Raw genomic sequence first — 57671 nt, 5'->3', positions numbered from 1 at the left:
GCGGTGTTCGTGCCGTCGAAGGTGACGGTGGTCACCCCGCCGTGGAACTTCCCCATCGCGATCCCCACCGGGGGAGTGCTGGCCGCGCTCGCCGCCGGTTCGGGCGTCGTGTTCAAGCCTGCGCCGCAGGCGCGCCGGTGCGCTGCGGTGATCAGCGAGGCGCTGTGGGAGGCGGGCGTGCCGCGCGAGCTGCTCGCCCTGGTCGACATCGACGAGGGCGGACTGGGCAAGCAGCTCATCACCCACGCCGACGTCGACCGGGTGATCCTCACGGGTTCGTGGGACACGGCGGCGCTCTTCCGCTCGTGGCGCACCGACCTGCCGCTGCTGGCCGAGACCAGCGGCAAGAACGCGATGATCGTCATGCCCTCGGCCGACCTCGACCTCGCGGCATCCGACCTGGTCAAGAGCGCGTTCGGGCACGCTGGTCAGAAGTGCTCGGCGGCGTCGCTGGCCATTCTCGTCGGGCCGGTCGCCAAATCCGAGCGGTTCCGGAGGCAGGCGATCGACTCGGTGACCTCGCTGCGCGTGGGTCCGCCGACCGACCCGATGGCCGAGGTCGGGCCCGTCATCGAGAAGCCGCAGGGCAAGCTCGAGTGGGCGCTGACGACCCTCGATGAGGGTGAGAGCTGGGTCGTCGAGCCGAAGCTGCGGGACTTCGGCCCGGAGACGGCCGGGCGCTTCTGGACTCCGGGCGTGCGCGAGGGCGTACAGCCGGGCTCGCGGTTCCACCGTGAGGAGTTCTTCGGGCCGGTGATGGGCATCATCCACGCCGCGACGCTCGCCGAGGCGATCGAGATCCAGAACGGGGTCGCCTACGGGCTGACCGCGGGCCTGTACACGCAGAACCCCGACGAGCTCGCGCAGTGGCTCGAGGGCGTCGAGGCCGGCAACCTCTACGTCAACCGCGGCATCACCGGGGCCATCGTGCAGCGCCAGCCCTTCGGTGGCTGGAAGCGCTCGTCGGTCGGCGCCGGCACCAAAGCCGGCGGTCCGAACTATCTCGTCGGCCTCGGCTCGTGGCGCGCGTCGGCCGGCACCGGCGGATCGTCGACGCTGCACCTGCGCGGGCTCGACTCGCGCATCACCCGCATCATCGAGGCCGCGCAGCCGTCCATGGACTATCCGGCCTTCGAGTGGCTGCGCCGCGCTGCCCTGTCGGACGCCATCGCCTGGGACCGTGAGTTCGGCCAGGTCAAGGACGTCTCGCACCTCGGCGTGGAGCGCAACCTCTTCCGGTACCGGTCGCTGCCGGTCGCGGTTCGGGCGACCTCCGACGCCGCCCTGCACGAGATCCTGCGCGTCGCGATCGCCGGCGTGCGTGCGGCGGCGCCATTCACCGTCTCGCTGCCGACCGGGCTGCCGGCCGAGGTGCGCCGCGCGCTGTCAGAGCTGGACGTGCCGGTCTTCGTCGAGAAGGACGTGCAGTTCCTCGAGCGTGTCCGGGGCGGTGCGGACGAGGGCGCGGCGGAGGCGGCATCCACCCCCTCCACCGCTGCCACCGCACCGCGTGCATCGCGCGTGCGGCTCGTGGGCCCTGCGGGCTCGGTCGCCGAGGTGCACCGCGGCATCGCCGAAGCCGTGAAGGGCGACCCCGACCTCGCCGTCTACGACAACGAGGTGACCACGGCCGGACGCCTTGAGCTGCTGCCGTTCCTGCACGAGCAGGCCATCGCAATCACCGCGCACCGCTTCGGCAACCCCGACGACTGGAGCGCCGAGGTCATCTGAGTCTGCGCCATCCTCGCCTCGGGCGAGGGCCGGAGGAATGGATGCCGCGTCGTGCCTCGCGTGCGGCGACGCGTTCTGGGAACGTGGGTGCAGGAGGCCCCCATGCACGCAGAGCAGTCTTTGACGATCGGTCGCGCCACTCGGGTGCTCGAGGAGCGGCTGCGCCCCGCGATCCATTCGCAGCCGCACGCGCTCGAGTTGGCCGCGCACGCCGTCGGCGGTGAGCCGATTCCGGTGGCAGAGGGCCTGGCCGGTCCGTTCGCGCCGATGCCGGTGGGTACTCCCTGGGGCCGGGCATGGGACACCACCTGGTTTCGCGTGCGCGGCGAGGTTCCGGCATCCTTCGCCGATTCTCGCGTCGAAGCGGTCGTCGACCTCGGCTTCGCCGCCGACCCGCCCGGCTTCCAGTGCGAAGGGCTGGCCTATCGCGGCGACGGCACGCCGATCCGCTCCCTTCACCCCCGCGCGCAATGGGTGCCGATCGACGCGGCGCCGGGCGAGGCATTCGAGTTCTTCATCGAGGGCGCCGCGAACCCCGTGCTGCTCGAGACCCACCCCTTCCTCCCCACGGAGCGCGGCGAGTGGGACACGGCGGGCGACGAGCTGCTGTATCGCATCCGCCGCGTCGAGCTGTGCGTGTTCGAGAGCGAGGTGTTCGAACTCGTTCACGACGTCGAGGTGCTGCTGCAGCTGGCCGAGCAGCTGCCGGACGACTCGACGCGCCGCGCCCGCATCCTGCGGGCGCTCGATCGGGCGCTCGACCGCATCGACCTGCAGGACGTCGCCGGCACCGCCACCGCCGGCCGGGACGAGCTGGCCGACGCGCTCGCTGCTCCCGCCGATGCGAGCGCGCAGCGCATCACCGCCGTCGGCCATGCGCACATCGACTCGGCCTGGCTGTGGCCGCTGCGCGAGACGGTGCGCAAGGTCGCGCGCACGGCGAGCTCGATGACGACGCTGCTGGACGAGCATCCCGACTTCATCTACGCCATGTCGAGCGCCCAGCAGTACGCGTGGCTGCGCGATGAGCGCCCGGAGGTGTTCGCGCGCGTGAAGAAGGCCGTCGAAGACGGCCGGTTCGTGCCGGTGGGCGGCATGTGGGTGGAGTGCGATGCGGTGCTGCCCGGCGGTGAGGCGCTCATCCGGCAGATCGTCTACGGGCAGCGCTTCTTCCGCGAGGAGTTCGGCGTCGAATGCCGCGGCGCGTGGCTGCCCGACAGCTTCGGCTACTCCGGGGCGCTGCCGCAGATCCTCACCGGCGCCGGCTTCGAATGGTTCCTCACGCAGAAGATGTCGTGGAACCAGCAGAACACCTTTCCGCATCACACGTTCAGCTGGGAGGGCATCGACGGATCGCGCGTCTTCACACACTTCCCGCCGATGGACACCTACGGCGCCGAGCTGTCGGGCACCGAGATAGCCCGCGCTACGCGGCAGTTCCGCGAGAAGGCCGAGGCGTCGTCGTCGTTGGCCCCGACCGGCTGGAGCGACGGCGGCGGCGGCACGACCCGCGAGATGATCGCGCGCGCCACGCGGCTTGCGAACCTCGAGGGCAGCGCGAAGGTGCAGTGGGAGACGCCCGATGACTTCTTCGCCCGGGCCAAGAGCGAGTTGCCCGACCCGCCGGTCTGGCGTGGCGAGCTGTACCTCGAGCTGCACCGCGCGACGTACACGACGCAGCACGCCATGAAGCAGGGCAACCGCACCTGCGAGCGCCTGCTCCACGAGGCAGAGCTGTGGGCGGCGACCGCCGCGGTGCGCGCCGGATGCGCCTACCCCTACGACGCGCTCGATGAGGCCTGGCGCGAAGTGCTGCTGCTGCAGTTCCACGACATCCTGCCGGGCTCGTCGATCGCGTGGGTGCACCGCGAGGCGCGCGAGCGCTATGCGCGGCTGACCGCCACTCTGCAGGGCATGATCGATGACGCGCTGGGTGCGCTGGGCGTGGTGGATGCCGCATCCGGCCCTCTCCTGGTCAACTCCGCCTCCGTCGCCCAGCGCGGCGTGCCGGCCGGGTCGGTTGGCTCAGGCGTGCCGGCCGCCGAGGTGGCGGCATCCACCCCCGGCGACACGTTCGTGCTCGAAAGCGCGGATGTGCGCGTGACGGTCGACGCGGCCGGGCATCTCGTCTCGGCGGTCGACAACGCCACCGGGCGCGAAGCCGTGCCGGCTGGGATGGCCGGCAATCTGCTGCAGCTGCACCAGGACTTCCCGAACGCCTGGGACGCGTGGGACGTCGACGCCCACTACCGCGGTCAACGCCGCGACCTCGACGGCGCTGAGGTCGCGCTGGACGGCGACGCGATCGTCGTGCGCGCGGCGTTCGGCGCGTCGAGCATCGAGCAGCGGCTGAGCCTGTCGGACGACGGCCGCACCCTCGTCATCGACAACGCCGTCGACTGGCACGAGACCGAGAAGTTCCTCAAGCTCGCGTTCCCCGTCGATGTGTTCTGCGACCAGGTGGTCGCCGAGACGCAGTTCGGGCACCACCGGCGGGCGATCCACGAAAACACCTCGTGGGACACGGCCCGGTTCGAGCAGCACACGCAGCGCTGGTTCCTGCTTGAGGAGCCCGGCTACGGTGTCGCCTTCCTCAACGATTCGAGCTACGGCTTCGACGCGACCCGCGTCGAGCACGACGGCCGCATCGTCGGCGTCGCACGTTACTCGATGCTGCGGGCGCCGCGGTACCCCGATCCGCGCACCGACCAGGGCGTGCAGCGGATGCGCTTCGGCCTGCGCGTGGCGTCGGATGTGGGGGATGCCACGGCCGCGGCATCCCGTTTCTCCTCGCCCGCGCGGGTCGCGGCGGGGGCTGCCGTCGACGCGCTCGTGGCCTCGTCGAACCCCGGCGTGGTCGTGAGCGCCGTCAAGCTCGCCGACGACCGCTCGGGCGACCTCGTCGTGCGCGTGTACGAGGCGCGCGGCGGACGCGCCGAGACCGTGCTGACTCTGCCCGCGGGCGACGTCGTGCACGCCGACCTGCTCGAGCGGCCGGGGGCACCCGTCGCGGGCTCGGGTTCGATCGAGCTGTCGCTGCGGCCGTTCGAGATCGCGACCCTGCGGGTGCGGTGAGCGTGAGCGCGGCGTCCGGGCCTTCTGTCGCTGGCCGACGGGCGCTCACGAGATGAGGAGTTCTCACGGGGCGAGGACCAGAATCGCGAAAAGCCTCCTCGCTTCGTGAGATCTCCTCATCTCAGGAGAGTGGATGTCGCGTTTCAGGAAGGGTGGATGCCGCGCCGGCCCGCCGACAGCCGAGCGGCCGTGATCTCGCGGCCCCCGCTCGCTGTCGAATCGCGACCATTCTGCAATGACGACCGTTGCAGGGTGCCCGCGATCTTGTGCCTGCGGCGTCCCCTCCGAAGAGAAAAAAGTTATCTATCTGTACATGGCCGACCCGATCGGTGACCATGGTTATGGAGCGAGGTGGCCGCAGGGCGTGGGGGCGCTGTCGGGGGGCACCACCCGCTCCGACGAACTGGGGTCAGCGGCTCCGGTTCGCGGGCAGGGGGTCCGCGGCCGGGGCCGCTCCCTCGTTCGTCGTTGCGTCGGCCGTCGCGCCGTCGTCGAACCGCTCGATGAAGGCGGTGGCGAGCCCGCGTGCGGCGATGCCGAACAGCGTCCATTCGGTCGGGTCGTCGTCGAGCGCGATGATGGGGTGCTCGAGCCCTTCGGCCGCGCGCACGGCGAAGCCCTCGCCCAGCGCCGCCATCGCCTCGGCCAGGTCGCGGACCGTGAACGGCTCGCGCATCCGATATCCGAAGCGCAGCAGGAGCTCGGAGTAGAAGCGGCTGAACGCGTCGATCGACTCCTCGTGCCGGGCTGCGGCTGCTGCTCGCAGCTCGGGCCACGAGCCCGCCGCCGTCCGCAGGGCGAGCGCCGTGATGAACACGTGCGAGTCCTGCGATTCGGGGCGGCGGTGGAACTGTGCGGCGTACTCGACGTGGTCGCGCGTCGCGGCGCGGATGACGTCATCGATGGTTCCACCGTGCTCGACGAAGTCGGCGATCGCAGCCGTCGCGCTCGCCGTCGGCGCCGAGACGCGCAGGCCCATCATCTCGACGGCCAGGTCGCGGTGAAACTGGTCTTGATCCGACCAGATGCGGTATGCGGCGCCCGAGGTGAGGCCCACGGCGCGCAGCACCTCCTGCAGGCGGATGTGCTGCACACCGGCGGAGGCGCCGCGCTCCAGCAGCAGCTGCAGCGCGGCGTCGAGGATGAGGCGTCGCGTCTGTTCGGCAGTGCGGCGGGACATAGTACAAGATTGGCACGACCTCGCAGCGCGCGCGGGCGGTGCGTCGTCGGGTCATAGACTGCGCGGGGGCGGGGGCCGCCGACACGACCGACGCGACCGGGTGCCGACCCGCTGAGCGTCGGCTGAGCAGACTTCGCGCTCAGCAGTGGGAGAATGGATGCGGCGTGCCCGTGTCGCCTCTTCCCCAGCATCGCCTGGGTCGAAGTGCCGCCGGGCCCGAGGACAGCGTCCGCCGCCCGCACTCAGTGAGGAGCGATATGTCCCTGCAGAACACCGCCGTACCCGAGAACGACACGGCCGCGGCATCCCCCCGCATCCAACAGCACCGGCGGTATCTGATGTGCAAGCCGGAGCACTTCACGGTGAGTTACGAGATCAACCCGTGGATGCACAAGGCCGTCCCGACCGACACGGCCCTGGCCGTGCGTCAGTGGCAGACCCTGTACGACACATACCTGTCGCTCGGTCACGACGTCGAGCTCATCGACCCGGTACCCGGCCTGCCCGACATGGTCTACACCGCCAACGGCGGGTTCATCGTCGACGGCAAGGCGCTGGGTGTCCGGTTCAGCGTCGACGAGCGGCGCGGCGAAGAGCGTCCGTTCATGGACTGGTTCGCGTCGCACGGCTTCGAGGTCGTCGAGCCGGCCGCCGTGCAGGAGGGTGAGGGCGACATCCTTCTCGCCGGCGACGTGATCCTCGCCGGCTACGGCTTCCGCTCGTCGATCGACAGCCATCGCGAGATCGCCGACGTGTTCGGCCGCGAGGTCGTCTCGCTGCACCTCGTGAACCCCGAGTTCTACCACCTCGACACCGCGATCAGCATCCTCGACCCGGTCATCGGATCGGAAGGGGTGGATGCCGCCAACATCGCGTATCTGCCGAACGCCTTCGACGACGCCAGCCGCGGCATCCTCGAAGAGCGCTTCCCCGACGCGATCCGTGTCGCCGATGCGGACGGCTCGGTGTTCGGACTGAACTCGGCCAGCGACGGCCGCAACGTCTTCATCTCGCCGCGCGCGACCGGGTACGACGCCCAGCTGCGCGAGCACGGCTACAACCCGGTGCACATCGACCTGTCGGAGCTGCTGCGCGGCGGCGGCGGGATCAAGTGCTGCACCCTCGAACTAAGAGGAGCGACCCGATGACCTCTGCACCCACCCTCGACACCAAGGCCGTGCGGATCATCCGCACCGAAGACGACCACCTCGCCCACAACTACAACCCGCTTCCGGTGGTTGTAGCCACGGGTGAGGGAGCCTGGGTCACCGACGTCGAAGGCAAGCGCTACCTCGACCTGCTGTCGGCGTACTCGGCGCTGAACTTCGGGCACCGGCATCCCGCCCTCATCGAAGCGGCCACCGAACAGCTCGGCCGGCTCACGCTCACCAGTCGGGCGTTCCACAACGACCGGCTCGGCGCATTCGCCACGGCGCTCGCGAACCTCTGCGACAAGGACCTCGTGCTGCCGATGAACACCGGAGCCGAGGCCGTCGAGACCGGCATCAAGGTCGCGCGCGCGTGGGGCTACCGCGTGAAGGGCCTGCCGGCCGGCGCCGCCGCGATCGTGGTGGCCAACGGAAACTTCCACGGACGCACCACGACCGTCGTGGGCTTCAGCGACGATCCGACTGCGCGCGACGGATTCGGTCCGTTCGCGCCGGGATTCGTCTCGGTGCCGTACGGCGATGCCGCCGCGATCGAGGCGGCCATCACGCCGAACACCGCCGCCGTGCTCATCGAGCCGATCCAGGGCGAGGCCGGTGTGATCATCCCGCCGGAGGGGTATCTTGCCGCCGTGCGCGAGATCTGCACGAAGAACGACGTGCTGTTCATCGCCGACGAGATCCAGGCTGGGCTCGGCCGGGTCGGCACGACGTTCGCGTGCGATCGCGAGGGTGTCGTGCCCGACATGTATCTGCTCGGCAAGGCGCTCGGCGGCGGAATCGTCGCGGTGTCGGCCGTAGCCGCCGACCGCGAGATCCTCGGCGTCATCCAGCCCGGTGAGCACGGCTCGACCTTCGGCGGAAACCCGATGGCCGCGGCCGTCGGGCTGCGCGTGGTCGAGATGCTCGAGTCGGGAGAGTTCCAGCAGCGTGCTGTCGCCCTCGGTGAGCATCTGAAGGCCAAGCTCGACGAGCTCATCGGCCACGGTGTGACCGAGGCGCGTGTCGCGGGTCTGTGGGCCGGCGTCGACATCGACCCGGCGATCGGCACCGGACGCGAGATCGCCGAGCGGCTGCTGACCCGTGGGGTGCTTGTGAAGGACACCCACGGGCAGACGATTCGCATCGCACCGCCGCTCGTGATCCGCGCGACCGAGCTCGACTGGGCGATCGAGCAGCTCAAGGTCGTGCTCGAAGGCTGATCCGCGCTGAGCTTCGTCCGCTGCAGACGCCCGTGCGCTCTCTTCATGAACGCTCCTGGGGATAAGGACACGTCCTTATCTTCAGGAGCGTTTTACCGTCGTCCTCGCCATGCGCGGGGCGGACGACGAGGGATGCCGCGACTCACGCCACCTGCACCGTGATGTGCGGCCATCCCGTCGCCCCGTCGGGTGCAGGTGGCACCTCTCGCGCGGTCTGGACCTCACCGGCGTGATTGGTCGCGCGGCAACGGATCGTGTGCGCGCCGGATGCTGCGTGCCAGGGCAGTCGCCACTGTACCCAGGTGTCGGCGGAGATGGCCGTCGCCAGTTCGGCGTCCTGCCAGGCGCCGTCGTCGACCGACACCTCGACCTTCGATATCCCGACATGCTGCTGCCAGGCGACGCCCGCGATCACGGTATCGCCCGACGGCACGGTCGCGCCCGTGCGCGGCACATCGATACGCGACTCGAGCTTGATGGGGCCGCGGGGCGACCAGCCCTGCTCGGTCCAGTAGGCGCTCGCGCGGTCGAAACGCGTGACCTCGAGGTCGACGACCCATTTCGTCGCCGAGACGTACCCGTAGAGCCCGGGGACCACCATGCGCACGGGGAAGCCATGCTCCGGCGGAAGAGGTGCACCGTTCATACCGACCGCCAGGACCGCGTCACGGTTGTCGGTGAGCACCTCGAGCGGCGTCGACGCCGTGAATCCGTCGGTGGAGCGGGAGAGCACCATGTCGGCCTCGGCGCGTGGAGCCGCCCGCGCGAGCAGGTCCCTGATCGGATAGCCGAGCCACTTCGCATTCCCGATGAGGCCGCCGCCCACCGGGTTGGACACGCAGGCGAGCGTTGTGTAGCTCTCCTGAAGAGGCAGCGCCAGGAGTTCATCCCAGGTGAGGACCACCGTGTGATCGACGAGGCCATGGATTCGCAGCGACCACGAGGCGGGATCGATCTGGGGGACGAAGAGCGCGGTGTCGATCCGGTAGAAGTCGGTGCTGGGGGTCACCAGAGGCGTCAGCCCCGGCACGGTCAACTCGGCGCCCGAAGGGACCGGCGGCGCTGCCCGTGCCGGCGCTGGCAGGTGCAGGGCCCTCCGCGTCGCCGTCGCCGCGCGTGCACGGGTCTGGAGCAGCACGCCGCCGGCGGCCGAGGCCACGCCGATCAGCGTTGCCGTGCCGGCCCATGCGAGGAACCAGCGACGCTCAGGATCGGTGGCGCGCGCGGCGGCAACCCGACCCGGCGGGGCGCTGCGGCGCGCCAGGGGACCGATAGCGAAGGCGGCCATAGCGCCGGCGATCGCCGAAGGCGTCCAGGCCAGGCCTTCGGCATCGGCACGCGAAACGGCGGCGGCGATGCCGACCACGCCGAGGGCCGCGCACGACAGTGCGCCCGCACGGGGGAAGCGCGCCTCCACGACGCCGAGCAGCGCGGCGATCCCGATGAGTACGACGCCGATGCCGACGATCAAGGCGAGCTTGTCGGACGTGCCGAACAGCGAGATAGCAGCCTCTTTACCCCATCCGGGAGCGAGGTCGATCAGGGCATCGCCGATCGCGCCGATCGGACTCGACGCGGGCGCAAGCACCGCGGCCGCGAGCTCGCCGGCGCCGACGCCCAGGACGACGGCCGCGATCCCCGCCGCGGCCGCGCGCAGCCTCCACCGCCCGTCCACGCCCTGAGCATACGTCGGACAGCGCGGCGTCGCGCTGTCGTTCTTGGCGTTTGCGCGTGTGATTCGCATGTGCGTGTGCGGAGAACGGCAGCGAGAGCGGGCGAAGCGCGAGGGAGGGGCTCCGGCGAGGGATGCCGCTGCACGCGGCGTCAGCGTGAAGTGCGTGAGCCCGGCTGCCCGCGCGTCAGCGCCGCGCGCCCGAACCCGCTTTGCGACGCGGCCGCAGGCGCCGTCGCGCCGGCACGACGCGCACCGGTTGCGTGATGACCGCGTCGACGACCATCGAGCCGTCGGTCGGGCCGATGACGGCGATCGGCGTCGTCTCGGTCGCCAGGTCGGGGGCGATGGGCATCTTCGCGAGCCGCCGGTGCTCGCGCACATACGACGGGATGAGCACGGCGGCCGCGCCCAGCCAGGCGAGGGGGTTGCTGAGCACGACGCCGACGTAGCCCAGGAAGGCTCCGAGCACGATGGCCGCGCCCACGCGCATGACCAGTTCGATGACCCCCGTCACGGTCGGGATGAGGGTGTGCCCGATGCCCTGCAGCGCTCCGCGCAGCACGAACAGCACCCCCAGAGCGCTGTAGCTCACGCCGTTGACGATGAGCATGAGGTGCGCCAGGTGCACGACCTCGTCGGATCCGGAGCCGATGAAGATGCGCACCATCTGCGTGCCGAACGTGATCAGCAGCGCGCCGAGCGCCAGCGACGCGAGAATCGCCATGCCGGTGGCCTGCACGACGCCGCGACGGATGCGGTCGGGGCGGCGTCCGCCGAGGTTCTGCGCGGCATACATCGACACCGCGAGGCCCAGCGACTGCAGGAACGCGACGGCGAGACTGTCGACGCGCGACGCCGTCGTGTAGGCCGCGACGGCGTCGGCGCCCAAGCGGTTCAGAGCCACCTGCACGGTGAGCGTGCCGATAGCGATGATCGAGGCCTGGAAGCCCATGGGCAGACCGAGCCGCAGGTGCTCGATCAGATCGGCGCGGCTGACCCGCCAGTCGGCACGGTGCACGTGCAGCACCGGCACCCGGCGTCGCACATACTCCAGGCACAGCAGCACCGAGACGGCCTGCGAGGTCACGGTCGCCAGCGCCGCGCCGGCGACCCCGAATTCGAGCACGCCCACGAAGGTCAGCACCAGCACGACGTTCAACCCGCACGCGATCGTGAGGAACACGAGTGGCGTGCGCGAGTCGCCGATGGCGCGGATGATCGCCGCGAAGAAGTTGAAGAACATGGTCGCGCCCGCGCCCAGGAAGCTCACCTGCGTGAACACCGTGGCATCGTCGAGCAGCACCGCGGGCGTCTGCAGAAGGATCAGCACGGGGCGTGCGATCAGCGGCGCGACCACGGTGAGGATCACGGTCGTGATGCCGGTGAGGATGGCGCCGGATGCCACGGAGCGGCGCACCCCCGCATAATCCCGGGCTCCGAACGCCTGGGCGGTGGGGATGGCGAAACCGCTCGTCATGCCCCACGCGAAACCGAGCAGCAGGAACAGCAGGCTGCCGGTCGCACCGACGGCGGCCAGCGCGTCGACGCCGAGGTGGCGGCCCACGACGATCGTGTCGACGAACTGGTACAGCTGCTGCACGACGTTGCCGATCAGCAGCGGAACGGCGAACAGCAGGATGACGCGCCACGGACGGCCCGTGGTGAGAGTGGTGGCCATGAGAGCTCTCGGCGGAAGAGAAGACGGAAAGGACGAAGGCGACCGCGCGCAGGCCGCGGTCGCCGAATAGTTCACGAGTCTATCGAATCGTTTCGGAGAAGTCTGGCAGAAACCGGGACGTCGTGAGAGATTCCTTACCCTTCTCGGTCGCGCAGAGCCGCTCCGGCAGACTGGCACCATGGCTCGAGGGGCGTGGATCGCGTTGCCCGTCGCCGTGCTCGCGGCCGGTGGCGGGTGGCTGGCGTTCGACCTCGCGCGCTCGGCGGCCGCGCCCGAACTCGGTGCGGTGATCGTCGTCACGGTCGAGCCGACCCCCGGATCACCCTCGACATCGGCGCCGACGCCACAACCGACGGCATCCCCCACCCCCACGCCGGTGACGCCGCCCTCCGACGGCGCCCAAACCGTGGCGCCGGCGACGCCCCCGCCCGCCGGGGACGATGACGATGACGATGACGACGACGATGACGATGATGACGACGACGAATTCGACGACTGAGCGTCGCGGGCTGTCGGTGCGCACCCGCATCGTCGGCGGCATCCTGTTGATCGTGACCCTGGCGGTCGCGGTCATCGTCGTTGCGACCGGGCGCTCGATGTTCACGCGCATCGACGCCGCCGCAGCCGCCGAGCTCGGCCACGAGGCCGAGAAGCTGCGCACGTTCGCCGCGGGCGTCGACCCCGACACCGGCGCGGCTTTCGCGTCGGTGCCCGAGATGCTGCGCGCGTACTTGAGCCGCGCGGTTCCGGAGGCGGACGAGACCCTCTTCAGCGTCGTCGATGGCCGCGCCCACCTGCGCAGCGCCGGTGCGCCGCCCGTACGCCTCGACCGCGACGCCGCGTTCGTGGCTGACGTTGCCGCGACCACAGTGCCGCGCACGGGACGCGTCAACACCCCGGCGGGTCCTGCTGTCTACGCCGTGCTGCCGGTCGCGGCCGCCGATTCCACGCCCACGGCCGCGCTCGTGGTCGTCGAGTTCCTGCAGACCGAGCGCGACGAGGCCCGGGCGACGATCCTGCTCATGTCGGTCGTGTCGGCGGTCGCGCTCCTGGCGGCGCTGTGGGCGGGGTGGCTGGTGGCAGGCCGCATCCTCGCGCCGATCCGCGACGTGCGCGAGACGGCGGCACGCATCAGCGAGACCGACCTGGCACGGCGCATCGAGGTGTCGGGAACCGACGACGTCGCGCAGCTGGCGGCGACGTTCAACCGCATGCTCGACCGGCTCGAGACCGCCTTCGACGGGCAGCGCCGCTTTCTCGACGACGCCGGGCACGAATTGCGCACGCCGATCACGATCATCCGCGGCCACCTCGACGTGATGCGCGACGACCCCGCCGACCGTGAGGAGACACTGCGGCTCGTGAACGACGAGCTGGGGCGGATGTCACGGCTCGTCGACGACCTCATCCTGCTCGCGCGGGCCGAGCGGCCCGGCTTCCTCGTGATGGCACCGGCCGATCTCGCCGATCTCGTTGTGGACACGCTCGCCAAGATGACGGCGCTGGGCGGGCGCACCTGGTCGATCGACGCCGTGCCCAGCGGCCAGGCCGTCGCCGACGGGCAGCGGCTCGCGCAGGCGCTGCTGCAGCTCGGACGCAACGCCGTCGACCACACCGGCGACGGGGACGCGATCTCGATCGGCGGCGCGGTCGCCGGCGGGCGCATCCGGCTGTGGGTCACCGACGCCGGCAGCGGCATCGCCGTCGACGATCAGGAGCGGATCTTCGAGCGCTTCGACCGCGGCGCCGACGAAGGACGAGGCCAGGGCACCGGGCTCGGCCTCGCGATCGTCGCCCGTATCGCCGCCGCGCACGGCGGCGAGGTGAAGGTCGACTCGGCCCCGGGCGCCGGCGCCACCTTCACTCTCGACATCCCGTTCCACACGCCCGCCCTCGAACCTCGGGAGCACCCATGAGCCGCATCCTCATCGCCGAAGACGAGCAGCGCATCGCCTCGTTCATCGCCAAGGGCCTGGCCGCTGAGGGCTTCGGCACCGAGACCGTCGCCGACGGCGCGCAGGCGGTCGAGTACGCGCGCAGCGGGCAGTACGACCTGCTCGTGCTCGATATCGGCCTGCCCAAGCTCGACGGCTTCAGCGCCCTGCGCCGGCTGCGCACCGAGCGCGTCGAGATCCCCGTCATCATCCTCACCGCGCGCGATGCGCTCGAAGACACCGTCGCGGGGCTCTCGGGTGGCGCCGACGACTACATGACCAAGCCGTTCGCCATCGAAGAGCTCGTCGCGCGCATCCGGTTGCGCCTGCGGACGGATGCCGCGACCCAGGCGACCGTGCTCAAGGCCGGCGATCTCACGCTCGACGTGCGCACGCGGCGCGCAACCCGCAGAGACGCCGCCGTCGAGCTGACATCCCGCGAGTTCACGCTGCTGGAGACGTTCCTGCGTCACCCGGGCGAGGTGCTCAGCCGCCAGCAGCTGCTCAGTCAGGTGTGGGGCTTCGACTTCGACCCGGGATCGAACGTCGTGGACGTGTACGTCGGGTATCTGCGCGCCAAGCTGGGCGAGCAGCAGATCGAGACGGTGCGCGGCGCCGGGTACCGGCTGCGCCCCGGTCGCATATGAGTTCTCTCATCTTCGACTCATCGATGTCTTAGAGCCGGCCGAGAGCGTAGAGGCATGACCATCGAACTGCTCATCGCTCTGGCCACCGATCTCGTGGCCATCACTCTGCTGGCCGTCGTCCTGTACTTCCGCCGGCACCGGCGCCGCGACCTCATGCTGTCGTACATCGCGTTGAACGTCGGCGTGGTCGCAGTCACCATCGCGCTCGGCTCGGTGCAAGTGGGCATCGGCCTCGGTATCGGGCTGTTCGGCATCCTGTCGATCATCCGACTGCGCAGCGACCAGATCACGCAGGGCGAGATCGCGTACTACTTCATAGCGTTGACCCTCGGCCTGCTCGCGGGCCTCCGGCCGGCCCCGATCTGGATCGTGCCGATGCTGTCGGCGCTGCTCATCGCCGTGATGGCGATCGTTGACAGTCCGCTCGTGGCTCCGCGCGCGCTGCGGCACACGCTCACGCTCGACCGCGCGATCACGCGGCCCGATGCGCTGCGCGCTGAGCTCGAGCGCGTGCTGGGAGCGACGATCACCCGGGTGGAGGTGCTCGACGTCGACCTCGTGCGCGACATCACCGTCGTCGACGTGCGATACCGGATGCCGCGGCGCAGTGCTGCCGCGCAGACTGCTGCCGCGCAGACAGCCACTGCGGCGGACCGACGCGCTCTGAGCCAGTCGGCCGAACAGGCCGCGCCCCGGCAGGAAGAGCGCGAGAGGATTCCGGCATGACCGCGCTCGACGGCCTCGTCGCCGCGTTGCCTCCGATCGCGCTCGACGAGCTGAACGCCCGCGCCGCGCTGCTGCGCCGCGTCGACAGCAAGTACTTCGCCCCGCGCGCCGCGCTGGCCGAGCTGCTCGAGGCGATCCCCGAGCTGCGGGTGCTCGAGATCGGCGGGCACCGGTCGTTCCGCTATCGCACCGTCTACTACGACTCGGCCGCATTCACGCACTACCGCGAGCACGTGCAGGGCCGTCGACACCGGTTCAAGGTGCGCGTACGCACCTACTGCGACAGCGGTGACTGCATGCTCGAGGTCAAGTCGAAGGGGTACCGCGGGCAGACTGTGAAAGACCGCCGGCCGCGGGGCCCGCGGCATCCCGACGCCCTTGACGCGGACGAGCGCGCGTTCGTCTCGTCGATCACGGGGCGGGATGCTGCAGTGTTGCGCCCCGTGCTCGAGACGGTGTACGACCGCACGACGCTCTGCGCGGGCGACCAGCGGATCACCCTCGATACCGACCTGACGTGCGCGGCCGGCGACCGGCGCGGACGCGGACCCGACGACGTGCTCGTCGAGACGAAGTCTCCCGACGGCCGTACCGGGCTCGACCGCGCGCTCGTGCACGCGGGCGTCCGCCCGCACTCGGTGAGCAAGTACTGCGTGGCGGCGGCGCTGCTGTATCCGCAGTTGCCGCGCAATCGCTGGCACCGCACGCTGCAGCGCTCGTTCGCCCTCGTCTGAGATGCTTCGCGACGCGCACCTGCACCACGCGAATCGACCTCGTTCGCGAACACTCCTGGGGATAAGGACGAGTCCTTATCCCCAGGAGTGTCTGAGAATTGTGCAACCCGGCGGGTGCCGCGGGAGGCGTTCAGTTACGCGCGGCGACGGCGCCGGGCGTGACCCCGTGCCGGCGGCGGAACGCCACGACGAACGCGCTCGTGCTGCGGTAACCGGCGGCGCGGGCGGCTGCGGCGACGCTCTCGCCGCGCTGCAGCAGCCGGCGCGCGTGGGCGAGGCGCACAGCAGTGCGCCAGGCGCCGAACGACATGCCGGTGTCGCGGCGGAAGTGCCGCTGCACCGTCCGGCTGCTCATGTGCATGCGCTCGGCGAGCTCTTCGAGGTTGGCCGGGTGGGCGGGCGCATCGAGGATCGCCTGGGCGAGCCGCCGCACGCGCGGATCGTGCGGCAGCGGCGTGCAGGCGTCGCCGGCCATGTGCAGGAGAGTGGATGCCGCAGCCTGCGCGCACGCGACGGCCTCGCGTGAGGCGAGCCCTGGCTGCAGGAGTACCCGCGCGCAGGTCTCGAGCGCGGGCGTCCGGGTGATCGGCGTCGGGGTCTGCGCCGTGCCGGCGGGCAGCAGCAACGGAAAGACGATCGAGTCGGGGCGCGGCACGACCCGGTGGACGGTGCCGGCGGGGATCAGCAACGCCGTCTCAGTGTCGACGCGCCAGCGCTGCTCGCCGGTCTCGATGCGGCAGGCACCCGAGACCACCCAGGTCAGCTCGTCACCGTCGTGCACGTGCTCGATGGCATCGACCAGGCGCACGTCGGTCAGAGCGGCGTCGAGGAGTGCGGGGCTGGTCATGTCAGAGGTGTCCGTTGCGCGATAGCGGTTGTCCGATTCTAGCCACGACATGAGGATAGGCAAACCTAACCTTGTGGCATGTCCTCCACTTCGACGCACGCGCCGGTGACCACCGTCATGCATCCGCTGCGCTCACGCTTGCTGACGGTGACCGCGATCGACGACATCGGTCCGCGGATGCGTCGGGTCGTGCTCGGGGGAGAGGACCTCGAGGCCGACTTCCCCGCGCCGCCGTTCGCCGCGCCCGATCACGTGAAGATCGTCGTGCCCGACCCGGTGACCGGAGAGATCCCGCTGCCGCCGATCGTCGACGACCGTCTGGGCCGCACCCCCGGCGCCGAGCCGATCTTCCGTGACTACACCGTGCGGCGCGTGGACGCCGAGCACCTCGTCCTCGACTTCGTGCTCCACGACCACGGCCCCGCGGGCCGCTGGGTCGGCGCCGCGCGGGTGGGCGACCCGCTCGGTGTGCTCGGCCCCCGCGGCTCGCACCTGTACCCGTCCGACTACGAGCGGTACGTGCTCGTAGCCGATGAGACGGCGCTGCCGGCCGTCGGCCGCTGGCTCGACGAGCCGGACTGGGACGCCGAGGTCACCGTGCTGGCGGTCGTCGGCGGGGTGGACGAATACCCGCTCGCGCCGCGCGCCCGCTCCACCGTGCAGTGGCAGGTGCTGCCGGCATCCGAACGACCTGCCGCGCTCGCCGCGGCCGCCGCGCTCGTCGCCGATGACACCGACGCGTTCTTGTGGGCGGCGGGTGAAGCGGACAGCCTCAAGCCGCTGCGGCGAGCGCTGCGCGAGCGCGGCGTCGACCGCGCCCGCTACGACATCGACGGGTACTGGCGGCGGGGTGTCGCCGGTCTCGATCACCACGTCGCGGACGACGACTGAGCAGCCGCGGCATCCCGACCCACCACCCAAGAGAAGAGAGACAGCACATGCATGCACGCCTGAAGACGGCCCTCGCGGCGGGAGCGGCCATCGTCGCGCTCGCGCTGAGCGGTTGCGCGGCGTCGAGCGAGGCCGCCACCGATGACGCCTCGGCGGGCGGGGACTGGCCCCGGACCATCGAGCACGTGAACGGCAGCACCGAGATCCCCGCGCAGCCCGCGAACATCGTGTCGACGTCGATCACGCTGACCGGCACGTTGCTGGCCATCGACGCGCCGGTCACCGCCACCGCCACCACGACGCCCAGCGCCATCACCGACGACGAGGGCTTCTTCAGCCAGTGGGCCGACGTCGCCCATGACCGCGGTGTCACTTCGCTGTACCCGAACCTCGAGTTCGACGAAGAGGCCGTCATCGCCGCGGCGCCCGATCTGATCGTGGTCTCGTCGACGGGGGCGGATGCCACGGCCGACCAGTACGACAAGCTGTCGGCCATCGCCCCGACCATCGTGCTGAACTACGGCGACGAGTCGTGGCAGGAGCTGGCCGAGACCCTCGGCGAGGCCACCGGCCACGAGGCCGAGGCGAAGAAGGTCGTCGCCGACTTCGATCAGCGCGTCGCAGACGTCGCGGCGAAGATCACGGTTCCCGACGGCACCGCGAACGCCATCGTGTGGAACGGCGTTGAGGGTCAGACCGCCTTCGCCAAGCCCGGCGGCTCGCACGCCGAGCTGCTCGACGCGCTCGGCTTCGACGTCGAGGGCGCGCCCGACGAGTACGACCTCAGCGAGACCGCCCGCGAGGACTTCGCGTTCCTCTCGATCGAGAACACGACGGCGGCCCTGACCGGCTCGACGGTGTTCCTCGTCAGCGGGGGCGACGCGACCGCCGACGACTTCGCCGACACGAAGGTGCTCGCCAACACCCCCGCGGTGAAGGCCGGCAACGTGCACGCCCTGGGCGACACCTCGTTCCGTATCGACTACTACAGCGCGTCGCAGATCGTCGACATCGTCGAGTCCGACTTCGCGTGACCGCCCTCACCACCGCCCCGCCGGCACCCAGCCGGCGGGGCACCGCATGGGGCCGGCGAGCGACCGGGGCGGCGGTCGCCGCCGGTCTCGTCGCGCTCGGCCTCTGCGTCGTGCTGAGCCTGTTCGTCGGCTCGCGCAACATCGACCCGAGCGTGGTGTGGCAGGCACTGACCCGCCCCGACAGCACCGACACGGCGCAGCTCGTGATCACCGAGCTGCGCGTGCCGCGCACGATCCTCGCGATCCTCGTCGGTGTCGCGCTGGGCGTGGCCGGATCCGTCATGCAGGCGCTCACGCGCAACCCGTTGGCCGAGCCCGGCATCCTCGGTGTGAACGCCGGTGCCGCGGCGGCCGCCGCCACCGGCCTCGCTGTCACCGGCGGTGCATGGGGCATGACCGGCTCGTTCCTCTTCTCATTCGCGGGTGCGGCCGCGGCATCCCTCCTCGTCGCCGCCCTCGGCGGCGTCTTCGGCCGTGGGGCCGATCCCGTGCGACTGACCCTTGCCGGCGCGGCGCTGGCGGTGACTCTCGCGGCGTACACCAACGCGCTGCTGCTGAACTTTCCGACCGTGTTCGACAGCTTCCGGCACTGGGCGGTCGGGTCGGTGCAGGGGCGAGGCAACGAACTCGTGCTGCCGGCGCTGGTTCTCATCGTGCCCGCCGCCCTCGTGGCGGTGCTGCTGGGGCGCTCGTTCAACGCCGTCGCCCTCGGGCACGACGCGGCCCGCGCCCTGGGCGCCTCGCCGCAGCGGGTGCTCGTCACCGGAGCGGTGCTCATCGTGCTGCTGGCCGGCACGGCGACCGCGGTCGCCGGACCCATCGGCTTCGTGGGGCTGGTCGCCCCGCTGGGCGTGCGCATGCTGGTGGGACCCGATTATCGCCGCATTCTGCCGCTGTCGGCTCTGGCTGCGGCTGTGCTGGTGCTCGGCGCCGACATCATCGGCCGGGTGGCGCTGCCGCCCGACGAGCTCGAGACCTCGATCGTGACAGCCCTCGTGGGCGCTCCCGTGTTCATCCTGTTAGCCCGTCGACGTCGACTGATGAGGCTGTGATGCCGGCATCCACTCGGACGAAGACACGGGATGCCGCGATGCCCCGCCCTGCGGGCGTCACGGTGTGGCGCACACCGGGGGAGCGGATCGCTCTGCGGTGGCGCCGGCGGCCCGCGGCCGTGGCATCCCTTCTCTTCCTGCTGCTGATCCCGCTCGGGCTCGGCGTGCTCCTGACCGGCACCTTCGAGATCGGCCTCGGCGACCTGTGCGCCGCCGCGGCCGGCACCGCCGAGCCGTCGATCGCACGCGTGCTCGGGCTGATCCGTGCGCCGCGGCTCGTGGCCGGTATCGCCGTCGGGGCCGCGTTGGGCGTGAGCGGCGCCGTCTTCCAGTCGATCACCCGCAACCCGCTCGGCTCGCCCGACGTCATCGGCTTCGTAACCGGTGCCGCCACCGGCGCCATCGTGGCGATCCTCGTGTTCGAGGCACCGCCGTGGGCCGTCTCGGGGGCCGCCGTGCTCGGCGGTGTGCTCACCGCGCTGCTCGTCGGCGGGCTGTCGCTGCGCGGCGGCAGCGGTGGCGGGTATCGGATCGTGCTCGTCGGCATCGGCGCCGGCGCACTCTTGGCTGCGGTCAACGACCTGCTGATGACCCACAGCCAGCGCGACGAGGCCCTGGCCGCGCAGATGTGGCTGGTCGGCACGCTGAACGCGCGCGATTGGAGCGAGGTGCTGCCGACGCTGGTGGCGATGGTCGTGCTCCTGCCAGTGCTGCTGGGGGTGCGGCACGGGCTCGCGGTGCTCGAACTCGGCGAAGATCAGGCACGCCAGGTCGGGGTGCGGGTGGGCGCGGTGCGGCTGGTCGCGCTCGCGGTGGCGGTGGCGCTCGCCGCGTTCGCGACGGCGACCGCGGGGCCTATTGCGTTCGTGGCACTGGCCGCGCCGCAGCTGGTCACCCGCATCGGCAAGGCGACCTCGGTGTCACTGGTGGGCTCGGCGGCGATGGGTGCCGTGGTGCTGGTGACCGCCGACCTCGTCTCGCAGCATCTGCCGCTGAACCTGTCGGCGCCGGTGGGACTTGTCACCGGCGTGCTCGGCGGCGTGTACCTGCTGTGGCTGCTCGGGCGAGGGAGATGAGGCATGGCCGGCGACGGCGATCCCGACGCGACGATGAAGGAGACAGACATGGACGCGCGACTGACCGCGCAGGGCATCCGGCTCGCCTATGAAGGGCGCATCGTCGTGCCCGAGCTGAGCCTTTCGATCCCCGACGGCGCATTCACCGTCATCGTCGGACCCAACGCCTGCGGCAAGTCGACGCTGCTGCGGGCGCTGTCGCGGCTGCTGACGCCGCAGGCGGGGACCGTCGCCCTCGACGGCAAGCCGCTCGGGTCGCTGCGCAGCAAAGAGGTCGCCCGCCGGCTCGCGCTGCTGCCGCAGCAGGTGGCCACGCCCGACGGCATCGCCGTGACCGACCTCGTGGCGAGGGGCCGCTTTCCCCATCAACGGCTGCTGCGGCAGTGGACGAGCGCCGATGGCGCGGCCGTCGACGAGGCCCTGCGGGTGACCGGCACGACCGACCTCGCCGACCGGCACGTCGACGAGCTCTCCGGCGGGCAGCGCCAGCGCGTGCTGCTGGCGATGACCCTCGCGCAGGAGACGGAAATCCTTCTGCTCGACGAGCCGACGACGTTCCTCGACATGGCGCACCAGGTCGAGGTGCTCGAGCTGTGCCGGCGCCTGCACCGAGAGGGACGGACGATCGTCGCCGTGCTGCACGACGTCAACCAGGCCTGTCGCTACGCCTCGCACCTCGTCGCGATGCGCGACGGCGAGGTGGTCGCCACCGGCGACCCCTCAGAGCTGGTCACCCCCGAGCTCATCGAGCGGGTGTTCGGTCTGGCTGCGCGCGTCATCGACGACCCGGTGACCGGCACCCCGCTCGTCGTGCCGCTGGCGGGATGGGCCGCAGTGTCGGCGCCGGTGGCGTCGTCGGAGGAATCGGCGTGAGTGGGCACCGCAGGGGCGAGCAGACCGTGGGCGCGCCGGCGATGCCGCGCGAGGGCGTGCACCCGCAGACCGTTCCCCGTGCGGCCGACGGCGGGCCGGTGCGCGCGGACAGCGACGTGCACGAGCGTCTTCGTCGCGGCATCCACCCCGACGAGATCAGTGCGCAGTGGCCGGTGATCGGCGGCGCGGTCGAACGGGAGGGGTGGATGCTGCGCCCGGTCACGTTCGTCGCCGACGCTCCGATCGGGCACGAGGTGATGGTCCACCTCAACGGCGTCACCGATGCGCACCGCGAAGACATCGCACCGGCGGTCATGGAGCCCGTGGGCACCGGCCGGTACGCGCTCACGTACCTGCTGCCCGACGAGCTGCGCGTCAGCTACCGGTTCGTCGTCGACGCCGCGCTGCCCCGCGACGCCGGGCGCACCCGCGAGGGATGGCGCCGCATCCATGAGCGCGGGCGACCCGACCCGCGCAACCCCGACACGCTGCTGAACCCGCTGGGCACCCGCTCGTCGGTGCTGACGATGCCGGCGGCGCCGCGGCATCCCGCGTGGGACACAGCCGGCGCCGGTGAACTGCCCATCACGACCGTGCCGCTGCCGTCAGGGCCGGTGACGATCGTGCACGGAGACCCGTCGCGAGTGCTGGTGCTGTTCGACGGCGAGTGGTGGGGGCGGCTCGGGATCGTGGGCGCCCTCGCGCGTCACGCCGGGCCGTTGACCGTGCTCGTGCCGTCCGGTTCCCTCGCGCAGCGTGCCGAGCGGCTGCCGCATCCCGAGCGGCTGCTGCCCTACCTCGCCGACGAGATAGTGCCCGCCGTCGCTGACGTCATCGGCGGGTGGGATGCCGCGCGCACCGTCGTCGCCGGGCAGAGCTTCGGCGGGCTCGCTGCGGCGCTGACGGCGTGCCTGCGACCGGACATCGCGCACACCGCCATCGTGCAATCCGGGTCGTTCCACTTCCGCCGCGGGCAGAGCGAGCGCCCCCCGGCCGGGCAGGTCGGCGACCTCGTCCGGGTACTGGACCACTCGCGCGTGTCAGGGCGGTTCGTCGTGCAGGCGGGCACAGAAGAGCCCGGGATGCTGCCGGCTGCGCAGGCCTTCGCCGATGCGGCGCGCGCAGCCGGAGGCGACGTGTCGCTGCGCGTGTATACGGGTGGGCACGACTTCGCGTGGTGGCGGATCGGGCTGTTCGACGCGCTCGACGCGCTCGATGCGCTCGATGCGCTCGATGCGCTCGATGCGCTCGACGCGCTCTGACACGCCTCCGGTCGCGCACGTGCTTCTATGGAAGCATGCGCGTGTCTGCTGTCTCCTCCTGCTCCGGTGCCCTGTCGTGACGACGTCACGGCCCCGCACACCCTATGGACGGCTCATCCACGAAGTCACGGAGACCGTCGCTATCCCGCACACCTATACGCTCCTCATCTGGGGGACGACGATGGCGGCCGTCGAACACCATGGCCTGCCCGACATCTGGTCGGTGCTGCTCATGCTCGTCGGCGCGTGCACGGCCTACGTCGTCGTGGGGCGCGTCGCCCACCGGCGACACGGGGCGCAGCCCGCCGTGGAGCGTCGCGTCATCGCGCACCCCTATCGCGTGGCGACCGGCAACATCTTGACGCTGCTGGTGGCCGTCGGGGTGTCGTGGATCGCGGCGTCCGTGCCGATCATCCACCTGGCATGGCTGCTCACCGGGCTGGCCGGGACGACGACCTACTTGGCGGGCATGGCCGCGCAGGCATACATCGTCGCCCGCCTCACTCCTGTCGAAGAGTGATCAGCCGTCGCCCGGCGGCAGCTTCGCATCGAGTTCGCGGACGACATAGTCGAGCTCATCGGCGGTGAACAGGCCGGGATGCCGCACGAGCACCGTGCCGTCCGGCGACAAGATCACCGTGTACGGCAGCTCGCTGACGCGATACCGGGCCGCCTGCGTTCCGGCAGCGTCGCTCAGCACAGGGAAGGCGATGTGCTCGCGGGCCGCCATGGACCGCCCGGCGTTCGTGTCATCGCCCACGTCGACGCCGAGGAACGCGACCTGGCCGCCCAGCGTCTTCGCTTCGGTGCGGTCGGCGCTCAGCTGCTGGGTGCACGCGGCGCATGTCGACGACCAGAAGTCGACGACGGTGAAGCTTCCGCGTGTCGAGGCGCTGCTGACGGTCCCCGGGCCCGACAGCGACGGGCCGTGCACCGCCGCCGGGGTGTCGCCGATGCCGGTGCCTCCCGGCAGAGCCGCAGCCAGATTCTTGCCCGCGACCTTGCCGGAGTCGCCGTGCGGTAACGCGTCGACGGCGAGCACGGCCAGCCCGTGGGCGAACGGGCCGGTGTCGGCTGATTCCGCGCCGAAGGCGGCTTGCCCGACGATGTGCCCGGCAGGGCCGATGACGAAGATCTGACTGCCGTGTGAGACCGTGCGGGTGTCCGCATCGAGTTCGATGGGCACGTCGTAAGCGCGCGCGGCGGCGGCCAGCTGCTGCGAGGTGCCGGTGAGGTACTCCCAGTTCGGCAGCGTGTCCAGGCCGTTCTTCGCCGACCACGCCTTCACATCCGCCGGCTTCGGATAGTACGGATTGGCGTTGATCGAGACGAACTCGACCTTCGCGCGCGCGGCGGCCGGCAGGTCGGTGTCGGCGACGCGGATGTCGTCGGCGAGCATGGCGCACAGATCCGTGCACTTGTCGTCGTTGAAGCTGAGGACGACGACCTTGCCTCGCAGCGATGCGGAGTCGACGGTGCGTCCGTTCTGATCGGTCAGCGCGAACGCAGGTGCGGTGACCGGGTCGGTGGCCACCGGAGCCGCGCCGATGAGCTCGGCGGTTGCCTCGTTCAGACCCGTCGGCAGCGCATCGGCGGCCGGCGCCGGCTCGGTGGCGCCCATTCCGCGCACGCCGACGACCACGAGCGCCGCGACCACCGCCAGCAGGGCGGCTGACGACACCCACAGAATCCAGGGACGATCCCAGACGGTGCCTCGGGTGCTCTTCTCGCCACTCATGATCAGTCCTCTCCGGGAAGGGGATGGGGGGATGCCGCGGCTCGGCGGCGTGCGCGCTGCGCGCTGAGCAGCAGTGCGGCGACGACGACCGTCAGCAGGGCCGCGCCCAGCGGCATCCACGCGTCTTCGATAAGGCCCGCCAGCGCCTGCTGCACGACATCGATCGCCTCGGTCACCGGCGCGACCAGCTGCGGGCCGCCGGCTTGGCCCACCCAGAAACCGATGAGGTACAGGCCGATGACCACGCACAGGGCGCCGGCGACACGGGGGAGCGCGGCGGCCGCACGACGGATCCGCCCGAGTGAGAGGCCGCCGGCGAACGCGGCGATGAAGGCGAGCACGGTGGCCAGCAGCCCCATCCCCAGGCCGTAGGCGATGATCACGGCCACGGTCTGCACCGACGAACCCGACGAGAGCGCCCCACCGACGGCGGCGGCGAACACCGGCAGCGCACAACTCAGCGATCCGGCCGCGTACGCGATGCCGAACCCGACCATGGCGACCAGCCCCGTGCCGCCGCCGAACCGTGCGGCCAGATGGAAGGACAGCGGCCGGCCGGCCAGCGCGAGCGCACCGACGACGACGATCACCGCGGCCACCCCGATCATCAGCATCGGCAGCACCGACAGCAGCAGCGCGTGCAGAGAACCGATCAGCACCGCCGCCGCGCAGAACACCGCGAGGAACCCGGTGGTCAGCCCGAGCCCCGCGCGCACACCGGCGCGCACGCGCCAGGCGGCGCCCCGACGATCCGCGCCGCCGACGAACGTGACGAGGTAGACCGGCAGGAGGGGCAGCCCGCAGGGATTGAGCAGGGCGACCATGCCCATGACGAAGGCGAAGCCGACGGTTCCCGCCGTCATCGGCCTTGCTCGCCGTCGCGAAGCGCCAGCAGCCGCAGGCGCTCGTTGTAGGCATCGAGTTCACGGTCGCCCAGGTACGTTGCACGTCGGTCGGCCGCCGCAGTGCGACGCTTGTCGCCACGCTGCCACTGCACGAACAGCACCAGCAGCACCATCAGCGTGGGCACTTCGGTGAAGCCCCAGGCGATGCCGCCGGCGGTCTGCTGGTCGGTGAGGGCGGCCACATGCAGGAACGGCATCGGGTGCGCGTAGTACGCCACGACCGCGGTGCTGGCCATCATGAGCACGACACCGAAGAACGCATGGAACGGAATCGGCAGGGCCAACTCTGCGATGCGAGCGACCGGCGAGGCGGCGCGTCCCATCATCCCGCCGCCGCGGCGGGGGTTCGGGTCGACGCCGAGGATGCCCCAGAAGTACAGCATCCCGACCAGCAGGAAGTGGATGAGCATGAGGTTGTGACCCCACATGGTGCTCATCAGCGTGGAGAAGATCGGCGTGAAGTACAGCACATACAGGCTGATGAGAAACAGGAGACCGGTGACGATGGGGTTCGCGAGGAAGGCGACGGGCCGCGAGTGGATCACACGCAGCACGAGCGCGCGCACCCACCGGCGCACGGGGCCGCCGCCGGAGAGCGCCCGTAGCAGCAGCGTGATCGGCGCGCCCAGACACAGCAGGATCGGCGTGCCCATGCTCAGCATCATGTGCTGGATCATGTGGACGCTGAACAGCTCCATTCCGTATCCGTCGAATCCGGTCGCCGTCATCAGCTCGAGTGAGAGCACGCCCAGCAGCCAGAACACCGCCCGGACGGGCGGCCAGCCATCGCCCCGGCGCAGCAGCACGATCACACCGATCGCGTACGCGACCGCCAGCAGCACGCCGATGATCGGCAACAGCGGGATCGGCTGCGGGTGGAGGGCGAACAGTCGCGCGGTCGTCTCCGGCTGCTGCGGCATCCACATCAGCCCCGTCATGCCCGCGGCGCCGTTGCCACCATCGGCCGGAGGCATCGGCATGTTGCCGAGAAGTGCGAGCATCAGATTCCTCCCCCCGGCAGGTCGGTGATCTGCGGTGCTGCGGCGGCGAGGGCGGTGCCGGGCGTCGATGCAGAGAGCTCTCCCCACGTCACGTCGACGTCACGTGCGGGCACCCAACGATTGTACGACCGTAGCGGACCGTCAGGCGCCGGGGGTGAACCGCCGGGGGGCGTGCGTGCGCGCGACGAGGTCGCGGAGCGCCTCGAGCGACCCGGTGACGAATCCGGCCGCGCGGGCCTGTATGAGCAGGTTGCCCAGGGCCGTGGCTTCGACGGGGCCGGCGAGCACCGGTATGCCCGACCGGTCGGCGACGCGCTGGCAGAGCAGCTCGTTGAGCGCCCCGCCCCCGACGATGTGGATCGCGCGCACGTCGACACCGGAGACGCGGGATGCGGCATCCACCGTCTCGGTGAACGCCCGCGCGAGTGACTCGACGATCGCGCGCGCGTACTCGGCCCGGGTACGGGGCGGGCGCAGCGAATGCTCGGCGCACCACGCGTCGATCCGTGCGGGCATATCGCCCGGCGGCAGGAAGCGCGCGTCCTCGATGTCGAAGACGGGCACCGCGGCCGGGTCGATCGCCGCAGCCTCGGTCAGGAGCGCGGGCAGGTCGATCGCCGTGCCGGCGCGTTCCCAGCCGCGCACCGTCTCGGTGAGAACCCAGAGCCCCATCACGTTGTGCAGCAGGCGCACGCGCCCGTCGGCCCCGCCCTCGTTCGTGAAATTCGCGGCCAGGGCGGCCTCGGTGAGAACGGGCTGTGGCACCTCGACCCCGACGAGGCCCCATGTGCCACACGAGATGTATGCGGCGTGCTCGGCCTGCATCGGCACCGCGACGACCGCCGAGGCGGTGTCGTGCGATCCGACCGCGGTGACCGGCAGGTCGGCGCGGGCGCCGATCGACGCGGCGACGTCGGGGCGCAGCATCCCGATCCGCTCTCCCGGCGAGACGAGCGGAGGAAGGATGCCGCGCGGCACGCCGAGCGCGTCGACGAGGTCGTCGTCCCACGCGCCGCCGTGCAGCAGTCCGGTGGTCGAGGCGTTCGTGCGCTCGGCGACCGCGCGGCCGGTGAGCCAGAAGCCGATCAGGTCGGGGATCAGCAGGGCGGTGTCGGCGATCTCGAGCAGCGCGGGATCTTCGGCGGCGAGCTGGTAGAGCGTCGTGAACGGCAGGAACTGCAGCCCGTTGCGGGCGAACAGCTCGGCGTGCGGCATCCGCGCGTGCACGGCCGCCACTCCGCGCTCGCACCGTTCGTCGCGGTAGTGGAAAGGGGTGCCGAGCATGCGCCCGTCGCGCAGCAGGGCGTAGTCGACGGCCCACGAGTCGACGCCGATGCTCGCGATCCCGGGCTCGGTGCGCAGGGCCTCGCGCAGCCCGTCGAGCGCGTCGCCGTACAGCCCGAGCACGTCCCAGTGCAGGCCGACGCCGGCGCGCACCGGGGTGTTCGCAAAGCGTGCGACCTGCCGTACGTCGAGCGTGTCGGGCCCGACGCGGCCGACGATGACGCGGCCGCTGGTGGCGCCCAGGTCGACCGCGGCGACCGCGCCGCCGCTCATCGCCCCCGCCCCTCCGCCGAATTCATATGGATTTGTCGCGTGCACATCGAACCGGCGGCGGAATGATGTGCAATGGACAGATTCATATGAATTCGCCGCGGGCGAGGGGCAGGGCGGCCGCTCATCGCAGGAACGCGGCGGCGACGCCGGAGTCGACGGGCACGTGCAAGCCCGTGGTGCGCGAGAGCTCGGGCCCGGTCAGCACGTACACGGCGTCGGCGACGTTGGAGGGGACGACCTCGCGCCCGAGGATCGTGCGATTCGCGTAGAACTGGCCCAGGTCCTCCTCCTTGATCCCGTATGTCGCCGCGCGCTGGGCGCCCCAGCCGCCGGCGAAGATGCCCGAGCCGCGCACGACGCCGTCGGGGTTGATGCCGTTCACGCGCACGCCGTGCGCGCCCAGCTCGACCGCCAGCAGCCGCACCTGATGTGCCTGGTCGGCCTTGGTGGCCGAGTAGGCGATGTTGTTCGGGCCGGCGAACACGCTGTTCTTCGACGAGATGTAGATGATGTCGCCGCCCATGCCCTGCTCGATCAGCGGCTTCGCGGCCGCACGCGAGACGAGGAACGACCCCTTCGCCATCACGTCGTGCTGCAGGTCCCAGTCTTTCTCCGTAGTCTCCAGCAGCGGCTTCGACAGCGACAGCCCGGCGTTGTTCACGACGAGGTCGATGCCGCCGAACGCGAGCAGCGTCGCGTCGATCGCCGCCTGCACGCCGTCGGCGTCGGCGACGTTGGCGGCCACGCCGATGGCGACGTCCGTGTTGCCGAGCTCGGCCGCGGCGGCCTGCGCCTTCTCGAGGTCCAGATCGGCGATCACGACGCACGCGCCTTCAGCGGCCAGCCGCGCGGCCGTGGCCTTGCCGATGCCCGAGGCGGCGCCGGTGACGAACGCGATGCGGCCCTGGTGGGTCTTGGCCTTGGGTATCCGCTGCAGTTTGGCCTCTTCGAGCGCCCAGTACTCGATGCGGAACTTCTCCGACTCGGGGATCGGGCGGTAGCTCGACAGCGCCTCGGCACCGCGCATGACATTGATCGCGTTGACGTAGAATTCGCCCGCGACCCGCGCGGTCTGCTTGTTCGCGCCGTACGAGAACATCCCCACGCCGGGCACGAGCACGATCAGCGGGTCGGCGCCGCGCATGGCCGGCGACGCGTCGTCGGCGTGGCGCTGGTAGTAGGCGGCGTAGTCGGCGCGGTACTGCTCGTGCAGCTGAATCAGACGGGCGATGGATGCCTCGACCGACGCGTCGGCCGGCAGGTCGAGCAGCATCGGCTTGACCTTGGTCCGCAGGAAATGATCGGGGCAGCTCGTCCCCAGCTCCGCGAGGGCCGGTGCCTTCTCGGAGGCGAGGAACTCCAGCACCGCCGCCGAATCGGTGTAATGCCCGACCATCGGCTTGTCGGTCGACGCGAGGCCGCGGATGGTCGCGGCCAGGGCCGCCGCCTTCGCGTGGCGTTCGGCCTCGGGCAGGACCTCGAAGCCGGGGCGCACCGCCCCGAACGGCGCAGCCGTCCCATGCTCGTCGATGTAGGCCTGTGCGGTGGTGATGATCCACAGCGAGTTCTGCTCGGCCTCATCGGACGTGTCGCCCCACGCGGTGATGCCGTGCCCGCCGAGGATGCAGCCGATTGCGGCAGGGTGGGCCCGCTTGATCGCGGCGATGTCCAGGCCCAGCTGGAATCCGGGCCGGCGCCACGGCACCCAGACGACCTTGTCGCCGAAGATCTTTCCAGTGAGTTCTTCGCCGTCGGCGGCCGTGGCGATGGCGATGCCGGAATCGGGATGCAGGTGGTCCACGTGAGCGGCATCCACCAGTCCGTGCATCGCGGTGTCGATCGAGGGAGCAGCTCCGCCCTTGCCGTGCAGGCAGTAGTCGAAGGCCGCGACCATCTCGTCCTCGCGCTCGACGCCCGGGTACACATCGACGAGGGCGCGCAGCCGGTCCAGCCGCAGCGCGGCGAGGCCCTCGGGCTTCAGGGTGCCCAGGTCGCCGCCCGAGCCCTTCACCCAGAGCAGTTCGACCGGCTCACCCGTGACGGGGTCGGTCTCGGTGCCCTTGGCCGAGGTGTTGCCCCCGGCGTAGTTCGTGTTCGCCGGGTCGGCGCCCAGTCGGTTGCTGCGCGCTATCAGTTCGGCGACGGTCGGATTGGTCATCGTGGTCATGCTCCCCATCCGGCCTGCACGCCGCCCACGCGCTCGGCCTCGATCTTCTCCTGGTACCCGCACGCAGCGTACGCGGCCATCGGATCGGCAGGCAGCCCCCGCGACTCGCGCCACTGGGCCAGAGCCGGGCGCACATCGGTCTGGAAGGCGTCCATGAACACCGCGTTGGCGGCCAGTACGTCGTTCGCCTTCTGGGCCGCGGCCAGAGCGTCGCCGTCGAGCAGCAGGGCCCGGGCGGTCATCTCCTGCACGTTCAGCACCGAGCGGATCTGTCCGGGGATCTTCTTCTCGATGTTGTGGCACTGGTCGAGCATGAATGCGACGTCGGGGTTGTTCAGGCCCCCGCCGCGGATGACCTCGACGAGGATGCGGAACAGCTGGAAGGGATCGGCCGCACCGACGATCAGATCGTCGTCGGCGTAGAAGCGCGAATTGAAGTCGAAGGAACCGAGCTTGCCCAGGCGCAGCAGCTGCATGACGATGAACTCGATGTTGGTGCCGGGGGCGTGGTGGCCGGTGTCGAGGCACACCATCGCCTTGTCGCCCAGAGCGCTCACCTGCGCGTACGACGTTCCCCAGTCGGGTACGTCGGTGTGATAGAACGCCGGCTCGAAGAACTTGTACTCGAGCACGAGGCGCTGTTCGTCACCCAGACGCGCGTAGATCTCGGTGAGTGATTCGTGCAGCCGGTCCTGGCGGGCGCGCATATCGTCCTGGCCCGGATAGTTCGTGCCGTCGGCCAGCCAGATCTTCAGGTCACGGCTGCCCGTGGCATCCATCACATCGATACACGCGAGGTGGTGGTCGATCGCCTTGCGGCGCACCGTGTCGTCAGCCGAGGTCAGTGATCCGAACTTGTAGTCGTCGTCCTGGAACGCGTTGGAGTTGATCGTGCCCAGGCGCACGCCGAGGCCCTCGGCGTGCCGGCGGAGTGCGTCGAAGTCGTCGACGAGGTCCCATGGGATGTGCAGGGCGACGCTGGGTGCCAGGCCCGTGAGGGCGTTGACCTGCGCAGCGTCGGCGACCTTCTCGAACGGGTCGCGCGGCGTTCCGGGCGTGGTGAACACCTTGAACCGCGTGCCCGAGTTGCCGAACGCCCAACTGGGCAGCTCGATGGTCTGCTTCTCGAGTGTGTTCAGGATCTCGGGGGAAAGTGCGGTCATGATGCGGTGCTTTCTCGTGCGATGGTCAGTGTGCGGGTCCCGGCGCCGTGCTCGGACTCGCCGTCGAGGCGCCAGCCGTCCGGGACGACGACTGTTCCGGACGTCCCTGGCGGGACGGTGATGGTGAGGGATGCCGCGTCGCGGTCTCGGCTCCACTCGACGGCCAACCGACCGGAGGGGGTGTCGACGTGGGCCGCGCAGTGATCGAGACGTCCGTCGAGATCGGGGGCGATGCGCCACCGCGCGTACCCCGGCGCGACCAGATCGATGCCGGCCTGGCGGCGCATGATCCAGTCGACGACGCAGCCGAACGCGTAGTGGTTCATCGACACGCGGTCGACGGTGCCGTCCTCGTGCACGGCGTGCCAGGCCTCCCAGATGGTGGTGGCGCCGTGGTCGACCTCGTAGAGCCACGAGGGCGCCGAGTCCTGATGCAGCAGGGTGCGAGCGAGTTCGGCGTGGCCGTTCTCCCAGAGCACGTCGAGGAGGAAGGGCACCGAGACGAACCCGGTGTCCAGGTGGTCACCGGCGGTGTGGATGAGTTCGACGAGCCGGTCGACGACGGTCGCCTTCCGGTCCGCCGGCACCGCATCGAAGGCCAGCGCCAGCACGTAGATGCCCTGCATGTCGGGGATGATCCGGCCATCGTCGGCGAGGTACTCCTCCGCGAAGGCGCGTCGCACCTCCGCGGCCTGCGCACGACGCCGTGTCGCCTCCGCATCGTCGCCGAGCTCGTCGGAGGCCGCGGCGAGGAGGTCGAGCGATCGCAGCTGGAACAGCGGGCCGGTGAGCTCCGCAGTCAGCTTCGGCGCGATCATCATGGCCTCGAACTCGTCCTCGCCCGAGGCGAGGGTCGATGGGGCGAGCCAGTCGCCGAAGTTCATGCGGCCGTTCCAGAGCAGCGCGTGGTTCGCGCGCTGGCGCTCGCTCAGCGGCGCATCGCGGAGACGTGGGGGCAGCGTGACCGCGGCGTCCTTCGTCTGATGCTCGACCCACGCCGTCATCGCAGCGAGGTTGTCGCTCAGGAACCGGGGATCGCCGTAGTGCCGGTACAGCTCCCAGGGCGCGATGGTCACCGCGTCGCTCCATCCCGCGGCGTCACGGATGTCGAGAACGCTGTCCTCGCCGTGGTCGACCTCGTCCATCGCCGGCGGCATCGGGACGATGATCGGCACGACACCGTCGCGCACGCTCTGATCGGTGCGCAGGTTCTCCAGCCACCGCTCGAGGAACGACGCGACGCCCATCAGGGTGGCGGCCGTCGGGGCGAAGATCTGCAGGTCGCCGGTCCAGCCGGCGCGCTCGCGCTGGGGGCAGTCGGTCGGCACCGCGAGGAAGTTCGACCGCTGCGACCAGATCGTGTTCTGCACCAGTCGGTCGAGACGGGGATCCGAAGAGCGGAAGGATGCCGTCTGCTCGAGGTCGTTCGCGATGACCACCGCGGCGAAGTCCTCGGGGCGCGGTGCGCCCGGGTAGCCGATGAGCTTCACGTAGCGGAAGCCGTGGAAGGTGAACAGCGGCTCCCACGTCTCGCCCTCGGGAGCGCCTGAGAGCACGTACTCGTCGGCCTGGTCCTTGTTCACGCCGAGGATGTTGTCCAGGAACTCGCCCGTGCTGTCGACGACCTCGGCGTGCTCGAGGCGCACGACCTGACCGCGGCGTCCGCGGACTGTCATCCGCACCCTGCCGGCGAGGACCTGACCGAAGTCGAGCACCGTGTCGCCGGAGGGCGTCGTCAGGATCTGCTGCACGGGAAGCTCGGCGACCCGGGTGATCGGCTCGCCGATGAACGGCCGCAGCGGCACCTCGACGGTCCGCAGCGCGCAGGCGTTCCAGCCGCTGTCGTCGAAGCCCGGTGCATCCCAGCCGGGGATCGCGGAGCGGGCGTCGTGGCGCTCGCCGATGAAGATGTCGGACCAGTCGATGGGCCCCCGCGCGGAGGTGACGGAGTCGTCTGGGGTGATGAGCATGCGCGTTCCGTCAGGGAGATCGACCTCGAGCCGCCAGCTCGCCCGGAGCAGATCGCCGTACTGTGCGCTGCGTCCGAGGATCGAGATGCGGCCGGCGTACCAGCCGTCGCCGAGGACGACGCCGAGGACGTTCTCGCCGGGCGCCAGCTGTGCCGTGACATCGTGGGTCATCACGGAGATCGCGTGCTGATAGCTCTCATAGCCCGGGGCGAGCACGCCGTCACCGACGGGCGCGCCGTTGACGGAGGGCTGATGCACTCCCTGGCTCGTGATCCGCAGCCGCGCGCGCACCGGCCGTGCGGGCAGCGCGAACGACTGCCGAAGGTGCCGCGGCGGGTGCAACCGGTCACCGGGAGGGCCGGCGCTGGCCGCAGCGCCGAAGGCCTCCGGTCCGAGCTGCAGGGGACCGTCTTCGAGAACGGGCTGCTGCACCGGCTCGGCCCACGGTGCGCCCCACTCGCTCAGCCCGATGCCGAAGCCGCTCTCCGCCGTCGTCTCTCCGCCGTCGGCCGTGCGCACCGTGACCTGCCATCGATACTCCTCGCCGGGCAGGCCCGTGAAGCCGTCCGGCTGTGACGTGCCGTCGGGGGAGTCGACCCAGCCGGTGTCGTGCACCATCTCCGACGTGCCGTCGGGGATGGCCCGGTGGATGCGGACGCGGTGGGCGACGGCGCTCGCCGGAGCCCCCTCCGCCTCGAGACGCCAGGAGAGCCGCGGGGTCGTGCGGCGTAGCGCGAGTGGCGCTGTCAGATGGTCGGCGCGCAGATGCGTGAGGCGAACGTTCACAACGACCTCCGTGTCGATGAATCGATTCAAAAATCTGGTTTTCGCCACGCTACCGTGCCGTCGTCAAAGTTGTCAACGAAGATACTTATCGTCGAGATCGGATCTTGTGAATCGATTCATTCTTGTGTTAGCTTCCCGGTCAAGCAGTTCACCCGTCCCAGAAGACCGCATCGCTGCGTCCGTTCAAAGGAGAACCCATGGCCATCACGACCTCGAACTACCAACAGGCGAACGCCTGGTGGACGGGGGTGGTGTGCGGCATGGCGTCGTACATCGACGCCTCGACCATCGTCGCCACGGGTATCGCGCTCGTCATCTACCAGCACACGATCGGCGTGACCGAGACCGAGATCGGTGTCATGTCGGGCATGCTCACCCTGTGCATCGCGATCGGCGCCATCTTCGGCGGACGCATCAGCGATCGCTTCGGCCGGCGCTCCGTCTTCCTCGTGACGATGCTCATCATCGCGATCGGCGCGACGCTCCTGGTGTTCAGCACGGCCTTCCCGCTGCTGCTGCTGGGCGTCGTCCTTGCCGGACTCGGCACCGGAGCAGACCTGCCGGTGTCGCTGTCCACCATCTCCGAGGCGGCCTCCGACAAGAACCGCGGCGCGATCATCGGCCTGTCCAACATCCTGTGGACGATCGGAATCCTCAGCGCCGTCCTCATCGCCACCTTCTTCGGCGACGCGGGACGGCTCGGCGGTCAGCTGCTGTTCGGGCAGGTCGGGGTCATGGCCCTCATCGTGTTCTTCTGCCGTCTGTCGATCCCCGAGTCGGCACGCTGGCGTGCGGCCCGCGATGAGCGCGCCCAGGGGATCACCACCGTCCGCGCGGATCGTGTGCACATCCGTGACCTCCTGCGCGCGCCCTACGTGGCGCCGTTCGCGGCGCTCCTCGTCTTCTACGCGCTCACGAACACCGCGGCCAACACGGGCGGTCAGTTCGGCACCTATCTCGCCGTGAACGTCGCGGGCATCTCGGTGGCGACGAACTCGGCGATCGGCCTGGTCTCCTTCCCCGTGGGCATCCTCTTCGGTCTGTGGTTCATGAAGATCGTGGGTGGCCGCCACCGCATGGCGTTCTTCGCCGCCGGCGCGGTCGTGCTGCTGCTGGGCTACCTGGCGCCGGCCGTGTTCGGCTTCTCGCTCGTGACGATCGTGATCATGAACTTCGCCCTGGCCTTCGGCGGCGCGTTCGCCTTCGAGGGCATCATGAAGGTGTGGACGCAGGAGTCCTTCCCCACGCTTCTGCGCTCGACCGCGCAGGGGACGATCATCGCGGTCGCCCGCGTGATCGCCGCGCTGCTCGCGTTCGCGACCCCCGCGCTGATCGCGGTGAGTCCGCAGGGCCTCTACTACGCACTGTCTGCTCTCGTCGCCATCGGTCTTCTCGTCGCATGGTTCACGTTCCGGCGGCGCGGCGGCGACCAGTTCGCCGAGGAGAAGCAGCTCGAGGCGGAGACGCCCGCACAGGTCTGATCGCGGCGGTGCGGCCGGAGCGGCCGCACCGCCCCTCGTGACGACACACGCAACGAAGGAGACATGACCCCCCTAACGAACGCCCCGGTCTCGCCCGACCGACTTCTCGAGCACGCCGTGTTCATCGGCGCGGACGCGCCCCGTGAGCAGGCCGTGCGCCTGTGGACGCGGGCACCCCTCGGCCGCTCACGCTCCGACATCGCGTCCGCGACGCTGGCAGCCACGGCACACGGCGTGTACGAGGCCCGCATCGACGGCACACCCGTGTCGGATGAGGTGCTCGCGCCCGGGTGGACGTCGTACGAGTGGCGGCTGCCTGTGCAGACCCACGACGTCACCGAGCTCCTGCGGAGGGGCGGCCACGGTGACGTGCGCATCGAGTTGCTGCTCGGCAACGGCTGGTACCGGGGCGACCTCGGATTCGCAGAGGCCGACGCCAACTACGGCGACCGCATCGCCGTCGCCGCCGAGTTGACGGTGACGTTCGCCGACGGTGAGCTGCGCCGCATCCCGACTTCCACGGAATGGAGCGCGGAGTCGTCCGAGATCACGCGGAACTCGCTCTACAACGGCCAGACCATCGACGCGCGCCTCCGTGCCGGCGACGCGCAACGGCTCGACGTGGTCCCGGTCGAGGTCGATCGCGGAACGCTCGTGGCGCAGAGCAGCCCACCGGTCACACGTCACGAGGTGCTGCGCCCCGAGCGCATCTGGCTCTCGCCTTCCGGTCGCACCCTCGTCGACTTCGGGCAGAACCTCGTCGGATGGGTGCGCTGCACGGTGCAGGGGCCGGCGGGCACCCGAATCACGCTGCGCCATGCCGAGGTCCTCGAGCACGGCGAGCTCGGCACGCGTCCGCTGCGGGCGGCGCAGGCCACCGACGAGTTCGTGCTGTCCGGTGAGGTCGACGCGTTCGAGCCGACGTTCACCTTCCACGGGTTCCGCTACGTCGAGGTGGACGGCTGGCCGGGCGAGGTGACGGCCGACGATCTCGAAGCCGTCGTCGTCCACTCCGACATGCGTCGCACCGGACGCTTCCGTTGTTCCCACCCGCTGGTGAACCAGCTCGTGCACAACTCGGTCTGGGGGCAGAAGGGGAACTTCCTGAGCGTGCCCACCGACTGCCCGCAGCGTGACGAACGACTGGGTTGGACCGGTGACATCGCTGCCTATGCGGCATCGGCCTCGTTCCAGTTCGACACGTCGGGCTTCCTCGACAGCTGGTTGCGCGATCTGCGCGCCGAACTCGAGAACTCTCCCGGTGGTGTCGTCCCCGTCGTGGTGCCCGATGTCCTCAAATACGCACACTTCCCCGAGGGCTTCCCGTTCGCCCAGCCCCATGCGACCGCGATCTGGGGCGATGCGGCGGTGTGGGTGCCGCAGGCTCTGTGGCAGGCCTACGGAGATCGCGGCCTGCTCGCCGCGCATTATCCGGCGATGGTGCTGCATCTGGAATCGGTCGAGCGGGTCCTCTCGCCGACGGGCCTCTGGGATCAGGGGTTCCAGTTTGGAGACTGGCTCGACCCCGACGCTCCGCCCGAGAATCCGGCCGCAGCGAAGGCTGATCCCGGCGTGGTCGCCACTGCGTGTCTGTACCGCTCTGCGGCGTTCGCCGGTGAGGCCGCCGAGATCCTGGGTCGTACTGCCGACGCCGAGCGCTGGGCGAGCCTTGCGCAGCGGACCCGTGCGGCCTTCAAGGAGCACTATGTCGACGGGGGTCGGATCCGGTCCGACTGCGCGACGGTGTACGCGCTCGCGATCTGCTTCGACCTGGTGGACGGCGAGAGCCGGGATGCCGCGGGCCGGCGGCTGGCCGAGCTCGTTCGCGAGCGCGACTACCGCGTCACCACGGGCTTCGCCGGCACGCCGTTCGTCACCTGGGCTCTGTCGCAGACGGGTCACGCCGACGACGCCTACCGGCTGCTGCTCGAGGAGCAGTGCCCGTCCTGGCTGTACCCGGTCACGATGGGCGCGACCACGGTCTGGGAGCGCTGGGACTCGATGCTGCCGGACGGCACGATCAACCCCGGCGAGATGACGAGCTTCAACCACTATGCGCTCGGCGCCGTCGTCGACTGGATCTATCAGGTGGTCGGCGGCATCCGTCCTGCGGAGCCGGGCTACGGCCGGGTGAGGATCCAGCCCGTCCCTGGACCCGGGATCGACTGGGCCGAGACCTCGTATGAGACGTTCACCGGCACGGTCTCCGTGGGGTGGCGGCGCTCGGCCGAGGGCGTCGAGCTGCGCGTCGAGTTGCCCGACGGCCTGCCCGCGGAGGTGGTCCTGCCGGACGGACGCATCGAGCAGGTGATCGGCGGGGCGCACGAGTTCACATCGGACTGAGAAGGGCGCCTTCGTACCATAGGCTCGCGGGGAGGGGTGCGCGAGAGGCCCGAAGAAAGGGGCGCAGTGGCGGTCAGCGTGCGTGACGTCGCGGCGACGGCGGGCGTGTCGGTCGGCACGGTGTCGAACGTGCTCAACCGCCCCGACAAGGTCTCCGCGCAGACCGTCGAGCGCGTGCAGAGTGCGATCGCTCAGCTCGGCTTCGTGCGCAACGACGCCGCGCGTCAGCTGCGCGCCGGGCGGAGCCGTGCACTCGGCCTGGTCGTGCTCGACATCCGCAACCCGTTCTTCACCGATGTGGCACGCGGCGCCGAGGACCGCGCCGCCGAGCACGGGCTCTCGGTGTTCGTCGCCAACAGCGACGAGAAGCTCGAACGCGAGCGCTCGGCGCTCGACCTGTTCGAGCAGCAGCGGGTCTCGGGCGTGCTCGTCACGCCCATCGCGGAGGATCTGCCGCGCCTGCGCCGCATGCGCGAGCGTGGGATGTCGGTGGTGCTGGTCGATCGGCAGTCACAGGAGGACGGCTTCCCGTCGGTGGCCGTCGACGACATCGAGGGCGGGCGCATCGCGGCCGCCCATCTGCTCGAGATCGGTCGCCGGCGCCTCGCGCTCGTGGGCGGGCCGACGTCGCTGCGTCAGGTGGCCGACCGTCTCGACGGCGCGCAGCAGGCGGTCGCGGCCACGGCCGAGGCGACCCTCGAGTACGTCGGCACCGACGGGCTCACGGTCGAAGAGGGCCGGCGCGCGGGCGAGCGCCTCGCGCGGCGCGCGCCGACGGCCCGCCCCGACGCGGTGTTCGCCGCGAACGACCTGATCGCCCTCGGACTGCTGCAGGGGCTCGTGATGACGGGCGAGGTCCGGGTGCCCGACGATATCGCTCTGATCGGGTACGACGACATCGACTTCGCCGCCGCCGCCGTCGTGCCGCTCAGTTCGATCCGGCAGCCCGCGAAGCTCATCGGGTCGACGGCGGTCGACCTTCTCGTCGCCGACACCGACGGCGCAGATCCCCATGCCCACGTGCTCTTCCGCCCCGAACTCGTCGCACGGGCGTCGACGACGGGCTAGAGGCCGGTCCGCCGCCACGAACCGGCCGTGACCTCCACGAACACACGCCCACCGTCGGGCGACTCGAGTTCGACGCGCCGGTCGCGCCGGTCCAGGTTGGCGATGAGCACGGTGTCATCCGCACCGATCGCCCAGACGAGCCCGTCAGGGGAGTCGCCGCACAGCAGCCTGCCTCCGTGCTGTGCGGCCAGGGCTCGCACCGCCGCGGCGACCGGCAGCTCTTCGCCGCCCGAGGAGCGGATGCCGCGGGGCCCCCACTCCTCGAAGAACGTGAGCGATGCCACGCCCGGCACGGCGAGGGCCGCGGCACTCGCGATCGTCCACGCCGCCAGCTCGGGCGTGATCTGTCTCGGGTCATCCGCATCGGCGAAGGCGGCGCCGTAGCCGTTGCGCAGGTCGACCGCGCCGGGACCCGGCGCCGGAGTCGTCGCCACGTTGTTGAAACGCGGCCGGAGGGTCACCGGGCCGATGTGCACGGGTGTGTCCCCGGCCAGGCCGACGGCCTGGGTCGCGACGAGGCGCTGTATCGCGATCGACTCGACCAGCTGCTGGGTGCTCGTGCTGTGGAACAGCCCGGTGACGCTGAACGTGATGCCGTCCAGCGCGTCGGGCAGACGGTGGTGTTCACGGTTGAACTCGGTGAAGTGCGACCGGGCGCCCCCGATCACCGCAGCGACGACCCCGGCTCGGCCGAGCGCTGCGCGCAGCGCGGCGACCAGAGCGGCATCCGACACGTGCGCGCCCTCACCGTCCGCACGGAACGCCGCGACGCGAGCGACGCTCCGCCCACGCAGCGCCTGTGCGGCCGCGTCGAGCGAGTGCGTGTCGCGGGCCACCAGCCGCACGTCCAGCGGCAGTCCGGCGGTCGCGGCCCGGTCGAGGGCAGCGTGCCAGTTCGGGGCGGCCAGGTCGAGCTCGACGAGCACTGCCTGACCGATCGGCTCGACGCGCGGCGCCGGTGCGGGTGCTGTGGCGGCGCCGAGCGAAATCTCGGGGAACGGGCCGGCTGCGGCCAGGGCGATCGCCGCGGCCGCCGCATCCTCTCCGCCCGTGTCGCCCCCGTCTCGTCCGGCTCGCACCTCGATCCGCTGGCGCACGTGCGTGCCGGCGCCCAATCGGTAGGGGAACGGCAGCGCCAATGGACGGCTGTAGGTCTTGTACGAGGCGTCGGTCCAGTTGCGCTGGTCCTCCATCTCGAACACGTCGCCGCTGAATGTCGCCTCGACGTCGAGCCCGGCGGCGCGCCAGGACAGTGTGGTGATGTCGAAGACCGGCTGGTGCGGGCTGATCGCCGCGGGGAACAGGGTGTCTTCGTGCGACCCGTCGCCGTGGCGCACGCGGAGCCCGGCGCCGGCGAGGTCGGCCGGATGCAGCACGACGAGCCCGGTGCGGTTCGTGTCGAGGTCGGCGGCGACGGCGAGGTCGAGCTCCACGGTCAGGGTGCGGCCGGACGCCGCGGCCCGCACGGTCCCCGACAGTCCGGTGACCGCGCCGCTCGCGCGGACCTGCAGGGTCAGCCCGCCCGCGCTCTCGCCGATGCCGTCCACGACGAGGGCGGCGGTGTTCCAGTCGTGGTCGCGCACCACCGCGCGGATGCTGCGCAGAACCGGTCGCCCGGCGAACGCGATGTCGGCGAGCTCGTCGCCGCGCAGCCGCAGCGTCCAATCGCCGGCGCGCCAGCTGCGGTCGGGCTGCCACCAGTCCATGTCACACCTCGGTCAGAGTGTCGACATGCCGCCGTCGACGGCGAGCAGTGCGCCGGTGGCGAATGCCGCATCGTCGGAGGCGAGGAACGTCATCGCGCCCTCGACGTCGGCGGGCGCACCGGCGCGGCCGAGCGGGATGCGCCCGATGATCGCGGCGCGATCGGCGGCGTTCTCGGTGATGGTCGACACCAGACCCGTCTCGGTGTACGCGGGCACCACCACGTTCACGCGGATGCCCCGGCCGGCATAGGCTGCGGCCGCGAACCGCGCCAGCGCATGGATCCCCGCCTTCGACGTGCTGTACGCCGTGAACGCGGCGCCCTCGGTACCGCCGAACGCGGTCGGGCTGCCGGTGAGGACGATCGAGCCGCCGATGCCCGCCGCCAGCATCGTCCGGATGGCATGCTTGACGGTCAAGAACGTGCCGGTCAGGTTCACTCCGATCGTCGCGTTCCACGCCTCCAGGTCGAGGTCGGCGATCTTCGCATCGCGGCCGAACAGCTGCACGCCCGCGTTGGCGACGACCACGTCGGGCGGCCATCCCGCGGCCGCGGACTCCGAGAACGCGGACTCGACCGACGCCTCGTCGGAGATGTCGACGGTGACCGCGCGTGCGGCGTCCCCGAGCGCGTCCGCGACCAGTCGGGCGGCATCCGCGTCGCGGTCGGCGACGATGACGCGGGCGCCCTCCCGGGCGAAGCGTTTGGCCACACCGCGACCGATGCCCGACCCTGCCCCCGTGATCAGCGCGGTCTTGCCGTCCAGTCGTCCCATCACCCGCTCCTATCGTTCGATCTTCTCGAGGCGCAGCATCCGCGCGAGGTTCCTGTCGAGCTCGTCGTCGCGGAAGATCTTCTTCCAGTCCTCTTTGACGATGCTCTCGCGTCCGTAGTCCATGGCGATCAGGCACGCGTCGCTGAAGGGATTGTCGCCGCGCAGCCCGTTGGCCAGGGCGACCTGGGTGTGTCCGTAGAGGATGCTGCGGGCCGCGGCCTCCGGCACGCCCATCGTGTGGATCGCCTCGTCGAGCGCCTCGTTCAGCAGCGCCCCGATCATGCAGGCGACGGTCTCGACGAGGGTGGGCTCGAGCTGGGCGAGCTGCTTGATGGTGACGAAGTGCACGTCGATGACCGGTGCGTAGATGGCGCGGACGGTTTCCTCGACCAGCGCTTTCACGGCGGGGTCGTCGTTCTCGACCGCGGCGATGGCGTCCTGCGGTGCGGCGATGCCCCCGAAGGTGTCGGCGTACTCGGCCGGTGTTGTGCGCTGCAGGAAGATCGACGGGTGGCACGGATGGGCGACCGCCCGCACGACGTCGTCGCGGTCGGTCAGCAGTCCTGCATAGGCGGCGGCCGGGTCGAGGGTCAGGGCGACGGCGCCGGGCTTCATCTGCGGCACCAGCTCGGCGGTGACCGCCTGCAGGGCGAGGTCGGGCACGGCAAGCACGACGATGTCGGCGTCCGCGACCGCCTCGGCGGCGTCGGTGAGCGTGCGGCCGGCGTCGAGGGTGCGCGCCCGCCCGGCGGGGGAGTTCTCCACGTACCGGACGATGTGATCGGTGCGTGCGAGGTTGTCGGACACGCGCATGCCCATCTTCCCGCCCGCACCGACGACGGCGATCCTGTGGGTGGTGCTCATGGGGTGCTCCTCAGATACTCGATGGCTGAGCGGGTCCACTCCCGCTCGGCCCGGATGGTGGTCTCGACGTCGCCCTGCCAGTTCAGCCAGTGCTCGACGATCTCGTCGACGCCCCGCTCGTGCGGCCGTACCCGAGCCCGCAGGTGCCGGTGGTCGTGCAGCCCGGTGCCCAGGCGCGCTCCGCTGTAGCGGAACCCCACCCAGCCGGATTCGCGGGTGAATGAGAAGTCCTTCGCGTGCACGTTCAGCGTGCGGGCCGCGGCGCGTTCCACGCAGTCGCGCGGGTTCTCGAGCCGGGCGACGACATTGGCGGGGTCGAGGCAGATTCCGAGCGCGGGGCTGTCGATGCGCTCGACGAGCCCGACCAGATCGTCGGTGGCCACCTGCTCGTACGTCTCGAGGGCGAGTGCGACGCCGGATGCCGTGAATCGCGGCAGCACGTATCGCAGCTGTCCTTCGGCCTCCGCGAGGGAAGGATGCGTGTCGGGACCGTGCAGCATCGAGCGGATGAGCGTCGCGTCGAAGACCTCGGCGAGTCGCAGGAAATGTTCGAGATGGGCCGGGGCGATGCCCTTCGTGCCCAGCTGCACAGTCAGCCCCAGTGCTCGGGCGGCGGCCGCGGCATCCCGGATCTCCGCGTCGCCCATCTGCTCGAGCGGTGCGTGATCGCAGATCTGGAACAGCTCCACGCCGAGTTCGCGGGTGGCCTCGAATGCGCCGACGAGTGTGAGCGGCTGCGGCGCGCGGGGAGAGTGCTGCCAGAAGAAGGCATAGGTACCGAGGCCGATCACGTCCCGATTCTGACAAACCGGTTGACCAAATACAAGCCCCGTTCCGCGTCAGCGCCGGGTATCTTTGCTGTCATGCCCGCCTTCCGCGCTGATTCCGTCGACGACATCACGGCGGCGCTCGGCACGCTTCCATCCGGAACGCCTGTGTCGGAGGTCGCACGTCGACTGCTCGACCTGTTCACCGGTGGGTCGCTGACGCCGGGCACCCGACTGCCCCCTGAGCGCCAGCTGGCCACGACCCTGGGTGTCGGCCGGTCGGCCGTGCGCGAGGCGCTCGCAGCGCTCGAGATCCTGGGGATCGTCGACGTCCGGCCCGGGTCGGGCACCTATCTGCGCGGCACCGCGAGCGAACTGCTGCCGCAGACGCTGCGATGGGGGCTGCTCATCGGCGAGCGGAACACCGCACAGCTTCTCGAACTGCGTGAAGGGCTTGAGATCTACGTCGCACGGCTCGCCGCGGCGCGTGCCGATGAGGCGACATGCGTTCGCCTCGAGAAGAGCGTGGCGCGCATGCGCGCGAAGATCGACGACCTCGCGGCGTTCGCGCGCGCCGATCTGGACTTTCACCACGCGCTCGCTGAGGCGGCGGGCAACGACATGCTCACCGACCATCTGCACGTGATCCGGTCGCTCCTGCAGGTGTATGCCGACCGGGCGGTCCACGACCGCGAACAGGCGGAGCGTGCACTGGCCGAGCACCAGGCCGTGCTGGCGGCCGTGCGCGCCGCGGACGGGGATGCCGCGGCCTCGGCGATGGCCGTGCACATGGCGACCGCTTCGGCGCGGCTGCTGGATTCTACGGCGCAGGTCGCCGAGTGAGCATCCTCCTCGCCCCCGACAGCTTCAAGGGCTCGCTCAGCGCAGCCGCCGTCTGTGATGCGCTGGCAGAAGGCTGGCGCGAGGCCGACCCCGCCGCGCACATCACTGCCCGGCCGATGGCCGACGGCGGCGAGGGTACGCTCGACGCCTTCGCCGCCGCAATGCCGGGCGTGCAGCGCATGCCGATCGTCGTCACCGGCCCCGACGGCGGCGAGACGGAAGCGGAGTGGATGCTGCTGCCGCCGACCCCCGACGCACAGGGCGGCACCGGGGTCGTCGAACTCGCGTCCACGAGCGGCATCGAGCTGCTGGGGGAGAGACGCCTGCCGCACGACGCGCACACCCGCGGGTTCGGGCAGGCGATCGCCGCGGCCCTCGACCACGGTGTGGAGCGTCTCGTGCTCGGCATCGGTTCGAGCGCGTCGACGGATGGGGGAGCCGGGATGCTGCGGTCCTTGGGCGCCCGGTTCGACGGCGGCGACGGCCTGCGCGGGCTCGACGCCGTGCGGGCGGTGGACGTGAGCGGACTGCGGCCGCCGCCGCCCGGCGGCGCACTCGTGCTCTCGGACGTCACCAACCCGCTGCTCGGCCCACGCGGCGCCGCGGCCGTGTTCGGACGGCAGAAGGGACTCGCCCCGAACGACATCGACGCGGCCGATGCCGCGCTGCGGCACTGGGCCCGGGTGCTGGGCGCCTCGCTCCCGGCCGCGGACCCCGACGCCCCAGGCGCCGGAGCAGCGGGCGGAACCGGCTTCGCCCTGCAGGCCTGGGGTGCACGCTCAGTCTCGGGAGCCGCCGAGATCGCCGAGCTCGTGAGGCTGGCCGACGCGGCGGCCGCGGCATCCCTCATCGTCACCGGCGAGGGGTCGTACGACAGTCAGTCCGCCGCCGGCAAAGCGCCCACGCACATCATGGCCGTTGCACGTGCGGCGGGAGTGCCGATTGCCCTCGTGGCGGGGCGGATCGCCCCTGACGCCGACACCGCGGGCTTTGCGGCATCCCTCTCCCTCAGTGAACTGGCCGGGAGTACCGAAGCCGCCCTCGCCGACCCCGCGCGCTGGCTGCGCGAGGCCGGGCGCCGGCTGGCCCAGCGGTTCAGCTGAACCCGTCGATCCAGGCCCGGATCCGCTTCAGGCTGCGCTGTGCGGAGTTCGCCTCGGGATGGTTGAGGTGCCCATGGGTCGCGCTGCGCTCGGCGAACAGCTCGACCCGCACGCCGGCGTCGCGCAGCTGTTGCGCGAACAGGTCGCCCGACGAGCGCAGGTCGTCGATGGCGGCGACGAGGATGTACGTCGGCGGGAGGCCGCGCAGATCGTCGGCGACACCCGCGAACGCGTACGGGTCGCGCAGCCCCGCGGCGCGGGCGTAGTGCTTCGCGAGCGCGTGCACGATCGGCGGGCGGAACCGCAGCCGCGCCGGCATCTTCGCCATGAGCTTCTGCGTCTCGGCCGTGTTCGCCGGCAGGTCGGGGTGCAGAAACGGATAGGCCAGGACGAGGGATGCCGGCAGCGGGCGGTCCACATCGCGCAGGCGCAGCGCCGCTCCGGCCACGAGCGCCCCGCCCGCGCTTGCCCCGCCGAGATGCACCTGGCCGGTGCCGAACAGCTCATCGGCTCGCGAACAGGCGTGCTCCCACGCGGCCTGCACGTCGTCGAGTGGGATCGGGTGCTTCACGCCGTGGAGCGCCTTGCGGTAGTCGACGGCGAGGGTCGGGATGCCGCGCGCGGCCAGCTCCAGCCCGACCCAGTTCGACTCGGGCATGTCGAGCGTGCCGCCGAAGAAAGCGCCGCCGTGCACCCAGACGAACGCGTTGCGTGCGTCCTGAGACGCATCGCGGTACAGCCGCGTGGCCACCGGACCGTGCGGACCGGGCACCGCGATGTCGGTCACGGTGACCGGCTCGAGGTGACGGAAGCGGCGCTTGAGCGACGCCGTGTCGATGTCGGGGCGCGAGTCGGCGGGCTCGCCGCGGCGCGCGATGTACCAGGCCATCGCCTTCACCCCGAGATCGGAGGGGGTCAGCATCGGGCTCGCTCGGTCACGGACGCTCCGCCCTCCGGTCGGCGCCGGCCGCGGCATCCACCGCATCGTCCACGTCGTGGTCGACGGGCAGCGCGATGGGCGTGGTCTGTGCGATCTCGTCGCTGAATTCCTCGGGGATCTTCGGCTCGACCACTTGGATCGGGCGCGTCTCGTCGAGGGTGAACGTGAAGCGGTTCGTCTCGCTGCGGTGCAGTCGTCCTGAGGTGACCAGCCATACGGCGCCGATCACGCAGGCCAGCAGCCCGGCGACGCCGCCGACCTGGATGGCGGTGCGCGGACCGAACGCCGTGGCGACCCAGCCCACGATCGGGGCGCCGATGGGCGTGGAGCCCATGATGACCGCCATGTAGAGGGCCAGCACCCGCCCGCGCAGCTGCGGATCGGTGGTGGTCTGCACGTACCCGTTCGCCGTCGTGAGCATGGAGACCGTCGTGAAACCGACGAGGATCACGATGAGCGCGTACATCCAGTACTCGGGCATGAACGACGACACGATCGAGGCGATGCCGAAGCCGCCGGTGGCCACGATCACCACGCGGATGCGCGCGCGCTCGCGGCGTGCGGCCATGAGGGCGCCGGCCAGCGAGCCGATCGCGAGCATCGAGCTGAGGGCACCGTAGCCGTCGGCGTTGCGGCCGAACTCCAGTGCCATCGTCGAGGCGAAGATCGGGAAGTTCATGCCGAACGCCCCGATCAGGAACACCATGACGAACAGCACGAGCAGATCCTTGCGCCGCGCGACATAGCGGAAGCCGTCGGCCAGCCGGGTGGCATCCGTCGCCTTCACCCGTGGCTCGAGCTCGTCCTTGCGCATCATCGAGAGGGCGACGAGCATCGCGATAAACGTGGCGGCGTTGATGATGAACATCCAGCCGGTGCCCACCAGCACGATCATGATGCCGCCCACGGCCGGTCCGATCAGGCGTGCGGTGTTGAAGGATGCCGAGTTCAGCGCCACGGCGTTGGCGGCGTTCTGGCGCGAGACGACATCGGAGACGAACGCCTGGCGGGCGGGGGAGTCGAACGCGTTCGCGATGCCGAACATGCCGGCGAACATCCACATCAGCGGCAGGGTCATGACGTGCGTGAGCAGCAGCACGCCGACCGTGATCGCCAGCAGACCCAGCGCCGTCTGCGTGCACATGAGCAGCTTGCGTCGGTCGAAGTGGTCGGCGACCCATCCGGTGAAGCTGACGAGCACGAGCGGAGGGCCGAACTGCAGCGCCATCGTGACGCCCATGGCGGTGGCGTCATTGTTCGTCAGCTCGGTGAGCACGACCCAGTCCTGCGCGGTGGACTGCATCCACCCGCCGATGTTCGAGATCAGCGCGCCGATGAACCAGACGCGGTAGTTGAACAGGCCGAGGGAGCGGAACATGGCCTTCATCGGGCGGCCACCTCGCTCATGATCGCGGCGGCGTGGGCGAGGGTCTTGCGCTGGCGGGCGGTGAGCTCGCCCATCGCGGACGCCAGCCATCGGTCGCGCCGTTGCAGCGCCTCGGTGACCAAGGATCGGCCGTCGTCGGTGATCTCGATGTTGACCTTGCGCCGGTCGGTCTCGTCGGGGGTGCGGGTGATCCATCCCGACTCTTCTAGGCAGTTCACCGTGCGGTTCATCGACGGGGCGGTGACCCGTTCGTGATCGGCCAGCTCGCCGAGCGTGTGCGGCCCGGAAGCCTTGAGCGTGTAGAGAACAGCGAACTGCCCATCACTCATGGAATCGAGCGCGCGCTCGGAGCGCAGGCGCCGCCCGAGCCGGAACGTCGCCATGCGCAGGTCGCGGGCGGTCGCGGCATCCTCTTCGGTGGGGGTGTTTTCGTCTGCGGGGGTCGTCGTCTCGTGCGCCATACTAATAGTTAGCTTAGCTTATTAGTCTCGCTAAGTAAATATCGCACCGGCCGCTCCGAGCGCACGGGTATGCTCCCGACATGCCCGAGTTCATCGATGCACACGGCGTCACCATCGTCTACGACGTGCATCCCGCACGTGGAGCCGCGCGCGCCGTCGTGCAGCTGCTGCACGGTGTCGGAGAGCACGCGGGGCGCTACGGCGCGCTGATCACCGCCCTCACCGACGCCGGCTACATCGTGTACGCCGATGACCATCGCGGCCACGGGCGCACCGGCATGAAGCAGCATGGCGACGCCGCGCGCCTGGGGCATCTCGGGCCGGGCGGCCACCAGGCCGCCGTCGCGGCGTGCTGGCAGCTGAGCGAGATCATCCGCGCCGAGAACCCCGACCTGCCGCTGGTGATCCTGGGCCACTCCTGGGGATCGTTCCTCACGCAGATCCTCATGAACCGGCATCCCGACGCCTACGACGCGATGATCCTGTCGGGCTCGGCGCTGCGCCTGCCCGGCTCGCTGAACGCCGGCGATCTGAACGCGCGGTGGAAGGCGAACGGCGCCACCGGGCTGGAGTGGCTCTCGAGCGACCCGCAGGTGGGGACGGCGTTCCATGACGATCCGCTGACGGTCGAGGCGCCGCTGCTGCGCCTGTTCGGGCTTGTCGACGCGGCACGGCTGTTCGGCCGGCCGCGCAAGAACCCCGGCCACGACGTCCCTACCCTGCTCATCGTCGGACGCGACGACCCGGTCGGCGGGCCCCGCAGCGTGCATAAGCTCGCCGACGCTTATCGCGCACGCTCGGGGTTCACCGACGTCACGACCCTGGTGTACCCCGGCGCGCGGCACGAGCTTTTCAACGAGCTGTGTCAGGATGACGTGCGCGCCGACGTGCTCGCGTGGCTCGACGCCCGCTTTCCCTCGCGCGCATAGGGGTGGATGCTGCGCCGCGGCGTTCATCTCGCAGGACGTTGTCGCGATCCCGTGCGTGTCACCCGGCGTGTCGGGCGCTCGGCGCGCGATCGTCCTGCGAGATGAACGCGGCTCAGCGCCCGGTCGGGCGCGATGCGCGGCGCGGACCGCGGCTGTGCAAGCTGCCCACGGTCGCGCCGATGGTCGGCGTGCCCGAGGCCGTGCGGCCGCTCTGCGGCGCGGCGCTGTGTGCGGACTGACCGTGCTGGCCGCCCTTGCGCTGGCCACCGCTGTGCTGGCCGCTCTTGCGCGGCGCGCCGTCGCGCTGGCCGTTGCGTTGCCCGCCACCGCGCTGGTCGCCGCGCGGGGCGTCGCCGCGCGCACCCTTCTGCCGGCCCTCACCGGTTGATACGTCACGGTTATCAAGACGTGAGGCGTCCGAACCCCCTGTGCGCGGGTGCCGGTCGGCGGTCGCCGAGGCGTCGGACCGGCCAGAACGGCCGCCCTGCGCGCCGCGACCGGACTGGCCACCCTGCGCGCCGCGACCGCCAGAGCCGCCACGGCCGCCGCGTGAACCGCGCTCGCCGCCGCGCCCGCCGCTGCGACCGCCGCCGCCCTGCGCGGGCGCTGCGACGGGGGCCGGCTTCACGTGCGGCGCCGGATCGCCGACGAGCGTCGAGACGGTGTCGTCACCCGCCGCGACCGACTCGAACGGCACCTTCAGCTTTGCGCCGCGCAAGAGGTCGACGACGTCACGGCGCTGCTCGTCGAGAGCAACTGTGACGACGACACCCTCGGCGCCGGCGCGGGCGGTGCGGCCCGAGCGGTGCAGGTACGCCTTGTGCTCGACCGGCGGGTCGACGTGCACGACCAGCTCGACGTCGTCGACGTGCACGCCGCGGGCCGCGACATCCGTCGCCACCAGCACGCGCACGCCGCCGGCGTCGGGGTCGGCGCCGAACGCGGCGAGGTTGCGCTCGCGCGCGTTCTGCGACAGGTTGCCCTGCAGATCGACAGCGGGGATGCCCGATGCGGTCAGCTGCTTGGCCAGGCGCTTGGCCTGGTGCTTGGTGCGCGTGAACATGATGCGACGGCCGCGGCCCGAGGCCAGGTGCCGCACGAGCTCGGTCTTCGCGCCGCCGTCGGGCACCAGGAAGACCCGGTGCGTCATGACGCCCTGCGGAACCGACGACTCGTCGACCGAGTGCGACACCGCGTCATGCAGGAAGCGCTTGACCAGCTTGTCGACGCCGCGGTCCAGGGTGGCGCTGAACAGCAGCCGCTGACCGTTCGCCGGCGTCGCCGCGAGGATGCGGGTGACACCCGGGAGGAACCCGAGGTCGGCCATGTGGTCGGCCTCGTCGAGCACCGCGATCTCGACGGCGCCGAGGTCGACGACGCCCTGCTTCTGCAGGTCTTCGAGCCGGCCGGGGCACGCCACGACGATGTCGACGCCGCGGCGCATGGCCTGCTCCTGCGGCTTCTGGCTCACGCCGCCGAAGATCGTGGTGACCGAAAGTCCCACGGCATCGGCCAGCGGCTTCACGGTCGCGGCGATCTGGGTCGCGAGCTCGCGGGTCGGAGCGAGCACGAGGCCGCGCGGGCGCGCCGGGCGGGTGGCGGTGCCGGAGGAGGCGAGCCGTGCCACGAGCGGCAGGGCGAACGCGATGGTCTTGCCGCTGCCGGTGCGGCCGCGGCCGAGCACGTCTCGGCCGGCGAGCGAGTCGGGCAGCGTGTCGCGCTGGATGGCGAAGGCCTCGGTCTTGCCGTCCGCAGACAGGACGGCGGCGAGGGGCTCGGGCACGCCGAGCGAGAGGAAAGAAGTCACAGAGATGCTTTCAGCAGGGGCGCACGCGGGTCGGTGCGCGGATCGGTGGCGGCGCCGGACGGCGCGTGTGCAGAACTGCACGGGATCGCCGTTCGAAGAAGAATCGCGGCGGGCACAGCCCGGGCCGCAAGAGCGCATCGACGACGCAGCGGCCTCAGCCGCAGCATCCACCTTACCGGCCATAGGCTGGGAGCATGCACGGTGAGTACAAGGTTCCGGGTGGCAAGCTCGTCGTCGTCGACCTCGAGGTGCGCGATGGGCGCATCGCCGACTTCCACCTCGCGGGCGACTTCTTCCTCGAACCCGATGATGCGCTCGCCGACATCGACGCGGCTGTGAACGGGCTGCCCGACACGGCCGACACTGCGGCGATCGCAGCCGCCGTGCGCACGGCGCTGCCTGAGGGCGCGGTCTTGCTCGGCTTCACCCCCGAGGCCGTCGGCACGGCGGTGCGCCGGGCCCTGATCGTCGCCCCCGGCTGGAAGGACTTCGACTGGGAGGTCGTGCACGCCAAGCCCGTCTCGCCGCGGATGAACCTCGCGCTCGACGAGGTGCTCACCACCCGCGTCGGCGACGGCAGGCGCAACCCGACGCTGCGCATGTGGGAGTGGAACGAGTCTGCGGTCGTGATCGGCTCGTTCCAGTCGCTGCGCAACGAGGTCGACCCCGAGGGCGCCCGCAAGCACGGCTACGACGTCGTCCGGCGTGTCTCGGGCGGGGGCGCCATGATGATGGGCGCCAACTCGATCGTGACCTACTCGCTCTCTGTGCCGGCATCGCTCGTGTCGGGCATGACGTTCGCCGACTCGTACGCGTTCCTCGACGACTGGGTGCTGCAGGCGCTGCGCTCCCTCGGCATCGACGCCGAGTACCAGCCGCTCAACGACATCACCGGTCCCAGCGGCAAGATCGGCGGCGCAGCCCAGAAGCGCTTCGCCAACGGGGGAGTGCTGCACCACGCGACGCTCAGCTACGACATGGACGGTCAGGTCATGACCGAGGTGCTGCGGATCGGACGCGAGAAGCTCAGCGACAAGGGCACGGTCTCGGCCGCCAAGCGCGTCGACCCGCTGCGCAGTCAGACAGGGCTCCCGCGCGAGACGATCATCGAGCGGTTCATCGGCACGTTCTCGAACCTCTACGGGGCGACGACCGGGCACATCACCGACGAGGAGTACGCCGAGGCCGAAGAGCTCGTGCGGACGAAGTTCGCGACCGACGCGTGGCTGCACCGGGTCCCGTGAGCGGACGGGATGCCGCGGCCCCGCCGCTCTTCGCGCTCGAATCCGATCCGCAGCCCGGCGCCGACGCGCCTGCGCCAGGGAGTGTCGAGATCCACCACGGCGACAACCTCGCCGTCGCGGCGGCCCTGCCCGATGGAGAGTTCACGCTGGTCTACCTCGACCCGCCCTTCAACACCGGGCGCGTGCGCTCGCGGGCCGTCGAGACGGCCCGGACCGCGGCTCCGGCGTTCAGAACTCCGCAAGAATCGGCGCCTGGCGGGGAGATGGGGCCGATCGCGGCCGCCACGGAGCCGGATCGACTGAGTTCTGAACAGCCCGACGACGAGCCCACGATCCGCCGCGGCTTCCACGGGCGCGAATACGCGCGGCTGCGTGGCGACCTCCGCGCCTACGACGATCGGTTCGACGACTACTGGGGCTTCCTCGAGCCGCGGCTGCGCGAGGCATGGCGGCTGCTGGCCGACGACGGCACGCTGTATCTGCACCTGGATTTCCGCGAGGTGCACTACGCGAAGGTGATGATGGACGCGCTGTTCGGCCGCGAGCGCTTCCTCAACGAGATCGTCTGGGCATATGACTACGGCGCGAAGACCCGCAAGCGCTGGCCGAACAAGCACGAGACGATCCTCGTGTATGTGAAGGATCCGCAGCGCTACTGGTTCGACTCGGCGTCCGTCGATCGCGAGCCATACATGGCCCCTGGTCTGGTCACGCCCGAGAAGGCCGCACGCGGCAAGCTGCCCACCGACGTCTGGTGGCACACGATCGTGCCGACGGCCGGCCGCGAGAAGACCGGCTATCCGACGCAGAAGCCCGAAGGCGTGCTGCGGCGCATCGTGCAGGCCTCGAGTCGGCCCGGCGACCGCGTGCTCGATCTGTTCGCCGGCAGCGGCACCCTCGGCGCGGTGGCCGCGCCCCTCGGCCGGCACGCCGTGCTCGTCGACGACAACTCCGACGCTATCGCCGTGATGGCGGCGCGCCTGCCGCAGGCCTCCGTCCACGTCCCGGCCTCCGTCCATGCCGAGGCCCCAGTCGATGCCACGGCCTCCGTCCCCGCGGCGGCCCCCGCCTCCGCCCCGAAGGAGCGCCGGTGACCGCCCGCCTGCCCCGCATCCCGTTCCTGCGCATGGGCTGGATCGTCCTGGCCGTGACGTTCGTCGTCCCCGTCGTCGCAGCGCTGATCCTCGGCGGTGTGGTGGCGTCGGCCGGATGTGTGGATGCCGCGCCCGCCGTTTCCACGTCGGCGATCTGCGCGCCCGGAGGCGGAGTGGCCACTGCGTTCGTGGCGAGGTGGGCGACGGTGCTGATCGCGGTCCTGTTCGTCGGGGTGGTGGCATCCATCGCCTGCGGCATCGTCGCTCTTCTCCGTCGCGGCCGGGCGCCGTGGTTCCGGCCCGCGGCGCTGCTGGCGACCGTCGTCGTGGCGACGCTGCCCGCCGCCGTCGCGGGCATCTCGGTCGCGACCGCGGGATCGGCCGGGCCCCTCAATGGCGCGACGTTCGCGGGGCTCGTCGGGGCGGTGCTCACTCTTGTGGCGGGCATCGTGTTCGCCGCCGTGGCGCGCGCCGCCGAGCGTCGGCGCGCCGACGCTGACTGACGCGCCGAGCCGCGCGCAGCGGCATCCACCTCTAGGCTGAGCGCATGCGATTCGGAACCTTCCTCCCTCAGGGCTGGCGCTTCGACCTCGTCGGCATCGACCCGGCTGACCACTGGAACACCATGCACGCGCTCGCGCAGCGGGCCGACACGGGCCCGTGGGAGTCGCTGTGGGTCTACGACCACTTCCACACGACGCCGGTGCCCAGCGCCGAGGCCACGCACGAGGCATGGACGCTCATGGCCGCGTTCGCCGCATCGACATCGCGCATTCGCCTCGGCCAGATGTGCACCTGCATGGGATACCGCAACCCCGCGTACCTCGCCAAGGTGGCCGCGACGGTCGATCACGTCTCGGGCGGCCGGCTCGAGATGGGCATCGGCGGCGGCTGGTACGAGCACGAGTGGCGCGCATACGGCTACGGCTTCCCCGAGGTGCCGCAGCGGCTGCGCATGCTGCGCGAGGGCGTCGAGATCATGCACCAGGCCTGGACCACGGGAACGGCGACCCTCGACGGCCGCGAGTACCAGGTCGACGGAGCGATCGTGCAGCCGCTGCCGGTGCAGGCCGGCGGCGTTCCGATCTGGGTCGCCGGCGGCGGGGAGAAGGTCACGCTGAAGATCGCCGCGCAGTACGCGTCGTACACGAACTTCGCGGGCTCGCTCGAGGACTGGGACCGGAAGGATGCCGCGCTGCGCGGTCACTGCGAGACGCTCGGCCGCGACCAGGCCGAGATCGTGCGGTCGTCGAACTTCAACACGATCGTCGCGCCGACCGAGGCCGAGGCCAAGGAACGCCTGGCCGCCGTCAAGGCCCGGCTGCTGCCGCACCTCGGCCAGGAGCGCGCCGACCAGGCCGAGCGGGACTACCTGAACTCGCCGGCGTTCGGCACACCCGAGCAGATCATCGAGCGGCTCGGGGAATATGCCGCGCACGGCATGGGCTACAGCATCCACTACTTCCCGGAGCTGGCGTACGACCTCTCCGGATGGGAACTGTTCGAGCGCGAGGTCATCCCCGCCCTGTCCTGACCTCCCCGCTCCGCCTCCGCGAGGTCGTACCCGCCTCCGCGAGGTCGTACCGATCTCCGCGAGGTCGTACCCATTTCCGCGAGGTCGTAGGCGTTCTCGCGAGATGCGGTACGACCTCGCGAGATGCGGTACGACCTCGCGGGGCCGTCGGCCGATCAGACCAGCGCTTCGGCCGTCGCGTAGCCGTCGCTGACGACGTCGCGCTCGGACGTTCCGCCGCCGAACACCCGCGTCGTGCCGGGGCGCTGCGACCACGCGGGCCATCCGGCCTCGCCCGACCGCACGAACGACACGGCCGCCGCGTGCAGGGTGTCGGCCAGCGCCTGCGGTGGATGCGACCCGGCCAGGTGGGCGATGCCCGCGGTCGAGCCGAGGCAGTCCCACCAGAACGGAACGTCGAGGCAGTGGCACGCCCACCCGATCAATGGCGACACCCACGAGAACCGGTACACCCAGGTCGGCGCCGACGCGCCAGCACCCGCACCGGCACCCGCCGACGCGCCCGCACCGGCACCCGCCGAGGCCTCCGCCCGCGCCCGCGCGACCCGCACCACCGGCGCCCGGAAAACGGTGTCGGTGACGTAGCGGCCGAGCATCGCGGCGGTGCCCTTCGCTCGCTGCTCTCGGTTGCCGGCGAGGTACCGGGTCCGCCGCGCGCCGGCCAGGCCGAGCTGGCCGAGGGCGACGCCCGGGGGCACGATCCGCAGCTTGCTCTTCATGCCGTCGGTGGCCATCGTGAACTCGTCGTCGGTGGTGCCGATCACGAGCGGCTTGTCGGCGCCTACCCCCGCCCTCAGCGCCTCGAGCGTCGGCCGTTCGAGCAGCTCGCCGTCGAGCATGGGCCCCCACGACAGTCCGTCGGTGAGCATCTCGCGGATGCCGTCGAGCGGCTTGCCCGACGCCGGCTTCTCGGCCTCCTCGCGCAGCGCGAGCAGCCGTGCCTCATCGACCGACGCGAAGCCGTCCCGCGTCGCGGCGACGCCGGCGAGCCGCGCGAGTTTGGCGGTCAGCGTGCCGGCGCGGTCGACGGGCACGTTGGTCAGCGCCGGCGAGAGCGCCCACACCGCGTGGAAGAGGTGCTGTGCCTGCGGCATCCCGAGCAAGGTCAGCACCGCTCCGCCGCCGGCCGACTGCCCGGCGAGGGTGACGCGCGAGGGGTCACCGCCGAACGCCGCGATGTTCTGCTGCACCCATTCCAGGCCCGCCAGCCAGTCGCGTACGCCGCGGTTGGAGGGTGCGCCGTCGATGAGCCCGAAGCCGTCGAAGCCGAGCCGGTACGACAGGCTCACGGTCACGACCCCGTCGCGGTTGAACGCTGCGCCGTCATACCAGGGGCTCGCCGGCGATCCGGCGGTGAAACCGCCGCCGTGGATCCACACGAGCACCGGCAGCGCGGCATCCGTCCCCGGTGCCGGCGTGAACACGTTGACGTTCAGCGTCGCGTCCCCGGGCACCGACGGCTCGGGGATCAGCGTGACACCGGTGTCGCCGCGCTGCGCGGTCGCGCCGAATTCGACGGCGTCGCGCACCTCGGTCCACGGCTCGGGCGGTACGGGCGCGGCGAAGCGCCGCTCGCCGACGGGCGCCTGCGCGAACGGGATCCCCAGGAACGCGGCTGACGCATCGCGCCACAGGCCGCGCACCGGTCCCGATGACGTCTGCACGACGGGGTCCTGGATGGGGGTGGATGCCGCGGCCACCGCGGGTGCGTCAGTCATGGTCGTCGTCCTCTCTCGCGTCAGCGGAAGCCTGCCGATCGCCGAGCGCCCGGAACAGCGCATCGACGGTGCGGGCCATGTCGACGTCGGGCTCCAGCATCCACTGCAGCTGCAGGCCATCCGCGACCGCCTGCACGATGCGCGCGAGCGTGTCGGGATCGATGGCGTCGGTGATGCGGCCGGCATCCTGCGCCTGCTGCAGCACGCGGGCGAACACCGTGCGCAGCGCCGCGTTCCGCTCGACGAAGAAGCGGTGGGCGGGATGCTGCGGGTCGGCCGCCTCCACGCTCAACCGGGAGAACAGCTCGACGACCCCGGGCACCTCGCTGTTGTGCCGGATCACCTGCAGGTACCCCGCGCGCACCCCGTTGACGTCGGCGGGGAGCGCGTCGAGGTCGCCGAACGCGGAGGTGTCGATCTCGTCGCGCTTGCGCAGGATCTCGGTGAACAGCTCTTCCTTCGAGTCGAAGTAGTGCAGCAGTCCCGCCTGGCTGAGGCCGACGGCGGCGGCGAGCTCTTTCACCGATGCGCCGCGGTATCCCTCGCGCGCTATCACGTCGAGCGCACGAGTGAGGATCTCCTCGCGCTTGGCGACGCCCTTGGCGTAGGAGCCCCGGCGTCCTTGTCCGGTGTTCGGCATGCCCTCACGATAAACCGAACAGCGCTTGATTTCTCAAAACCAAATGACATATGGTTTCTGCACTGCCGTGCACCGCACGCAGGGCTCATCGTCGAGCGCTCCTTCACCCGACAGGACCACCCTCATGACAATGCCGTCAGAGCCCCCGACGCCAGTCGTCCCCGGCGCACCCCTCACCGAGACCACGTTCGTCGCCACCGCCGCCGGCAACATCGACCCGCCTGAGCCGATCAAGGGTCTGCGCCGGCTCATGATCTGGATCATCCCGGCCAACCTCGGCATCTTCATGGTCTGGGGCGCGGTTCCGGGCCTGCTTCTGCCGCAGCAGATCACGAATCTCGTGGGTCAGGCCGACAGGAAGGATGTCGCGGTTCTCGCGATCGTCACGACCATCGGCGCGCTCGCGGCGATGATCGCGCAGCCGGTCGCCGGGCAGATCTCCGACCGCACGCGCTCGCGTTTCGGACGCCGTGCGCCCTGGATCCTCATCGGCGCGCTCGCCGGCGCCCTGGCTCTGGTCGGCCTCGCGTTCGCGGGGTCGGTCGTGGCGATCATCATCGCCTGGACGCTCGTGCAGATCGCCTTCAACTTCGCGCAGGGGCCGCTCTCGGCGGTCATGCCCGACCGGGTCGCGCTCAAGCGCCGCGGCACGTTCGCCGCACTCTCGGGCATCGGCCTGATGGTCGGCTCGCTCGGCGGTACGATCCTCGGCGCGCTGTTCTTCCACAGCATCGCGGTCGGCTACATAGTGTTCGCGGTGTTCGCCGTCGTGATCCTCAGCCTGTTCGTGGCGTTCAATCCCGATCACCCGAGCACCCGCATCCAGCCCGAGCCGTTCCGCCTCGGCGACTTCCTGCGCACGTTCTGGGTCAACCCGGTGGCCCACCCCGACTTCTTC

The 57671-nt window shown here is 70.9% G+C and carries 48 protein-coding genes (2 of these 48 running past the window's edge); 27 read left to right on the top strand and 21 right to left on the bottom strand.

Features of this window, described 5'->3' with window-relative positions:
* Together PU630_RS13565 and PU630_RS13560 are read left to right on the top strand one after the other, a co-directional pair.
* A protein-coding gene (locus tag PU630_RS13565; RefSeq protein ID WP_275280108.1) for a bifunctional proline dehydrogenase/L-glutamate gamma-semialdehyde dehydrogenase crosses the window boundary here: on the top strand, window positions 1–1731 show its final stretch. 1992 nt of this gene lie to the left of the window's left edge; the window shows 1731 of its 3723 coding nt (coding positions 1993–3723); the start codon falls outside the window, past its left edge; the stop codon is at window positions 1729–1731.
* Between the two features lie 102 nt (window positions 1732–1833).
* Window positions 1834–4806, top strand: coding sequence for an alpha-mannosidase (locus tag PU630_RS13560; RefSeq protein WP_275277585.1), 2973 nt, complete (start codon window positions 1834–1836; stop codon window positions 4804–4806).
* A gap of 409 nt (window positions 4807–5215) precedes the next feature.
* Here the strand turns inward: PU630_RS13560 and PU630_RS13555 are convergent, their stop codons facing one another.
* Window positions 5216–5986 carry a hypothetical protein gene (locus PU630_RS13555; protein WP_275277584.1) on the bottom strand — a complete coding sequence of 257 codons (771 nt, stop codon included), beginning with the start codon at window positions 5984–5986 and terminating at the stop codon, window positions 5216–5218.
* 257 nt (window positions 5987–6243) lie between these two features.
* Between PU630_RS13555 and ddaH the strand changes: the two genes are divergently transcribed.
* Together ddaH and rocD are read left to right on the top strand one after the other, a co-directional pair.
* Window positions 6244–7134, top strand: coding sequence for a dimethylargininase (gene ddaH, locus PU630_RS13550; protein ID WP_275277583.1), 891 nt, complete (start codon window positions 6244–6246; stop codon window positions 7132–7134).
* On the top strand, window positions 7131–8354 hold the full coding sequence (rocD, locus tag PU630_RS13545) for an ornithine--oxo-acid transaminase (RefSeq protein WP_275277582.1): 1224 nt from the start codon (window positions 7131–7133) through the stop codon (window positions 8352–8354). The genes ddaH and rocD overlap by 4 nt, the downstream gene beginning before the upstream one ends.
* A 142-nt stretch (window positions 8355–8496) precedes the next feature.
* Here the strand turns inward: rocD and PU630_RS13540 are convergent, their stop codons facing one another.
* On the bottom strand, window positions 8497–10098 hold the full coding sequence (locus PU630_RS13540) for a molybdopterin-dependent oxidoreductase (RefSeq protein WP_428981959.1): 1602 nt from the start codon (window positions 10096–10098) through the stop codon (window positions 8497–8499).
* 115 nt (window positions 10099–10213) lie between these two features.
* Entirely contained in the window at window positions 10214–11707 is a 1494-nt protein-coding gene (locus tag PU630_RS13535) for an MATE family efflux transporter (RefSeq protein WP_275277580.1), read from the bottom strand.
* Window positions 11708–11885: 178 nt separating this feature from the next.
* Here PU630_RS13535 and PU630_RS13530 point away from each other — a divergent pair, with 178 nt between their 5' ends.
* Genes PU630_RS13530 through PU630_RS13510 form a run of 5 tightly spaced genes read left to right on the top strand, consistent with a single transcriptional unit; the run spans window position 11886 to window position 15748 of the window.
* A complete protein-coding gene (locus PU630_RS13530) occupies window positions 11886–12206 on the top strand; it encodes a hypothetical protein (protein WP_275277579.1) in 321 nt (106 codons plus the stop codon).
* Window positions 12154–13623, top strand: coding sequence for a sensor histidine kinase (locus tag PU630_RS13525; RefSeq protein WP_275277578.1), 1470 nt, complete (start codon window positions 12154–12156; stop codon window positions 13621–13623). The genes PU630_RS13530 and PU630_RS13525 overlap by 53 nt, the downstream gene beginning before the upstream one ends.
* Window positions 13620–14288, top strand: coding sequence for a response regulator transcription factor (locus PU630_RS13520; protein ID WP_275277577.1), 669 nt, complete (start codon window positions 13620–13622; stop codon window positions 14286–14288). Before PU630_RS13525 ends, PU630_RS13520 begins: the two co-directional genes overlap by 4 nt.
* 54 nt (window positions 14289–14342) lie before the next feature.
* Entirely contained in the window at window positions 14343–15014 is a 672-nt protein-coding gene (locus PU630_RS13515) for a DUF4956 domain-containing protein (RefSeq protein WP_275277576.1), read from the top strand.
* Entirely contained in the window at window positions 15011–15748 is a 738-nt protein-coding gene (locus PU630_RS13510) for a polyphosphate polymerase domain-containing protein (protein WP_275277575.1), read from the top strand. The genes PU630_RS13515 and PU630_RS13510 overlap by 4 nt, the downstream gene beginning before the upstream one ends.
* 130 nt (window positions 15749–15878) lie before the next feature.
* On the opposite strand, the gene PU630_RS13505 is transcribed toward PU630_RS13510, so the two are convergent.
* On the bottom strand, window positions 15879–16595 hold the full coding sequence (locus PU630_RS13505; protein ID WP_275277574.1) for a helix-turn-helix transcriptional regulator: 717 nt from the start codon (window positions 16593–16595) through the stop codon (window positions 15879–15881).
* Between the two features lie 78 nt (window positions 16596–16673).
* Here PU630_RS13505 and PU630_RS13500 point away from each other — a divergent pair, with 78 nt between their 5' ends.
* From PU630_RS13500 to PU630_RS13470, 7 genes are all read left to right on the top strand, one after another.
* The gene (locus PU630_RS13500) at window positions 16674–17486 is read left to right on the top strand and encodes a siderophore-interacting protein (RefSeq protein ID WP_275277573.1); all 813 of its coding nucleotides are present in this window, start codon (window positions 16674–16676) and stop codon (window positions 17484–17486) included.
* A gap of 47 nt (window positions 17487–17533) precedes the next feature.
* The gene (fepB, locus tag PU630_RS13495; protein WP_275277572.1) at window positions 17534–18520 is read left to right on the top strand and encodes a Fe2+-enterobactin ABC transporter substrate-binding protein; all 987 of its coding nucleotides are present in this window, start codon (window positions 17534–17536) and stop codon (window positions 18518–18520) included.
* Window positions 18517–19572, top strand: a complete 1056-nt coding sequence (locus PU630_RS13490) for a FecCD family ABC transporter permease (protein WP_275277571.1) — start codon at window positions 18517–18519, stop codon at window positions 19570–19572. The genes fepB and PU630_RS13490 overlap by 4 nt, the downstream gene beginning before the upstream one ends.
* Window positions 19573–19610: 38 nt before the next feature.
* Window positions 19611–20648, top strand: a complete 1038-nt coding sequence (locus PU630_RS13485) for a FecCD family ABC transporter permease (RefSeq protein WP_275277570.1) — start codon at window positions 19611–19613, stop codon at window positions 20646–20648.
* 3 nt (window positions 20649–20651) lie between these two features.
* Window positions 20652–21521 carry an ABC transporter ATP-binding protein gene (locus PU630_RS13480; RefSeq protein ID WP_275277569.1) on the top strand — a complete coding sequence of 290 codons (870 nt, stop codon included), beginning with the start codon at window positions 20652–20654 and terminating at the stop codon, window positions 21519–21521.
* On the top strand, window positions 21518–22783 hold the full coding sequence (locus PU630_RS13475) for an enterochelin esterase domain-containing protein (RefSeq protein WP_275277568.1): 1266 nt from the start codon (window positions 21518–21520) through the stop codon (window positions 22781–22783). The genes PU630_RS13480 and PU630_RS13475 overlap by 4 nt, the downstream gene beginning before the upstream one ends.
* 76 nt (window positions 22784–22859) lie before the next feature.
* The gene (locus tag PU630_RS13470; protein WP_275277567.1) at window positions 22860–23303 is read left to right on the top strand and encodes a hypothetical protein; all 444 of its coding nucleotides are present in this window, start codon (window positions 22860–22862) and stop codon (window positions 23301–23303) included.
* Here PU630_RS13470 and PU630_RS13465 read toward each other — a convergent pair whose 3' ends face one another.
* The 7 genes from PU630_RS13465 to PU630_RS13435 form a co-directional block, all read right to left on the bottom strand.
* Window positions 23304–24521 carry a redoxin domain-containing protein gene (locus PU630_RS13465; RefSeq protein WP_275277566.1) on the bottom strand — a complete coding sequence of 406 codons (1218 nt, stop codon included), beginning with the start codon at window positions 24519–24521 and terminating at the stop codon, window positions 23304–23306.
* A 2-nt stretch (window positions 24522–24523) separates the two neighbouring features.
* Window positions 24524–25384, bottom strand: a complete 861-nt coding sequence (locus tag PU630_RS13460) for a cytochrome c biogenesis CcdA family protein (protein WP_275277565.1) — start codon at window positions 25382–25384, stop codon at window positions 24524–24526.
* Window positions 25381–26427, bottom strand: coding sequence for a cytochrome c oxidase assembly protein (locus PU630_RS13455; protein WP_275277564.1), 1047 nt, complete (start codon window positions 26425–26427; stop codon window positions 25381–25383). The genes PU630_RS13460 and PU630_RS13455 overlap by 4 nt, the downstream gene beginning before the upstream one ends.
* Window positions 26428–26568: 141 nt before the next feature.
* Window positions 26569–27984, bottom strand: coding sequence for a rhamnulokinase (locus PU630_RS13450; protein ID WP_275277563.1), 1416 nt, complete (start codon window positions 27982–27984; stop codon window positions 26569–26571).
* Between the two features lie 121 nt (window positions 27985–28105).
* The gene (locus PU630_RS13445) at window positions 28106–30142 is read right to left on the bottom strand and encodes a bifunctional aldolase/short-chain dehydrogenase (RefSeq protein ID WP_275277562.1); all 2037 of its coding nucleotides are present in this window, start codon (window positions 30140–30142) and stop codon (window positions 28106–28108) included.
* A gap of 5 nt (window positions 30143–30147) precedes the next feature.
* The gene (gene rhaI, locus PU630_RS13440) at window positions 30148–31314 is read right to left on the bottom strand and encodes an L-rhamnose isomerase (protein ID WP_275277561.1); all 1167 of its coding nucleotides are present in this window, start codon (window positions 31312–31314) and stop codon (window positions 30148–30150) included.
* Window positions 31311–34070: an alpha-L-rhamnosidase gene (locus PU630_RS13435; RefSeq protein WP_275277560.1), complete on the bottom strand. Its 2760-nt coding sequence runs from the start codon at window positions 34068–34070 to the stop codon at window positions 31311–31313. Before PU630_RS13435 ends, rhaI begins: the two co-directional genes overlap by 4 nt.
* A gap of 197 nt (window positions 34071–34267) precedes the next feature.
* On the opposite strand from PU630_RS13435, the gene PU630_RS13430 reads away from it, so the two are divergent.
* From PU630_RS13430 to PU630_RS13420, 3 genes are all read left to right on the top strand, one after another.
* Window positions 34268–35551: an MFS transporter gene (locus tag PU630_RS13430; RefSeq protein WP_275277559.1), complete on the top strand. Its 1284-nt coding sequence runs from the start codon at window positions 34268–34270 to the stop codon at window positions 35549–35551.
* Between the two features lie 63 nt (window positions 35552–35614).
* On the top strand, window positions 35615–37894 hold the full coding sequence (locus tag PU630_RS13425; protein WP_275277558.1) for an alpha-L-rhamnosidase: 2280 nt from the start codon (window positions 35615–35617) through the stop codon (window positions 37892–37894).
* A 66-nt stretch (window positions 37895–37960) separates the two neighbouring features.
* On the top strand, window positions 37961–38962 hold the full coding sequence (locus PU630_RS13420) for a LacI family DNA-binding transcriptional regulator (RefSeq protein ID WP_275277557.1): 1002 nt from the start codon (window positions 37961–37963) through the stop codon (window positions 38960–38962).
* Here the strand turns inward: PU630_RS13420 and PU630_RS13415 are convergent.
* The 4 genes from PU630_RS13415 to PU630_RS13400 are packed head-to-tail and all read right to left on the bottom strand — an operon-like array spanning window position 38959 to window position 43097.
* Complete coding sequence (locus PU630_RS13415; protein WP_275277556.1) at window positions 38959–40668, bottom strand: D-apionate lactonase family protein; 1710 nt, start codon at window positions 40666–40668, stop codon at window positions 38959–38961. The genes PU630_RS13420 and PU630_RS13415 overlap by 4 nt on opposite strands.
* Window positions 40669–40680: 12 nt before the next feature.
* The gene (locus PU630_RS13410) at window positions 40681–41442 is read right to left on the bottom strand and encodes an SDR family NAD(P)-dependent oxidoreductase (RefSeq protein ID WP_275277555.1); all 762 of its coding nucleotides are present in this window, start codon (window positions 41440–41442) and stop codon (window positions 40681–40683) included.
* A 9-nt stretch (window positions 41443–41451) separates the two neighbouring features.
* Window positions 41452–42306, bottom strand: coding sequence for a phosphogluconate dehydrogenase C-terminal domain-containing protein (locus tag PU630_RS13405; RefSeq protein ID WP_275277554.1), 855 nt, complete (start codon window positions 42304–42306; stop codon window positions 41452–41454).
* Window positions 42303–43097, bottom strand: coding sequence for a sugar phosphate isomerase/epimerase family protein (locus PU630_RS13400; protein WP_275277553.1), 795 nt, complete (start codon window positions 43095–43097; stop codon window positions 42303–42305). The genes PU630_RS13405 and PU630_RS13400 overlap by 4 nt, the downstream gene beginning before the upstream one ends.
* A gap of 72 nt (window positions 43098–43169) precedes the next feature.
* On the opposite strand from PU630_RS13400, the gene PU630_RS13395 reads away from it, so the two are divergent.
* Both PU630_RS13395 and PU630_RS13390 read left to right on the top strand, forming a co-directional pair.
* Window positions 43170–43916, top strand: coding sequence for a FadR/GntR family transcriptional regulator (locus PU630_RS13395; protein ID WP_275277552.1), 747 nt, complete (start codon window positions 43170–43172; stop codon window positions 43914–43916).
* Complete coding sequence (locus PU630_RS13390) at window positions 43913–45019, top strand: glycerate kinase (protein ID WP_275277551.1); 1107 nt, start codon at window positions 43913–43915, stop codon at window positions 45017–45019. The genes PU630_RS13395 and PU630_RS13390 overlap by 4 nt, the downstream gene beginning before the upstream one ends.
* Here PU630_RS13390 and PU630_RS13385 read toward each other — a convergent pair.
* Genes PU630_RS13385 through PU630_RS13375 form a run of 3 tightly spaced genes read right to left on the bottom strand, consistent with a single transcriptional unit; the run spans window position 45012 to window position 47807 of the window.
* A complete protein-coding gene (locus PU630_RS13385; protein WP_275277550.1) occupies window positions 45012–45941 on the bottom strand; it encodes an alpha/beta fold hydrolase in 930 nt (309 codons plus the stop codon). The two genes, PU630_RS13390 and PU630_RS13385, sit on opposite strands and share 8 nt — an antisense overlap.
* A 13-nt stretch (window positions 45942–45954) precedes the next feature.
* Window positions 45955–47337 carry an MFS transporter gene (locus PU630_RS13380; protein ID WP_428982009.1) on the bottom strand — a complete coding sequence of 461 codons (1383 nt, stop codon included), beginning with the start codon at window positions 47335–47337 and terminating at the stop codon, window positions 45955–45957.
* Window positions 47338–47342: 5 nt separating this feature from the next.
* Entirely contained in the window at window positions 47343–47807 is a 465-nt protein-coding gene (locus PU630_RS13375) for a MarR family winged helix-turn-helix transcriptional regulator (RefSeq protein WP_275277548.1), read from the bottom strand.
* Between the two features lie 80 nt (window positions 47808–47887).
* Between PU630_RS13375 and PU630_RS13370 the strand changes: the two genes are divergently transcribed.
* Window positions 47888–48736: an alpha/beta fold hydrolase gene (locus PU630_RS13370; protein ID WP_275277547.1), complete on the top strand. Its 849-nt coding sequence runs from the start codon at window positions 47888–47890 to the stop codon at window positions 48734–48736.
* 112 nt (window positions 48737–48848) lie between these two features.
* Here PU630_RS13370 and PU630_RS13365 read toward each other — a convergent pair whose 3' ends face one another.
* Complete coding sequence (locus PU630_RS13365; protein ID WP_428981958.1) at window positions 48849–50543, bottom strand: DEAD/DEAH box helicase; 1695 nt, start codon at window positions 50541–50543, stop codon at window positions 48849–48851.
* 194 nt (window positions 50544–50737) lie between these two features.
* On the opposite strand from PU630_RS13365, the gene lplAB reads away from it, so the two are divergent.
* The 4 genes from lplAB to PU630_RS13345 are packed head-to-tail and all read left to right on the top strand — an operon-like array spanning window position 50738 to window position 54415.
* A complete protein-coding gene (lplAB, locus tag PU630_RS13360; RefSeq protein ID WP_275277546.1) occupies window positions 50738–51787 on the top strand; it encodes a lipoate-protein ligase LplAB in 1050 nt (349 codons plus the stop codon).
* On the top strand, window positions 51766–52881 hold the full coding sequence (locus PU630_RS13355) for a DNA-methyltransferase (RefSeq protein WP_428981957.1): 1116 nt from the start codon (window positions 51766–51768) through the stop codon (window positions 52879–52881). The genes lplAB and PU630_RS13355 overlap by 22 nt, the downstream gene beginning before the upstream one ends.
* Window positions 52878–53384 carry a hypothetical protein gene (locus PU630_RS13350; RefSeq protein WP_275277545.1) on the top strand — a complete coding sequence of 169 codons (507 nt, stop codon included), beginning with the start codon at window positions 52878–52880 and terminating at the stop codon, window positions 53382–53384. Before PU630_RS13355 ends, PU630_RS13350 begins: the two co-directional genes overlap by 4 nt.
* Window positions 53385–53428: 44 nt before the next feature.
* Window positions 53429–54415: an LLM class F420-dependent oxidoreductase gene (locus tag PU630_RS13345; protein ID WP_275277544.1), complete on the top strand. Its 987-nt coding sequence runs from the start codon at window positions 53429–53431 to the stop codon at window positions 54413–54415.
* 155 nt (window positions 54416–54570) lie between these two features.
* On the opposite strand, the gene PU630_RS13340 is transcribed toward PU630_RS13345, so the two are convergent.
* Entirely contained in the window at window positions 54571–56133 is a 1563-nt protein-coding gene (locus tag PU630_RS13340; protein ID WP_275277543.1) for a carboxylesterase/lipase family protein, read from the bottom strand.
* Window positions 56126–56773 carry a TetR/AcrR family transcriptional regulator gene (locus PU630_RS13335; protein WP_275277542.1) on the bottom strand — a complete coding sequence of 216 codons (648 nt, stop codon included), beginning with the start codon at window positions 56771–56773 and terminating at the stop codon, window positions 56126–56128. Before PU630_RS13335 ends, PU630_RS13340 begins: the two co-directional genes overlap by 8 nt.
* Before the next feature lie 130 nt (window positions 56774–56903).
* Here PU630_RS13335 and PU630_RS13330 point away from each other — a divergent pair, with 130 nt between their 5' ends.
* On the top strand, window positions 56904–57671 hold the 5' portion of the coding sequence (locus PU630_RS13330; RefSeq protein ID WP_275277541.1) for an MFS transporter. It continues 543 nt past the right edge of the window; the window shows 768 of its 1311 coding nt (coding positions 1–768); it begins with the start codon at window positions 56904–56906; its stop codon lies off the right edge, out of view.

It is taken from the genome of Microbacterium horticulturae, from assembly GCF_029094505.1.
GTDB classification, from domain to species: domain Bacteria; phylum Actinomycetota; class Actinomycetes; order Actinomycetales; family Microbacteriaceae; genus Microbacterium; species Microbacterium horticulturae.
The sequence above is the reverse complement of the archived record's forward strand: the minus strand, read 5'-3'. Positions and strand labels throughout refer to the sequence as shown.

Bases quoted from the DNA above. Each gene is read 5' to 3' on its own strand.
- PU630_RS13560 (WP_275277585.1), top strand. From the start codon at position 1,834: ATGCACGCAGAGCAGTCTTTGACGATCGGTCGCGCCACTCGGGTGCTC.
- PU630_RS13555 (WP_275277584.1), bottom strand. From the start codon at position 5,986: ATGTCCCGCCGCACTGCCGAACAGACGCGACGCCTCATCCTCGACGCC.
- ddaH (WP_275277583.1), top strand. From the start codon at position 6,244: ATGTCCCTGCAGAACACCGCCGTACCCGAGAACGACACGGCCGCGGCA.
- rocD (WP_275277582.1), top strand. From the start codon at position 7,131: ATGACCTCTGCACCCACCCTCGACACCAAGGCCGTGCGGATCATCCGC.
- PU630_RS13540 (WP_428981959.1), bottom strand. From the start codon at position 10,098: ATGCGAATCACACGCGCAAACGCCAAGAACGACAGCGCGACGCCGCGC.
- PU630_RS13535 (WP_275277580.1), bottom strand. From the start codon at position 11,707: ATGGCCACCACTCTCACCACGGGCCGTCCGTGGCGCGTCATCCTGCTG.
- PU630_RS13530 (WP_275277579.1), top strand. From the start codon at position 11,886: ATGGCTCGAGGGGCGTGGATCGCGTTGCCCGTCGCCGTGCTCGCGGCC.
- PU630_RS13525 (WP_275277578.1), top strand. From the start codon at position 12,154: ATGACGATGACGACGACGATGACGATGATGACGACGACGAATTCGACG.
- PU630_RS13520 (WP_275277577.1), top strand. From the start codon at position 13,620: ATGAGCCGCATCCTCATCGCCGAAGACGAGCAGCGCATCGCCTCGTTC.
- PU630_RS13515 (WP_275277576.1), top strand. From the start codon at position 14,343: ATGACCATCGAACTGCTCATCGCTCTGGCCACCGATCTCGTGGCCATC.
- PU630_RS13510 (WP_275277575.1), top strand. From the start codon at position 15,011: ATGACCGCGCTCGACGGCCTCGTCGCCGCGTTGCCTCCGATCGCGCTC.
- PU630_RS13505 (WP_275277574.1), bottom strand. From the start codon at position 16,595: ATGACCAGCCCCGCACTCCTCGACGCCGCTCTGACCGACGTGCGCCTG.
- PU630_RS13500 (WP_275277573.1), top strand. From the start codon at position 16,674: ATGTCCTCCACTTCGACGCACGCGCCGGTGACCACCGTCATGCATCCG.
- fepB (WP_275277572.1), top strand. From the start codon at position 17,534: ATGCATGCACGCCTGAAGACGGCCCTCGCGGCGGGAGCGGCCATCGTC.
- PU630_RS13485 (WP_275277570.1), top strand. From the start codon at position 19,611: ATGCCCCGCCCTGCGGGCGTCACGGTGTGGCGCACACCGGGGGAGCGG.
- PU630_RS13480 (WP_275277569.1), top strand. From the start codon at position 20,652: ATGGCCGGCGACGGCGATCCCGACGCGACGATGAAGGAGACAGACATG.
- PU630_RS13465 (WP_275277566.1), bottom strand. From the start codon at position 24,521: ATGAGTGGCGAGAAGAGCACCCGAGGCACCGTCTGGGATCGTCCCTGG.
- PU630_RS13460 (WP_275277565.1), bottom strand. From the start codon at position 25,384: ATGACGGCGGGAACCGTCGGCTTCGCCTTCGTCATGGGCATGGTCGCC.
- PU630_RS13455 (WP_275277564.1), bottom strand. From the start codon at position 26,427: ATGCTCGCACTTCTCGGCAACATGCCGATGCCTCCGGCCGATGGTGGC.
- PU630_RS13450 (WP_275277563.1), bottom strand. From the start codon at position 27,984: ATGAGCGGCGGCGCGGTCGCCGCGGTCGACCTGGGCGCCACCAGCGGC.
- PU630_RS13445 (WP_275277562.1), bottom strand. From the start codon at position 30,142: ATGACCAATCCGACCGTCGCCGAACTGATAGCGCGCAGCAACCGACTG.
- rhaI (WP_275277561.1), bottom strand. From the start codon at position 31,314: ATGACCGCACTTTCCCCCGAGATCCTGAACACACTCGAGAAGCAGACC.
- PU630_RS13430 (WP_275277559.1), top strand. From the start codon at position 34,268: ATGGCCATCACGACCTCGAACTACCAACAGGCGAACGCCTGGTGGACG.
- PU630_RS13425 (WP_275277558.1), top strand. From the start codon at position 35,615: ATGACCCCCCTAACGAACGCCCCGGTCTCGCCCGACCGACTTCTCGAG.
- PU630_RS13415 (WP_275277556.1), bottom strand. From the start codon at position 40,668: ATGGACTGGTGGCAGCCCGACCGCAGCTGGCGCGCCGGCGATTGGACG.
- PU630_RS13410 (WP_275277555.1), bottom strand. From the start codon at position 41,442: ATGGGACGACTGGACGGCAAGACCGCGCTGATCACGGGGGCAGGGTCG.
- PU630_RS13405 (WP_275277554.1), bottom strand. From the start codon at position 42,306: ATGAGCACCACCCACAGGATCGCCGTCGTCGGTGCGGGCGGGAAGATG.
- PU630_RS13395 (WP_275277552.1), top strand. From the start codon at position 43,170: ATGCCCGCCTTCCGCGCTGATTCCGTCGACGACATCACGGCGGCGCTC.
- PU630_RS13385 (WP_275277550.1), bottom strand. From the start codon at position 45,941: ATGCTGACCCCCTCCGATCTCGGGGTGAAGGCGATGGCCTGGTACATC.
- PU630_RS13380 (WP_428982009.1), bottom strand. From the start codon at position 47,337: ATGTTCCGCTCCCTCGGCCTGTTCAACTACCGCGTCTGGTTCATCGGC.
- PU630_RS13375 (WP_275277548.1), bottom strand. From the start codon at position 47,807: ATGGCGCACGAGACGACGACCCCCGCAGACGAAAACACCCCCACCGAA.
- PU630_RS13370 (WP_275277547.1), top strand. From the start codon at position 47,888: ATGCCCGAGTTCATCGATGCACACGGCGTCACCATCGTCTACGACGTG.
- lplAB (WP_275277546.1), top strand. From the start codon at position 50,738: ATGCACGGTGAGTACAAGGTTCCGGGTGGCAAGCTCGTCGTCGTCGAC.
- PU630_RS13345 (WP_275277544.1), top strand. From the start codon at position 53,429: ATGCGATTCGGAACCTTCCTCCCTCAGGGCTGGCGCTTCGACCTCGTC.
- PU630_RS13340 (WP_275277543.1), bottom strand. From the start codon at position 56,133: ATGACTGACGCACCCGCGGTGGCCGCGGCATCCACCCCCATCCAGGAC.
- PU630_RS13335 (WP_275277542.1), bottom strand. From the start codon at position 56,773: ATGCCGAACACCGGACAAGGACGCCGGGGCTCCTACGCCAAGGGCGTC.